The organism is Caballeronia sp. LP006, assembly GCF_031450995.1.
Taxonomy (GTDB): Bacteria; Pseudomonadota; Gammaproteobacteria; order Burkholderiales; family Burkholderiaceae; genus Caballeronia.
The window spans coordinates 397,928-453,417 of sequence record NZ_JARTVW010000005.1; the positions used below are offsets into that span (position 1 = coordinate 397,928).

General features: G+C 61.4%; 59 protein-coding genes, 1 tRNA gene and 1 pseudogene (2 of these 61 running past the window's edge). 32 read left to right on the top strand and 29 right to left on the bottom strand.

Features of this window, described 5'->3' with window-relative positions:
- From ada to P9250_RS18560, 10 genes are all read right to left on the bottom strand, one after another.
- Positions 1–4, bottom strand: partial view of a bifunctional DNA-binding transcriptional regulator/O6-methylguanine-DNA methyltransferase Ada gene (gene ada / locus P9250_RS18515; RefSeq protein WP_250466237.1) — the 5' end (the start) only. 1,085 nt of this gene lie to the left of the window's left edge; 4 of the gene's 1,089 nt are visible here — the first part of the coding sequence; the start codon lies at positions 2–4; the stop codon falls past the left edge of the window.
- Positions 5–356: 352 nt separating this feature from the next.
- Positions 357–1,703, bottom strand: a complete 1,347-nt coding sequence (gene hslU, locus P9250_RS18520) for an ATP-dependent protease ATPase subunit HslU (protein ID WP_244826657.1) — start codon at positions 1,701–1,703, stop codon at positions 357–359.
- A gap of 24 nt (positions 1,704–1,727) precedes the next feature.
- Positions 1,728–2,264 (bottom strand): ATP-dependent protease subunit HslV, encoded by a 537-nt coding sequence (gene hslV, locus P9250_RS18525; RefSeq protein WP_244826658.1) that lies wholly within the window; start codon positions 2,262–2,264, stop codon positions 1,728–1,730.
- A gap of 342 nt (positions 2,265–2,606) precedes the next feature.
- On the bottom strand, positions 2,607–3,023 hold the full coding sequence (dksA, locus tag P9250_RS18530; RefSeq protein WP_035962045.1) for an RNA polymerase-binding protein DksA: 417 nt from the start codon (positions 3,021–3,023) through the stop codon (positions 2,607–2,609).
- Between the two features lie 564 nt (positions 3,024–3,587).
- Positions 3,588–4,667 (bottom strand): GTP-binding protein, encoded by a 1,080-nt coding sequence (locus P9250_RS18535; RefSeq protein WP_250466241.1) that lies wholly within the window; start codon positions 4,665–4,667, stop codon positions 3,588–3,590.
- Positions 4,668–4,800: 133 nt separating this feature from the next.
- The gene (locus P9250_RS18540; RefSeq protein WP_250492862.1) at positions 4,801–6,000 is read right to left on the bottom strand and encodes a class I SAM-dependent rRNA methyltransferase; all 1,200 of its coding nucleotides are present in this window, start codon (positions 5,998–6,000) and stop codon (positions 4,801–4,803) included.
- A 40-nt stretch (positions 6,001–6,040) separates the two neighbouring features.
- Complete coding sequence (xerC, locus tag P9250_RS18545) at positions 6,041–6,964, bottom strand: tyrosine recombinase XerC (RefSeq protein ID WP_250509699.1); 924 nt, start codon at positions 6,962–6,964, stop codon at positions 6,041–6,043.
- 7 nt (positions 6,965–6,971) lie between these two features.
- Positions 6,972–7,685: a DUF484 family protein gene (locus tag P9250_RS18550; RefSeq protein WP_244826662.1), complete on the bottom strand. Its 714-nt coding sequence runs from the start codon at positions 7,683–7,685 to the stop codon at positions 6,972–6,974.
- A gap of 36 nt (positions 7,686–7,721) precedes the next feature.
- Positions 7,722–8,606, bottom strand: a complete 885-nt coding sequence (gene dapF / locus P9250_RS18555) for a diaminopimelate epimerase (protein WP_310394506.1) — start codon at positions 8,604–8,606, stop codon at positions 7,722–7,724.
- Between the two features lie 79 nt (positions 8,607–8,685).
- Positions 8,686–9,570, bottom strand: a complete 885-nt coding sequence (locus P9250_RS18560; RefSeq protein WP_244826664.1) for a lipid A biosynthesis lauroyl acyltransferase — start codon at positions 9,568–9,570, stop codon at positions 8,686–8,688.
- Between the two features lie 279 nt (positions 9,571–9,849).
- Here P9250_RS18560 and metK point away from each other — a divergent pair, with 279 nt between their 5' ends.
- A complete protein-coding gene (metK, locus tag P9250_RS18565) occupies positions 9,850–11,037 on the top strand; it encodes a methionine adenosyltransferase (RefSeq protein ID WP_244826665.1) in 1,188 nt (395 codons plus the stop codon).
- Between the two features lie 99 nt (positions 11,038–11,136).
- Here the strand turns inward: metK and P9250_RS18570 are convergent, their stop codons facing one another.
- Positions 11,137–11,490: a hypothetical protein gene (locus P9250_RS18570; protein ID WP_244826666.1), complete on the bottom strand. Its 354-nt coding sequence runs from the start codon at positions 11,488–11,490 to the stop codon at positions 11,137–11,139.
- A gap of 309 nt (positions 11,491–11,799) precedes the next feature.
- Here P9250_RS18570 and P9250_RS18575 point away from each other — a divergent pair, with 309 nt between their 5' ends.
- Positions 11,800–12,576, top strand: a complete 777-nt coding sequence (locus P9250_RS18575; RefSeq protein WP_310394509.1) for a phytanoyl-CoA dioxygenase family protein — start codon at positions 11,800–11,802, stop codon at positions 12,574–12,576.
- A gap of 14 nt (positions 12,577–12,590) precedes the next feature.
- On the opposite strand, the gene P9250_RS18580 is transcribed toward P9250_RS18575, so the two are convergent.
- Both P9250_RS18580 and P9250_RS18585 read right to left on the bottom strand, forming a co-directional pair.
- Positions 12,591–12,797, bottom strand: a complete 207-nt coding sequence (locus P9250_RS18580; RefSeq protein WP_244826668.1) for a DUF3185 family protein — start codon at positions 12,795–12,797, stop codon at positions 12,591–12,593.
- 71 nt (positions 12,798–12,868) lie between these two features.
- Positions 12,869–13,660, bottom strand: a complete 792-nt coding sequence (locus P9250_RS18585) for a mechanosensitive ion channel family protein (protein ID WP_244826669.1) — start codon at positions 13,658–13,660, stop codon at positions 12,869–12,871.
- A gap of 211 nt (positions 13,661–13,871) precedes the next feature.
- Here P9250_RS18585 and mgrA point away from each other — a divergent pair, with 211 nt between their 5' ends.
- The 13 genes from mgrA to P9250_RS18650 all read left to right on the top strand — a co-directional run bounded on the left by mgrA (position 13,872) and on the right by P9250_RS18650 (position 28,746).
- Positions 13,872–14,915, top strand: a complete 1,044-nt coding sequence (gene mgrA, locus P9250_RS18590) for an L-glyceraldehyde 3-phosphate reductase (protein WP_244826670.1) — start codon at positions 13,872–13,874, stop codon at positions 14,913–14,915.
- 490 nt (positions 14,916–15,405) lie between these two features.
- Positions 15,406–16,176, top strand: a complete 771-nt coding sequence (locus tag P9250_RS18595; RefSeq protein WP_244826671.1) for a ferredoxin--NADP reductase — start codon at positions 15,406–15,408, stop codon at positions 16,174–16,176.
- A 334-nt stretch (positions 16,177–16,510) separates the two neighbouring features.
- Positions 16,511–17,320, top strand: coding sequence for an ATP-binding protein (locus P9250_RS18600; protein WP_310394512.1), 810 nt, complete (start codon positions 16,511–16,513; stop codon positions 17,318–17,320).
- An 8-nt stretch (positions 17,321–17,328) separates the two neighbouring features.
- The gene (locus P9250_RS18605) at positions 17,329–17,985 is read left to right on the top strand and encodes a response regulator transcription factor (RefSeq protein ID WP_250492867.1); all 657 of its coding nucleotides are present in this window, start codon (positions 17,329–17,331) and stop codon (positions 17,983–17,985) included.
- Positions 17,986–18,153: 168 nt separating this feature from the next.
- Positions 18,154–19,566, top strand: coding sequence for an amino acid permease (locus P9250_RS18610; protein WP_250466256.1), 1,413 nt, complete (start codon positions 18,154–18,156; stop codon positions 19,564–19,566).
- Positions 19,567–19,965: 399 nt separating this feature from the next.
- Positions 19,966–20,442: a (2Fe-2S)-binding protein gene (locus P9250_RS18615; protein WP_244826675.1), complete on the top strand. Its 477-nt coding sequence runs from the start codon at positions 19,966–19,968 to the stop codon at positions 20,440–20,442.
- 58 nt (positions 20,443–20,500) lie between these two features.
- On the top strand, positions 20,501–22,882 hold the full coding sequence (locus tag P9250_RS18620) for a xanthine dehydrogenase family protein molybdopterin-binding subunit (RefSeq protein WP_250466258.1): 2,382 nt from the start codon (positions 20,501–20,503) through the stop codon (positions 22,880–22,882).
- Between the two features lie 13 nt (positions 22,883–22,895).
- Positions 22,896–23,696 carry a xanthine dehydrogenase family protein subunit M gene (locus P9250_RS18625; protein WP_310394514.1) on the top strand — a complete coding sequence of 267 codons (801 nt, stop codon included), beginning with the start codon at positions 22,896–22,898 and terminating at the stop codon, positions 23,694–23,696.
- A gap of 63 nt (positions 23,697–23,759) precedes the next feature.
- On the top strand, positions 23,760–24,656 hold the full coding sequence (locus tag P9250_RS18630; protein ID WP_250466310.1) for a MoxR family ATPase: 897 nt from the start codon (positions 23,760–23,762) through the stop codon (positions 24,654–24,656).
- Positions 24,632–25,843 carry a VWA domain-containing protein gene (locus P9250_RS18635; RefSeq protein ID WP_250466262.1) on the top strand — a complete coding sequence of 404 codons (1,212 nt, stop codon included), beginning with the start codon at positions 24,632–24,634 and terminating at the stop codon, positions 25,841–25,843. Before P9250_RS18630 ends, P9250_RS18635 begins: the two co-directional genes overlap by 25 nt.
- Before the next feature lie 18 nt (positions 25,844–25,861).
- Complete coding sequence (locus tag P9250_RS18640) at positions 25,862–26,407, top strand: CoxG family protein (protein WP_244826679.1); 546 nt, start codon at positions 25,862–25,864, stop codon at positions 26,405–26,407.
- Positions 26,380–27,399 (top strand): XdhC family protein, encoded by a 1,020-nt coding sequence (locus P9250_RS18645; protein WP_310394517.1) that lies wholly within the window; start codon positions 26,380–26,382, stop codon positions 27,397–27,399. The genes P9250_RS18640 and P9250_RS18645 overlap by 28 nt, the downstream gene beginning before the upstream one ends.
- A gap of 135 nt (positions 27,400–27,534) precedes the next feature.
- The gene (locus tag P9250_RS18650) at positions 27,535–28,746 is read left to right on the top strand and encodes a PepSY-associated TM helix domain-containing protein (protein WP_310394520.1); all 1,212 of its coding nucleotides are present in this window, start codon (positions 27,535–27,537) and stop codon (positions 28,744–28,746) included.
- A gap of 129 nt (positions 28,747–28,875) precedes the next feature.
- Here P9250_RS18650 and P9250_RS18655 read toward each other — a convergent pair whose 3' ends face one another.
- From P9250_RS18655 to P9250_RS18665, 3 genes are all read right to left on the bottom strand, one after another.
- On the bottom strand, positions 28,876–29,598 hold the full coding sequence (locus tag P9250_RS18655) for a PepSY-associated TM helix domain-containing protein (protein WP_250492874.1): 723 nt from the start codon (positions 29,596–29,598) through the stop codon (positions 28,876–28,878).
- A gap of 186 nt (positions 29,599–29,784) precedes the next feature.
- Entirely contained in the window at positions 29,785–30,819 is a 1,035-nt protein-coding gene (locus P9250_RS18660; RefSeq protein WP_309845070.1) for a serine/threonine protein kinase, read from the bottom strand.
- Positions 30,820–30,881: 62 nt separating this feature from the next.
- Positions 30,882–31,094: a hypothetical protein gene (locus P9250_RS18665; protein ID WP_244826684.1), complete on the bottom strand. Its 213-nt coding sequence runs from the start codon at positions 31,092–31,094 to the stop codon at positions 30,882–30,884.
- A 384-nt stretch (positions 31,095–31,478) separates the two neighbouring features.
- On the opposite strand from P9250_RS18665, the gene P9250_RS18670 reads away from it, so the two are divergent.
- Both P9250_RS18670 and P9250_RS18675 read left to right on the top strand, forming a co-directional pair.
- Positions 31,479–32,717 (top strand): MFS transporter, encoded by a 1,239-nt coding sequence (locus P9250_RS18670; RefSeq protein WP_310394524.1) that lies wholly within the window; start codon positions 31,479–31,481, stop codon positions 32,715–32,717.
- 252 nt (positions 32,718–32,969) lie between these two features.
- Positions 32,970–33,155: a hypothetical protein gene (locus P9250_RS18675; RefSeq protein WP_244826686.1), complete on the top strand. Its 186-nt coding sequence runs from the start codon at positions 32,970–32,972 to the stop codon at positions 33,153–33,155.
- A 128-nt stretch (positions 33,156–33,283) separates the two neighbouring features.
- Here the strand turns inward: P9250_RS18675 and P9250_RS18680 are convergent, their stop codons facing one another.
- A complete protein-coding gene (locus tag P9250_RS18680; protein WP_310396794.1) occupies positions 33,284–33,985 on the bottom strand; it encodes a dienelactone hydrolase family protein in 702 nt (233 codons plus the stop codon).
- Positions 33,986–34,580: 595 nt separating this feature from the next.
- Here P9250_RS18680 and P9250_RS18685 point away from each other — a divergent pair.
- Positions 34,581–35,726, top strand: a complete 1,146-nt coding sequence (locus tag P9250_RS18685; RefSeq protein WP_244826687.1) for a branched-chain amino acid ABC transporter substrate-binding protein — start codon at positions 34,581–34,583, stop codon at positions 35,724–35,726.
- A gap of 57 nt (positions 35,727–35,783) precedes the next feature.
- Here P9250_RS18685 and P9250_RS18690 read toward each other — a convergent pair whose 3' ends face one another.
- Positions 35,784–36,968, bottom strand: coding sequence for an MFS transporter (locus tag P9250_RS18690; protein ID WP_310396797.1), 1,185 nt, complete (start codon positions 36,966–36,968; stop codon positions 35,784–35,786).
- A 198-nt stretch (positions 36,969–37,166) separates the two neighbouring features.
- On the opposite strand from P9250_RS18690, the pseudogene P9250_RS18695 reads away from it, so the two are divergent.
- The 3 genes and pseudogenes from P9250_RS18695 to P9250_RS18705 all read left to right on the top strand — a co-directional run bounded on the left by P9250_RS18695 (position 37,167) and on the right by P9250_RS18705 (position 39,865).
- A pseudogene (locus P9250_RS18695) lies at positions 37,167–37,833 on the top strand (HugZ family protein).
- Between the two features lie 352 nt (positions 37,834–38,185).
- On the top strand, positions 38,186–38,488 hold the full coding sequence (locus P9250_RS18700) for an H-NS family nucleoid-associated regulatory protein (protein WP_244826690.1): 303 nt from the start codon (positions 38,186–38,188) through the stop codon (positions 38,486–38,488).
- A 195-nt stretch (positions 38,489–38,683) separates the two neighbouring features.
- The gene (locus P9250_RS18705) at positions 38,684–39,865 is read left to right on the top strand and encodes a cation diffusion facilitator family transporter (protein ID WP_310394526.1); all 1,182 of its coding nucleotides are present in this window, start codon (positions 38,684–38,686) and stop codon (positions 39,863–39,865) included.
- Between the two features lie 3 nt (positions 39,866–39,868).
- Here the strand turns inward: P9250_RS18705 and P9250_RS18710 are convergent, their stop codons facing one another.
- The 3 genes from P9250_RS18710 to P9250_RS18720 form a co-directional block, all read right to left on the bottom strand.
- Complete coding sequence (locus tag P9250_RS18710; protein ID WP_244826692.1) at positions 39,869–40,339, bottom strand: Lrp/AsnC family transcriptional regulator; 471 nt, start codon at positions 40,337–40,339, stop codon at positions 39,869–39,871.
- An 82-nt stretch (positions 40,340–40,421) separates the two neighbouring features.
- Complete coding sequence (locus P9250_RS18715; RefSeq protein WP_310394528.1) at positions 40,422–41,057, bottom strand: exonuclease; 636 nt, start codon at positions 41,055–41,057, stop codon at positions 40,422–40,424.
- Entirely contained in the window at positions 41,054–41,698 is a 645-nt protein-coding gene (locus tag P9250_RS18720; protein WP_250492880.1) for an MBL fold metallo-hydrolase, read from the bottom strand. Before P9250_RS18720 ends, P9250_RS18715 begins: the two co-directional genes overlap by 4 nt.
- A gap of 666 nt (positions 41,699–42,364) precedes the next feature.
- Between P9250_RS18720 and P9250_RS18725 the strand changes: the two genes are divergently transcribed.
- Positions 42,365–42,967, top strand: coding sequence for a septal ring lytic transglycosylase RlpA family protein (locus P9250_RS18725; protein ID WP_250492881.1), 603 nt, complete (start codon positions 42,365–42,367; stop codon positions 42,965–42,967).
- A 46-nt stretch (positions 42,968–43,013) separates the two neighbouring features.
- On the opposite strand, the gene rsmI is transcribed toward P9250_RS18725, so the two are convergent.
- A complete protein-coding gene (gene rsmI, locus P9250_RS18730) occupies positions 43,014–43,895 on the bottom strand; it encodes a 16S rRNA (cytidine(1402)-2'-O)-methyltransferase (protein ID WP_310396800.1) in 882 nt (293 codons plus the stop codon).
- Positions 43,896–43,969: 74 nt separating this feature from the next.
- On the opposite strand from rsmI, the gene P9250_RS18735 reads away from it, so the two are divergent.
- The 5 genes from P9250_RS18735 (at position 43,970) to P9250_RS18755 (ending at position 46,315) form a co-directional block, all read left to right on the top strand.
- Positions 43,970–44,329 (top strand): YraN family protein, encoded by a 360-nt coding sequence (locus P9250_RS18735; protein ID WP_244826696.1) that lies wholly within the window; start codon positions 43,970–43,972, stop codon positions 44,327–44,329.
- A gap of 89 nt (positions 44,330–44,418) precedes the next feature.
- Positions 44,419–45,006 carry a phosphoheptose isomerase gene (locus P9250_RS18740; RefSeq protein ID WP_244826697.1) on the top strand — a complete coding sequence of 196 codons (588 nt, stop codon included), beginning with the start codon at positions 44,419–44,421 and terminating at the stop codon, positions 45,004–45,006.
- 22 nt (positions 45,007–45,028) lie between these two features.
- Entirely contained in the window at positions 45,029–45,832 is an 804-nt protein-coding gene (locus P9250_RS18745; RefSeq protein ID WP_244826698.1) for a BON domain-containing protein, read from the top strand.
- Between the two features lie 2 nt (positions 45,833–45,834).
- Positions 45,835–46,179, top strand: coding sequence for a c-type cytochrome (locus tag P9250_RS18750; RefSeq protein WP_309964189.1), 345 nt, complete (start codon positions 45,835–45,837; stop codon positions 46,177–46,179).
- Positions 46,180–46,239: 60 nt separating this feature from the next.
- A tRNA-Ala gene (locus P9250_RS18755) sits at positions 46,240–46,315 on the top strand.
- Between the two features lie 96 nt (positions 46,316–46,411).
- Here the strand turns inward: P9250_RS18755 and P9250_RS18760 are convergent.
- Both P9250_RS18760 and sap1 read right to left on the bottom strand, forming a co-directional pair.
- Positions 46,412–46,963, bottom strand: coding sequence for a YaeQ family protein (locus tag P9250_RS18760; protein WP_310394532.1), 552 nt, complete (start codon positions 46,961–46,963; stop codon positions 46,412–46,414).
- Between the two features lie 242 nt (positions 46,964–47,205).
- Positions 47,206–47,559, bottom strand: a complete 354-nt coding sequence (gene sap1, locus P9250_RS18765) for a surface attachment protein Sap1 (RefSeq protein ID WP_244826701.1) — start codon at positions 47,557–47,559, stop codon at positions 47,206–47,208.
- 402 nt (positions 47,560–47,961) lie between these two features.
- On the opposite strand from sap1, the gene P9250_RS18770 reads away from it, so the two are divergent.
- Positions 47,962–48,588, top strand: a complete 627-nt coding sequence (locus P9250_RS18770; protein WP_310394535.1) for a LysE family translocator — start codon at positions 47,962–47,964, stop codon at positions 48,586–48,588.
- The gene (locus tag P9250_RS18775) at positions 48,585–49,061 is read left to right on the top strand and encodes an SgcJ/EcaC family oxidoreductase (RefSeq protein WP_310394537.1); all 477 of its coding nucleotides are present in this window, start codon (positions 48,585–48,587) and stop codon (positions 49,059–49,061) included. Before P9250_RS18770 ends, P9250_RS18775 begins: the two co-directional genes overlap by 4 nt.
- Before the next feature lies 1 nt (position 49,062).
- Here P9250_RS18775 and mnmE read toward each other — a convergent pair whose 3' ends face one another.
- Positions 49,063–50,451 carry a tRNA uridine-5-carboxymethylaminomethyl(34) synthesis GTPase MnmE gene (gene mnmE, locus P9250_RS18780; RefSeq protein ID WP_310394539.1) on the bottom strand — a complete coding sequence of 463 codons (1,389 nt, stop codon included), beginning with the start codon at positions 50,449–50,451 and terminating at the stop codon, positions 49,063–49,065.
- A gap of 306 nt (positions 50,452–50,757) precedes the next feature.
- Here mnmE and P9250_RS18785 point away from each other — a divergent pair, with 306 nt between their 5' ends.
- Positions 50,758–51,174: a helix-turn-helix transcriptional regulator gene (locus tag P9250_RS18785; protein WP_244826705.1), complete on the top strand. Its 417-nt coding sequence runs from the start codon at positions 50,758–50,760 to the stop codon at positions 51,172–51,174.
- 190 nt (positions 51,175–51,364) lie between these two features.
- Complete coding sequence (locus P9250_RS18790; RefSeq protein ID WP_310394541.1) at positions 51,365–51,823, top strand: hypothetical protein; 459 nt, start codon at positions 51,365–51,367, stop codon at positions 51,821–51,823.
- Positions 51,824–51,911: 88 nt separating this feature from the next.
- Here P9250_RS18790 and yidC read toward each other — a convergent pair whose 3' ends face one another.
- From yidC to rpmH, 4 genes are all read right to left on the bottom strand, one after another.
- Entirely contained in the window at positions 51,912–53,582 is a 1,671-nt protein-coding gene (gene yidC / locus P9250_RS18795) for a membrane protein insertase YidC (protein ID WP_250462440.1), read from the bottom strand.
- An 8-nt stretch (positions 53,583–53,590) separates the two neighbouring features.
- On the bottom strand, positions 53,591–53,911 hold the full coding sequence (gene yidD / locus P9250_RS18800; protein WP_244826708.1) for a membrane protein insertion efficiency factor YidD: 321 nt from the start codon (positions 53,909–53,911) through the stop codon (positions 53,591–53,593).
- 59 nt (positions 53,912–53,970) lie between these two features.
- A complete protein-coding gene (gene rnpA / locus P9250_RS18805) occupies positions 53,971–54,447 on the bottom strand; it encodes a ribonuclease P protein component (RefSeq protein WP_244826709.1) in 477 nt (158 codons plus the stop codon).
- 104 nt (positions 54,448–54,551) lie between these two features.
- Complete coding sequence (gene rpmH / locus P9250_RS18810; protein ID WP_004198824.1) at positions 54,552–54,686, bottom strand: 50S ribosomal protein L34; 135 nt, start codon at positions 54,684–54,686, stop codon at positions 54,552–54,554.
- 463 nt (positions 54,687–55,149) lie between these two features.
- On the opposite strand from rpmH, the gene dnaA reads away from it, so the two are divergent.
- Positions 55,150–55,490 carry the beginning of a chromosomal replication initiator protein DnaA gene (dnaA, locus tag P9250_RS18815; protein ID WP_244826710.1) on the top strand. The gene runs 1,246 nt beyond the window's last position, so only the first 341 of its 1,587 coding nucleotides appear in the window; the start codon lies at positions 55,150–55,152; its stop codon lies beyond the right edge, outside the window.

Consider the following 55,490-nt stretch of genomic DNA (forward strand, 5'->3'; position numbering starts at 1 on the left):
TCATGGCTGCTCCAGTGGAAGGGCGTGAATCCACTGTAAGGCCCTGTGAGAAAGGTTACGCGCCGTTTCTTGCGCTGTCATCGCGCGCCGCGTCCAGCAATTTCAGAATTGTGACGCACAGATGCCACACTTCGGCGCCATAGGGGTTTTTACTAAAAAAACTATTGCGTCGCATCAAGTGGCTGTGTAGTATTGGAACTGTCTCCTCCATGTCTCCTCCTGATATGGATTCAGCCCGCCAACTAGGCGGGCTTTTTTTCGTCTGTCGTATTTGGCGATGCCGCGCGCCGCATGGCTTTCGGGCGTAAAAAAACCGGGCGTCTGAAGCTCGCCCGGTTCGTTTTCACCGAGTTACATCACAGCACGTAGCGAGAAAGATCCTCGTCCTGCGCCACGTCGTTCAGTGCGCGATCCACATACGCCGCGTCGATTCGCACCGGCGTGCCCGCGTGGTTCCCCGCCGCGAACGACACTTCCTCCAGCAACTTTTCGATCACCGTGTAAAGCCGCCGCGCGCCGATGTTCTCCGTCTTCTCGTTCACCGAGAACGCGACTTCGGCGAGACGCCGGATGCCGTCATCAGCGAAATCGAGTTCCACGCCTTCGGTCGCGAGCAGCGCCTTGTATTGCTTGACGAGACTTGCATCGGTGGAATTCAGGATCGACTCGAAGTCCTGCACGGACAACGAATCCAGCTCGACGCGAATGGGAAAACGCCCTTGCAGTTCGGGAATCAGATCGCTTGGCTTGGCTAGGTGAAACGCGCCACTCGCGATGAACAGAATGTGATCTGTCTTGATCATCCCGTATTTCGTGTTGATGGTCGTGCCTTCGACGAGCGGCAGCAGATCGCGCTGCACGCCTGCGCGCGACACTTCCGCGCCGCCGGTTTCGCTGCGCGACGCGATCTTGTCGATCTCGTCCAGAAACACGATGCCGTTTTGCTCGACGTTCTGCACCGCGCGGCTCTTGACCTCTTCGTCGTTGAGCATCTTGCCGGCTTCCTCGTCGGTGAGCAACTTGAGCGCTTCCTTCACCTTCACCTTGCGGCGCGTCTTCTTGCCGCCGCCGATGTTCGCGAACATCGAACGAATCTGCTCGGTCATGTCTTCCATGCCCGGCGGACCCATGATGTCCATGCCGACTTGCGGCTGTTCGACATCGAGTTCGATTTCCTTGTCGTCGAGCGCGCCTTCGCGCAGCCGTTTGCGGAAGGTCTGACGCGTGACGTTGTTGCTGTCCTCGGCCGATTCCGCCGCGCTCGACGCGCCGAAGCCAACCGGCCGCGCGCTCGGCAGCAGAATATCGAGAATGCGGTCTTCGGCGCGATCCTCGGCTTTCGTGCGGACTTTCTTCATCTCGGATTCGCGCGTCTGCTTCACCGAAATCTCGATCAGATCGCGCACGATGCTGTCCACGTCGCGGCCGACGTAGCCCACTTCGGTGAACTTGGTCGCTTCGATCTTGATGAACGGCGCGTCCGCGAGCTTCGCGAGACGTCGCGCGATCTCGGTCTTGCCGACGCCCGTCGGCCCGATCATCAAAATGTTCTTCGGCGTGATTTCCTGACGCAGCGGCTCGGCGACTTGCTGACGGCGCCAGCGATTGCGCAGCGCGACCGCGACCGCTTTCTTCGCGCGGCCCTGGCCGATAATGTGTTTGTCGAGTTCCGAGACGATTTCGGCGGGAGTCATGGTGGTCATCGTTGGTCCTTTGCGCGCGTGCGCTTACTCGATCGTCTCGATGACGCGATTGTGATTGGTGTAGATGCACATGTCGCCGGCGATGGTCAGCGCCTTCTCGACGATTTCGCGCGGAGAGAGTTCGGTGTTTTCGGCGAGCGCCTGTGCCGCGGCTTGCGCGTACGCGCCGCCCGAGCCGATGGCGCAGATGCCGTTTTCGGGATCGAGCACGTCGCCGTTGCCGGTGATGACAAGCGTGGCTTGCGCGTCGGCGGCAATCAGCATGGCTTCGAGACGTCGCAGCATGCGGTCGGTGCGCCAGTCCTTGGCGAGTTCGACGGCTGCGCGCGTGAGATTGCCCTGATGCTTTTCCAGCTTGGCTTCGAAGCGGTCGAGCAGTGAGAACGCGTCGGCCGTGCCGCCGGCGAAGCCGACCAGCACCTTGCCGCCATAGATACGGCGCACTTTCTTCGCGCCGCCTTTCATGACGATATTGCCGAGCGTCACCTGACCATCGCCGCCCAACGCGACTTTGCCGCCGCTTCGCACGGAGACGATGGTCGTGCCGTGAAATTGTTCCATGTGCGTTCCTTGAGAAAACGAAGGACGCGGGCGGCTCGATCTAAAGAACCGCCACGCAGTCGAGAATTCGATGGAGTGCACGGCGCGGGGTTCCGCCCGACTCGAAAAGACGAGCGTCCGGCGCCGCGCACGCGCCGTCGTCGTGAACGGGCGCGTCGGATTCATTTTAGGGCGATGGGGAATTTATCAAGACACGCAATGCGCAGGACGCGCCGCGCAAACAAAAAGGCACACGCGGATGCGTGTGCCTTGCGTGTACCGGAGCGTTCGAACACGCGAATTTCGCGGCGGCGTCTTCCCCGTGGCGGGCGGCCCCGCGACGTTCGCCGAGAGAGACGCGCTTCAGTCGCCGAACAGCTTCTGACGCAGTTCGCGGCGTTCCTGTGCCTCGAGCGAGAGCGTGGCGGTCGGGCGCGCGATGAGACGCGGAATGCCGATCGGCTCGCCGGTTTCCTCGCACCAGCCGTAATCGCCGGACTCGATGCGCGCGAGCGACTGCTGCACTTTCTTCAGGAGCTTGCGTTCGCGGTCACGCGTGCGCAGTTCCAGTGCATGCTCTTCCTCGATGGTCGCGCGATCCGCCGGGTCCGGCACGATCACCGTTTCCCGCAGGTTCTCGGTCGTCTGTCCGGCATTCTTGAGAATGTCGGCTTGCAACTGTTCGAGCCGGTTCTTGAAGAAGGCGAGCTGTTCCTCGTTCATGTAGTCCTTCTCGCTCATCTTCAGGATTTCGGCTTCGGTCAAGAGTTTCGTTGTCATCTGCTTGCTTCTTCAATGTAAGGCGAAGTCTTCCGCAACGCCCCGACTACATTACCCGCATGCAGCGTCATGGCATCACGCGACACGTCGATGCGGGGCCGAACTCCTCTGGAAACCGATTACGGATGTGTCCGGTACGCGGGGCATTTTTTCGCATGTCCGCGGGCCGGGCCTTCCTGCGTTGTTTCGATTCGCCTTCCCCCGCTAAATCGAGATAACGCAAAACAGGCCATCCCTTCTCCTGACATCCGACAGCGTAAGGCTCAGATGTGACTTCAAGCCATGCGCCAAACGGATTTGCCCTTCTCCAGTGGGGCTGTATTGTAACTGAACCGCAATTTCCGACGACAACGAGAAAACCCTGTCAATTTATGTCGGAATTTCAAAAATATAACGCGTGGACGTACAAAAAGCGATGCTGCTTCGTGGTCGCGACTACACACGCCGCACGAAAGTCACGCTACGAAAAACGCCGCGCGCGATAGGCCGCGGCGGCGTTTCCAGCTTTTCGCGCACGCTTCCGGAAGACGGGAACCGCGGCTATCAAGCGATATGCATGCCAATCTATTTGACGAGGCAGGCGTCGAGGCCGTCGAAAATCAGATCCTTCGGCAACTCGATACCGATGAACACCATCTTGCTGTTCTTCTTCTCGATCGGCATCCACTTGCTGGCGAGGTCGCTGCCCATCATCTGATGCACGCCCTGGAACACGACCTTGCGATCCACGCCCTTCATATAGAGCACGCCCTTGTAGCGCAACAGACGCTCGCCGTAGATCTGCAAGATGCCGCCCAGGAAGTCTTCGAGGCGGTTCGGATCGAACGGCTTGTCGCTGCGATACACGAACGACTTGATCTTGTCGTCGTGATGCGCGTGATGGTGATGATGATGCTCATGGTCGTGGCTATGATCGTGACCGCAAGTGGCGTGATCGTGGTCGTCGCCGTGATCGTGCGCGTGGTCATGGCCGTGATCGTGGTCGTGGTCGTCTTCCGCGAGGAAATCCGGGTCGATCTCGAGCTTCGAATTCAGATTGAAGCCGCGCAGGTCGAAGATTTCCTTGATGTCCGCATCGCCGAAATTGACGACGCGAATGGCCGCGCGCGGGTTCATGTGCAGCAGGCGATGCTTGAGCGCTTCGAGCGCGGCGGCATCGACGAGATCGGACTTGGTGATGAACAGGCGGTCCGCGAAACCGACCTGACGCTGCACCACTTCGTGCTGGTCGAGCTGCGCGTTCGCGTGTTTTGCATCGACGAGGGTGATGATCGCGTCGAGCAGGAATTCGTCGGCGACGGTGTTGTCCATGAAGAACGTCTGCGCCACGGGGCCCGGATTCGCGAGACCCGTCGTTTCGATCACCACGCGGTCGAAATCGAGCGTCCCCGCCTTCTTGCGGTTAGCGAGGTCTTCCAGCGCGCGCGCCAGATCGCCGCGAATCGTGCAGCAGATGCAGCCGTTGCTCATCTGGATGATCTGCTCGTTCGTTTCCTGCACGAGGATTTCGTTGTCGATGTTCTCTTCGCCGAACTCGTTCTCGATCACGGCGATCTTCATGCCGTGCTGCTCGTTCAAAATGCGCTTGAGCAGCGTGGTTTTGCCGCTACCCAGAAAGCCGGTCAGGATGGTTACGGGAATCATGGTGTCGCCTGTGTCCTTGTCTGTGTTCGGGGATTGCGCGGGCCGCGGCAGGCGCAATGAGTCGAATATTGAAACATATTTGCCGAACCGGTGCTCCGTGCGACCCGGTTACGTGGCCGCTAGATAAGGGCGCTCACGCAATTTGCAACAGCAGCCCTTTCAGGTATTCGCCTTCGGGAAAAGCCGTCAGCAAAGGGTGATCGACGCCCGCGCCGAGCCGCTTGAGGATGCGCGCATCGACACGCGCGTCCGACGCCGCACCCGCGACGATCTTCTGGAAGAGGTCCGAATCGATCGCGCCGGAACACGAATACGTGAAGAGCAGCCCGCCCGGACGCAGCAGCTTGAAACCGCTGAGGTTGATGTCCTTGTAAGCGCGCGCGGCGCGCTCGACGCTTTCCTTCGACGGCGCGAACTTCGGCGGATCGAGCACGATCAGGTCGAAGCGCCGGCCTTCGTCGTAAAGACGGCGCAAGGTCTTGAACGCGTCGGCGTCGAGCCATTCGGCGCGTTCGGCGTCGAAGCCGTTTGCCGTGACGTTGGCGCGCGCCAGGGCGAGCGCGTCGCCGGACGAATCGACGGACACCACGCGCGTGGCGCCGCCCTTGAGCGCCGCGAGCGAAAAGCCGCCCGTGTAGCAAAAGCAGTTGAGCACTTCGCGGCCTTCCGCGTTTTGCTGAACCAGCACGCGGTTGTCGCGCTGATCGACATAGAAGCCTGTCTTGTGGCCGTGCATGACATCGACGTGATAGCGCACGCCGCATTCGTTCGTGATGAGCGTCTCGGGCGGCGCGTCGCCGGCGAGCACGCCGGTGGTTTGCTCGAGCCCTTCCTTCTGGCGAATCGACACATCCGAGCGTTCGTAGACGTTCGGACAGCCGGTGGCGTCGATTAGCGCCTGCACGATCGCCTCTTTCCAAGCTTCGACGCCCGTTGCCATGAACTGGCAAACGAGTTGCGCGCGCGCGCCTTCGTCGGCGACGTAGTAATCGACGATCAAGCCGGGCAAGCCGTCCGCTTCACCGAAAATGAGACGCGTGGCGCCGGTATCGCGCACCATCGTCTGCCGATGCGCGACCGCGCGCTGCACGCGACGCTTGAAGAACGCGTGATCGACCGGTTCGGCTTCGTCGAAAGACCAGACGCGCGCGCGAATCTGCGAATGCGGGCTATACGACGCGCGCGCCAAAAAGCGGCCGTCGGCCGCGCGCACGGCGACGGTCGCGCCAGGCGCGGGATTGCCGTCGATCCGCGCGATGGCGTTGGCGTAAATCCACGGATGGCGGCGAACGAGCGACCTGTCCTTCGCCGGTTTGAGCGTGATGGTATGCATGAGAATGTCAGGCGCGGGCGCTCATGCAAGCGCCCGCAGGTTAATCGCGCTTCTTCGCGCGCGGGTGCGCTGAATCGTAGACGCGAGCGAGATGCTGAAAATCCAGCGATGTATAGACCTGCGTGGCCGTGATGCTCGCGTGACCGAGCAACTCCTGCACGGCGCGCAGGTCGCCGCTCGATTGCAGAACATGCGTGGCGAACGAATGCCGCAACACGTGCGGATGTACGTTCGACGGAATGCCCGCGAGGAGCGCCATGCGCTTCACGCGCTCGCGCACCACGCCGGGCGCCATGCGGTTGCCGCGCACCGAAATGAAGAGCGCGTGCGGGTCGTGCTTGACGAATTCGCCGCGTACCGCGATCCACGCGCGCAAGGCATCGACTGCCTTGCGTCCGACCGGAACCGAACGCCGCCGGTTGCCCTTGCCGAGCACCGTCACTTCCTCGTGCGCGAGATTGAGCCAGCCTTGCGAGCGGTATTCGGCGGTCTCGACGAAATGCACGTCCAGCCCGACCAGTTCGGCGAGCCGCAAGCCGGACGAGTAGAAGAGTTCGAGGATCGCGTGATCGCGCGCGGCTTCGGTTGTGCCGGCCTGGGGCGCGTCCATGAGCGCCATGGCGTCATCGACGGAAAGCGCCTTCGGCAAGCTCTTCTCGCGCTTGGGCGCGCGAATGGTCGCCACCGGATTCGCGGGCATGTCGACTTGCTGCGCGAACCATCGATAAAACGCCCGCCACGCCGACAGCCGATGCGCGATGGAGCGCGACGACAGCCCCGCCGAATGCGCCCTGACCACCGCGCCGCGCATATCGAGCGCGGTCAGCGATTCGAGCGGACGGTCTTTGGCGAGCGCGCGCAGTTCGCTCAGTTCGTACGTGTAGCCGCGCAAAGTGTGTTCGGACAGACGCCGCTCGTGTTCGAGCATCGAAAGATACGTGGCGATGGCTTCGGCGGCGTCCATGGCGATCTCAGTAAGGCATCAGACGGCTCAAAGCCGCGCTGGCCAATGCGCCGATCTGCGTGAGGAAGTCGGTCGCCATGCCGTCGTGAAAGCGGCGCGGATCGGGCGAGCCCATGACGAGCAGGCCGAAGGTGGGCGCATCCGGACCGGCTTGCGGATCGCGCAGGGCGATCAGCGAGATCGATTCGATCTTGCGCTGCGCGGCGCCTTCTCCGGCAACGGTCGTAGCCGACGCCGAGTTCGGCGCGCCAAGCCACTGCGCCGCCGCGAAGCCGCTGTTCGCGCCGCAATACGGCACTTCCAGATTGTTCGCGAAGATGCGCACTTCCTCGCCGACCTGACGCGCGAAGTCGGCCTGGCGATACCCTTCGTCGACATCCCAGACGCGCAGCGCGGCGTGCGGAACGTCGAAGACTTCGCACAGGCCGCGACTGATGGTCGAGGGCAACGCGTATGGATCGCGCTGCGCGATCACGCGCACGGTCCAGCGGTTGAACTTCGTCGAGATGCTGTCGTTTTCGTGGCCGTAGCGCAGCAGTTCGGCGAGGCGCCGTTCGAGTTGCTTGTTCTTGTCGCGCAGCATTTCCATCTGGCGTTCCTGCAGCGACACGGCGGATTTGCCATGCGGATTGGACAACCGGATCGTGCCGAGCAGTTCAGCGTGCTCGGTGAAGAAATCGGGGTTGTCGAGCAGATAATCGGCGACTTCGCGTGGATTCATGGTCGATGGTCGTAATGATGCGATGCGTATGCAAACTCAGCCGGCGATGCGGTCGAGGTCGATCTCGCCTTCGAAAACCGTCGCGGCGGGTCCGGCCATGAAAAGCGGCGCGGATTCGTCGCGTGCGCCGTCCCAGCCGATGGTGAGCGTGCCGCCGTGCGTCTCGACGCGCACCGGCGTGTCGAGCATGCCGCGCCGGATGCCTGCCGCCACCGCCGCGCACGCGCCCGTGCCGCACGCGAGCGTTTCGCCCGCGCCGCGTTCGTAGACGCGCAGCTTGACCGAATGACGATCGACGATCTGCATGAAGCCCGCGTTGACGCGCTTCGGAAAGCGCGCGTGACGCTCGATCAGCGGACCTTCGACGAGCACGGGATACGCTTCCACGTCATCCACGATCTGCACGGCGTGCGGATTGCCCATCGAGACGACGGAAATCCAGCGCGGTTCATTCGCGTAGCCGTTCAGATCGAGCGGCCAGAGCGTGTCGTTGCCTTCGTTGCGGCCTTCCAGACCGTGCGCGTCGAAAGGCACTTCGGGCGCATGAAACACCGGCGTACTCATGTCGACCGTCACTTCGCCATTGGCTTGCATGGTCAGCGTGATGACGCCGTTTTGCACCTGCACGCGCACGGTGGCGGCGTCGGTCAGCTTGCGGTCGCGCACGAACTTCACGAAGCAGCGCGCGCCGTTGCCGCAATGTTCGACCTCGCCGCCGTCGCAATTGAAGATGCGGTATTTGAAATCGACGCCCTCGATGGTCGGCTTTTCCACCAGCAGCAACTGGTCCGCGCCCACGCCGAAATGACGGTCGGCGAGCGCACGCACTTGCTGCGCGCTCAGATCGAGCGCCTGCGTGTAGCCGTCGAGCACGACGAAGTCGTTGCCCGCGCCTTGCATCTTGGTGAATTTGAGTTTCATGGCGCTATTGTATGTGAGCCTCACCGTCACGTTTCATGACGTTTCGCGACGATCTGCGCCACCACGGCGCCATGCGCGCTCAATAGAAGCCCGGCTCGCCCGGCGGACGCGTTTTGAAACGCTTGTGCACCCAGTAATACTGCTCCGGTATGTGCGGAATCTGCTCTTCGAGGAACTCGTTCATGCGGCGCGCGTCGGCTTCGTCGTCGCCAGTGGGGTAGTTCTGCCACGGCTCGAAAATCTTCAGCCGATATCCCTTGTAGTTCGGCAGCACCTCGCCGATGAACGGCACCACTTGCGCCTTGCCCGCTTTCGCCAGCCGGCCGACGGCCGTCAACGTACACGCCTGAATGCCGAAGAACGGCACGAAGGTGGAATTGCGCATGCCGTAGTCCATGTCCGCGCCGAGCATTACCGGTTTGCGGTCGCGCAGCCAGCGCAGCACGATACGCGCGCTGTCCGCACGGCTCGCCATGTCCGCGCCGAAGCGGGCGCGCTGCGCTTTCGCGATTTCCTCGACCTGCGGATTCGAGAACGGTTGATACAGCGACCCGCATTGCCGATGCAGCGAGTAGTTCAGAAAGATCGATCCCGCCTCGATGCCGACGAAATGCAGGCCGAGAAAGAGCGTGGGCGGCAGGTTCGGGTCGGAGAGATCGACGGCGCTGTCCACCTCGATCAGTTTTTCGAGTTTCTTGGCCGAGCCGAACCACTGCACGCTGCGCTCCACATAGCTGCGGATGGCGTGGCGGAAATGCTGCTGCGCGACTTCCTCGCGGCGCTCGGGCGACCAGTCCGGAAAGCAGAGCGCGAGGTTCGTATGTACGATGCGCTTGCGTCTGCTCGGGATCTGATAGAGCAGCCAGCCGAGTCCGTCGCCGAAACGTGCCGTGATGCCGTAAGGGATGAGCGCCAGAAACTTGAGAAAGCCGAAGGCGAGCGCCACGCCAATGCGCCCTAACATGAGGTGCTCCAGCGAACAGACGGAGGTGAACTATGGACAGAAGATTGTTTCGGGACGAATGGGGACAAGCGTTCGGCTCAGTAAAAACACGGGAAACCGGTATAATAAGACCTTCGCCGAGTTAATGGACAACTTGCGGGGCGAAGCCGGCCGGCCTTCATGCAATCTGTGGAGAAGGGCTGGAGTTTAATGACATCCGCTAAAGCGTCGCCGCTTCAGACTCCGAACGAAGTCGGCTACGTGAGCAAACCACAACGTACTTTAATTGGAGTCTGAAGCGTGTCGAACGACTATCTGTTTACATCCGAATCCGTTTCCGAAGGCCACCCGGACAAGGTCGCCGATCAAATCTCCGACGCCATCCTCGACGCAATCCTGAGTCAGGACAAATACTCGCGCGTCGCAGCGGAAACGCTCTGTAACACCGGCCTCGTCGTCCTCGCGGGCGAAATCACCACGACGGCCAATGTCGACTACATCCAGGTTGCGCGCGACACCATCAAACGCATTGGCTACGACAACACCGACTACGGTATCGACTATCGCGGCTGCGCGGTGCTCGTCGCTTACGACAAGCAGTCGCCGGATATCGCGCAAGGCGTGAACAAGGCGCACGACAACAACCTCGATCAAGGCGCGGGCGACCAGGGCCTGATGTTCGGCTACGCATGCGACGAAACGCCCGAACTCATGCCGCTGCCTATCCACCTTTCGCATCGTCTGGTCGAGCGTCAGGCGAACCTGCGTCGCGACGGCCGTCTGCCGTGGCTACGTCCGGACGCGAAGTCGCAAGTCACCGTGCGTTATGTCGATGGCCGTCCGCATTCCATCGACACCGTCGTGCTTTCCACGCAGCACGCACCGGACATCGATCTCTCGGACCTGCGCGAAGCCGTGATCGAGGAAGTCATCAAGCCGACGTTGCCGGCGGATCTCATCAAGGGCGACATCAAGTTCCTGGTGAATCCCACGGGCCGCTTCGTCATCGGCGGTCCGCAAGGCGACTGCGGTCTGACGGGCCGCAAGATTATCGTGGATACCTACGGCGGCGCGGCCCCTCACGGCGGCGGCGCGTTTTCGGGTAAGGACCCGTCCAAGGTCGACCGCTCGGCTGCCTACGCCGGCCGCTATGTCGCGAAGAACATCGTGGCAGCGGGCCTGGCCTCGCGTTGCCTGATTCAGGTGTCGTACGCTATTGGTGTGGCGCGCCCGACTTCGGTCATGGTCAACACGTTCGGCACGGGCCGCGTGTCGGATGCCGAGATCACGAAGCTCGTGCTCGAACACTTCGACCTGCGTCCGAAGGGCATCATTCAGATGCTGGATCTGCTGCGTCCGATCTACGAGAAGTCGGCGGCTTATGGCCACTTCGGCCGCGAAGAGCCGGAATTCACGTGGGAAGCCACCGACAAGGCTCTCACGCTCGCGGAAGCCGCGGGCACGGAACCGGTTGCGAGCGTCGCATAAAGCGTCGTATTGGTTCGGCAGGCAAAACGAAAACCGGCAAGCATCGCGCTTGCCGGTTTTTTTGTGCGTCGCTTTTATCGAAGCGCGCCGCGCGGGCCTTCAGCGTGCCGCGAATGCATACCAACCCGCGCTGCTAGCGGAAATACGTCGCGGACGGCGGCTCGTGTGGGCCGCCGCCTGAGGCTTCGGCAGTGCGGGCGCGCGGGCTTGCATCGGACGGCGCAGCAGCGCTCTCAACGACACCTTGCGCGATGCCGTGCGCGCCCGAAGATTGAAGAAGAAGCCGCGAAACCACGAGCGAATGCCAACGACCGGATGCACGTGCATGAGCTGTTCCGCGAGCGCCTGAGTGCGCGCGGAATGGTGGCGCAGTGCGCGAACCACGCCGCGTCGAGCCGGGCGCGCGGCGTGTGAAGCAACTCGGGTCAGGCCGGAAGCGATTCGGTGGTTCATATCGGGAAGAGTCGGTTGCATGGAGGCAACTCGACGATAGTCGTCTCAAAAATAGCGATCAACGGATTCGATCCAACGAGCCTGCGGAAGTTGCACCGAATTGATGCAGGCAATGTACAGGACCATTATTACTCCGGTAAGTCCGCGTTTTCCCTGCTGAATGCCGGACGAAACGCCGGTCGCGCCGTTAAAGCGCAGGCCGAACGGGCTTTAGCCGCGCGTGAGATTTACAATCGTGCTATTCGCCCGGATGCCGGGTATTGCGATGGTTGAATGAAGTCACGTGAAGCCGTCGAGGTAAGAACTGAAATGTCCGAACACAATCCGCTTCAATCGAAATCAGAACAAGTGCGCGAATTGCGCGAGACGGGCTTCGTCGTCGTCAAGGGGCTGGTGCCTAAAGCGCGCTGCCAAGCGTTACGCGAAGTTGCGCGCCGCCAGTTGGCGGAGGCGGCGACGCCGCTCGAATTCGAAGCCGATCTGAAATACCCCGGCGCGCCCGATTCCCGGGACGCGCCCGGCGGACACACCGTGCGCCGTCTGCTTGACGCCTACGTGCGTGATCCGCTCTTCGCCGAGTTCGCGACATCGCCCGAGATTCGCGGCTGGATGGAGTTGTACTTCGGCGAGACGCCGTACCTTTCGCGTGCGCATCACAACTGCGTGATGACGAAGCATCCCGCTTACGGCAGCCTCACCGGCTGGCATCGCGACGTGCGTTACTGGGGCTTCGAGCGCGACGATCTGGTTTCGACATGGCTCGCAATCGGCGATGAAACCGTCGACAACGGCGCGCTCTGGTTCGTGCCGGGCTCGCACAAGCTGCCGTTCACGTCCGACCGCTTCGATGAAGCGAAATTCTTCCGCTCCGACCTGCCCGAAAACGCCGCGCTGATCCGCACGGCGGTTTCGCCCGCGCTCGAACCTGGCGATGTCGTGTTCTTCCACTGCAATACGCTGCACTCGGCGGGCAAAAACCTCAGCGATAAGGTGAAGTTCTCGCTCGTCTACACGTATCACGGTGCGAGCAACGTGCCGTTGCCAGGCACGCGGTCGGCCGCGAAACCGGAAGTGCCGCTCGTCTGAGCGCGTTTTGCGTTTTATCGGCGGGATGACGGCAGCGCAAGGCCGATCATTCCCGCGAGCGTGGCCACGACGCCGCCCGCGAGCAGCCAGATAGTCTTGTTCGTGGGCGAACCGGTGAAAAAGCGCGATACGTCGTTACTCAACGAATGAAACGACTGGCCGCCGAAATAAAGCAGCACGATGCCGCCGACAATCAACGCAACGGAAATCGCTCGGGTCATGGGCCAGTCTCGCGGAAGGTAAGGCGCGACAGGTTATTCAATCTTCCCGCTCGCGTCCAGTCGTCCCGGTTTCAGGTGATCTGCTCGCGCGTCAGCGGCTGAATCTTGCGCAGCAATTCGGCCTGTACGCTCGCGTGATCGCTTGCGCGCGTCCATGCGCCCACGTTGAACTTGACGCCGGTGTCGGTGTAATCCGTTACCGCGATCCACGGCGCGGACGGCGCTTCCTGCACGATACGCGGATCTTCGCTCACGAGCCGGCGCAATTCCTCGAGCACATGTTCGACCTTCTGACCGTGCGCCACTTGAAAGTTGAGCACCACGCGGCGGCGTTCGTTCGCGCTGTAGTTGGTGATGGGATTCGCCCAGATCGTGCTGTTCGGCACGAACATGACGATGCCGTCGGCCTTGGTGAGGCGCGTGGTGAAGAGACCGATCTCGTTCACGGTTCCGGCCGTGGTGCCGACGCCCTCGATGTAATCGCCCACGCGGAACGGGCGCAGCAACAACAGCATCAGTCCCGCCGCGATGTTCTGCAGCGTGCCCTGCAACGCCAGGCCAATAGCCAGTCCGGCCGCGCCGAGCACGGTCAGGATACTCGCCGCCGCGATGCCGAACTTGCCGAGCGCGGCCACGATGGCGACTACGCGAATGGCCCACATCGCCACGCTGGCGAGCACCGGCGTGAGCGTGGCGTCGATATGCGTGCGCCCGAGCGTGCGCCGCAGCGCGTTGGCGACGAAGTTCGAAATCCACCATCCGACGGCGAGGATCAGGATCGCCATGAGGAAGTCGATGCCATACGTCACGGCAAGGGCTAACAGGGAATCGTAGGCAGGGCGCAGCTTATCGATAGAGTTCATCGGTCAGATTCCTTCATTTGGGATTTGCATTGGTCTGGCGTCGGACCAGAACGTTCCCGCGTAGGCCGTCTGGACGAGGGTCGTACGGCTTGCGGCGGATTGGCTTAACATTGTCGGCCTCGACCGGCGGAGCGGCGAGCACGTGCCGCACAACGCCCGAACGCAGTCCCCGAAACCGATTCAGTCAACCAGCACGCAAAGGGAATTCGATATGGCATACGAAGCAGCTTCCGAGCGTTATACGCAGATGCAATACCGCACGTGCGGCAAGAGCGGATTGAAACTTCCTGCGTTGTCTCTTGGTCTGTGGCACAACTTCGGCGATACCACGCCCATCTCGACGCAACGCGAAATTCTGCGCACGGCATTCGATCTCGGCGTCACGCACTTCGATCTCGCCAACAACTACGGCCCGCCGTATGGCAGCGCGGAAACGAACTTCGGCCGGATCTTCAAGGACGACTTCCGGCCGTATCGCGATGAGCTGCTGATTTCGTCGAAGGCCGGCTGGGACATGTGGCCGGGACCTTACGGCAACGGCGGCGGTTCGCGCAAGTATGTGCTCGCGAGTCTGGATCAAAGCCTGAAGCGCATGGGCCTCGATTACGTCGACATTTTCTACTCGCATCGTTTCGATGCGGACACGCCGCTCGAAGAAACCGCTGGGGCGCTCGCAACCGCCGTTCATTCGGGCAAGGCGCTGTATGTCGGCATTTCGTCGTATTCGGCGTCGAAGACGCGCGAAATGGCGCGCTTGCTGGCCGAGCACAAGGTGCCGCTCTTGATCCATCAGCCGTCGTACAACATGCTGAATCGCTGGATCGAACACGAACTGCTCGATACGCTCGACGATCTCGGCACCGGCAGCATCGCGTTCACGCCGCTCGCGCAGGGCTTGCTCACGAGCAAGTATTTGAACGGCGTGCCGCAGGATGCGCGCGTGAACAAGGCGGGCGGCGGATCGCTCAAGCAGGAGCATTTGAGCGACGAGAATCTGGCGCATGTGCGCAAGCTCAACGAACTCGCGGAGCGTCGCGGTCAGAGCCTCGCGCAGATGGCGCTCGCGTGGGCGTTGCGCGGTGGCCGTGTGACTTCGGTGCTGATCGGCGCGAGCCGCGCGGAACAGGTCGTCGAGAACGTCGCCGCGCTGAAGAATCTGGAGTTCAGCGCAGAGGAACTCGCCGAGATCGACAAGCATGCGCAGGAAGGCGGCGTGAATCTGTGGGAGAAGCCGTCGACGGATCAACGCATCTGATCGCGTCGTCCCGCCGTTGTCCCGGCCCGACCGTCAGAAGGGTATTTCGGGATTATTGCGGAATCCGTTGCTATCATGCGGGCTCGGCGGCTTTTTGGCTGTGATTTGCGGCGTGTTCGACGCGCGTCTCCCGTTCTTCGCAATCATTCGCCAGGCCGAGCAGCCAGGTGCGCGCCGTCCCGCAGAGTCCCACGCGCGTCCAGCCAGTCTCTATGCCGCACGGCCGCGACACGACGGCAAATGTCGATCGGGTTAAAATGCTCGATTGCGCCGGGTTGTCCGGCTGGGTTGTCTGGTTTGCGCGCGTGCTTCGGCTCAAGTCTTGAGCAGGCCGCGTGATACCGAAGCGCCGACATCAGCCCATACGATCGTCCTTTTGCGTAGTAAAGCGCGGCAAAGTCTTTTCGATGCCCGTTCCCGCCAGAGCATTCGGCAGGCGGCGAGCGGCACCGCGTCATCGCATCATCGTTCTCGCACAGTCCAAGAAGCCATGAGCAACCTTAATTCTCAAACCGTTCTGAGCGTCCACCACTGGACCGACACGCTCTTCAGTTTCACCTGCACTCGCGATTCGTCGTTCCGCTTCGAGAACGGTCAGTTCACGATGGTGGGCCTCGAAGTCGAAGGCAAGCCGCTCTTGCGCGCCTATAGCCTCGCGAGCGCGAACTACGAGGAGCATCTCGAATTCTTGAGCATCAAGGTGCCGGACGGCCCCCTGACGTCGCGCCTTCAGCATTTGAAGGTGGGCGATCCCGTGCTGATCGGCAAGAAGCCGACGGGCACGCTCGTCGCCGACAACTTGTTGCCGGGCAAAACGCTGTGGCTGCTTTCGACGGGCACGGGCCTCGCGCCTTTCATGTCGATCATCAAGGACCCGGACGTCTACGACCGCTTCGACAAGATCGTGCTGACGCACACGTGCCGTTTCGTCGATGAACTCGCGTACAAGGACTTCATCACCGAGCACTTGCCGGCGCACGAGCATATCGGCGAGATCGTGTCGGAGAAGCTCGTGTACTACCCGACCGTCACGCGTGAAGAGTTCGCGAATCGCGGCCGGATCACCGACCTCATCGAAACGAAGAAGCTGTTCGCGGATTTGTCGGTCGATCCGTTCTCGGTTGAAAACGACCGCGTGATGCTTTGCGGCAGCCCGCACATGCTGCGCGACACGCGCGAGTTGCTCGACAGCCTTGGCTTCAAGGAAGGCAGCAACAATCATCCGGGACATTACGTGGTGGAAAAGGCTTTCGTCGGCTGATTCGACTGCTGTTTGTCCTGTCGAGAAAACCGGTGCTTTCGTGCGCCGGTTTTTTTTCGCGCCGATTCGCCGGGGCATTGTTACAAATTGGCCGCCTGTGGCATGACACCGGTTGCCAGCGGACAGTGGCAATGTTTGCCAAACGGCATGAGCTTCATGTCTCAAAGCCTTGCCGGATATGGCTTTATAATCATTTTGAGATATGATTCCGCAACGCTCAGACGGATGACGCAACGGTATCGTCCGTCGTCGATGTTACGGAGTGTAAATTTAGTTACGCCACATGTGTCTTCTGGCGACGTAACTCTAGTTGCGCTCACTTGGGAGACATTGAATGAACTCGTCGGCCAGAATTCCGCCTGAAACACGCAAGGCGCCGCGCGCGTCCGCTTCGCTAGTCTCCGTGCCGATCGACGCACGCTTCAAGAGCGATCGCCAAGTGCGCAGTCTCGCGGCGCGCATCGACGAACTCACCACGCAACTGGCCGCCATCGAAGCGCACACGCGCGGCACACTCGCGCAGGACTTGCACGACGAGATGGGCGCCGTTCTGACCGCCGCCAACCTGGCGATTTCCCGCGCGCAATACTGGCTTCCCGCCAATGCCCCTGCCGCTTGCGCCGATGCGCTTCGCCAGGCGCGCGACTGTATCGCGGAAGCGGGCGAAGCGAGTCATCGAATCGTCGAGGATTTGCAAGCGCCGCCCTTCGACACCGGTTTCACCACCGGACTTGCCGACTGGATCGCCACCTTCGGCGCGCGTGCCGCCATTCATGTCGATTTCGTCTGCCCCGACGATTCCCGCTTCGACGATCTCCCGCCTGGTCTCGCCGTCGCGCTTTTACGCGTGATGCAGGAAGCGTTGACCAATGTCGCACGCCACGCCCGGGCGACGCGCGCGCGAGTCAATGTCGAGCGTGACGCGCAAGGCGTGACGCTCGTCATCGACGATGACGGGATCGGCATGACGCCCGCCGCGCGTCGCAAGACCGGCCGCTTCGGCATGCCCGGCATGCGTGCGCGATGCGAGGCGTTCGGCGGCAGCGTGCGCGTCGCTGCATCGGAGATGGGCGGCGTCGCGGTGCACGCGCGCATTCCGCTGGTATGCCCGCCGCGTCCGGTTCGGCGCGCGGCCAACGCCTGAGGCCGCGCATGGCGCTGCGCATCCTGCTCGCCGACGACCACGCCATCGTGCGCCGTGGCGTCGCGCAATTGCTGATCGAGCGCGAGCTGGCCTCGGAGGTGATCGAAGCCGGAACCGGCGTTCAGGCGCTCGCACTCGCCGCGCGCCACGCGCCCGACGTGGCGATGCTCGACATTTCGCTTCCCGATGTAAACGGTCTAGACGTACTCAAGCGCCTGAAGCGCGACATGCCGCGCCTGCCCGTGCTGATGTTTTCGATGCATCGCGAAGATCAATATGCCGTGCGCGCGCTCAAGGCCGGCGCGGCGGGTTATCTCTCGAAGACGGCGGACCCGGCGCTCATGATCGGCGCGATCCAGCAAGTCGCGGCGGGCCGCAAATACGTGAGCCCGGAAATGGCGGAAGCGCTTGCGAACTACGTTTCGCTTGGTTCGGAGCGCATGCCGCACGAGCAACTCTCTGACCGCGAATTCCAGACGCTGTGCATGCTGGCTTCGGGTAAGCGGCTCACGGACATCGCACACGCGCTTTCGCTGTCGGTGAAAACAGTGAGCGTTTATCGGGCGCGCTTACTCGACAAGATGCAGCTTGCGAACAACGCCGAACTGACCTTCTATGTGATGAGCCATCGCCTCATCGACATGAACCCGGCAATAGCGGGCTGAAAAGTCCCGGAATTTATCTTAAACAAGATAAAAAACGAACGATCTGTAAAAAATGCGCAAGGAAAGGGCGTCCAATGCTCGTTCTTTGGGCATGCTTCCAGTCTCCGCTAAACTATCGGGTTTTCCCGAGGTACGGTGCCTTTGAGCGCCTTTAGGAGACTCACCGCAATGTCGTTGTTCCGCAAGAAAAACATCGAGCACATGCTGGCTGCCACCCACAGCACGTCGCTCAAGAAGACTCTGGGCGCGCTCGATCTCACCTTCCTTGGTATTGGCGCCATCATCGGCACCGGCATTTTCGTGCTGACGGGAACCGGCGCCGTGCAAGCCGGCCCGGCGCTCATGGTTTCGTTCATCGTCGCGGCAATTGCGTGCTGTTTCGCGGCGCTTGCCTACGCCGAGTTCTCTTCGACCATTCCGGTCGCCGGTTCCATCTATACCTATTCTTACGCCACGCTTGGCGAACTGGCTGCGTGGATCATCGGCTGGGATCTGATGCTCGAATACGGGCTTGCCACTTCCGCCGTGTCGGTCGGATGGTCGGGTTATCTGCAATCGCTACTGTCGGGCTTCGGCATCTCGCTGCCGACCGTACTTACCGCCGCGCCCGGCGCGTTGCCCGACCACGTCACCTATTTCAACCTGCCCGCATTTCTGGTGATGATGGCGATCACCGCGCTCTTGTCGGTCGGCGTGAAGGAATCCACGCGCGTGAACAACATCATGGTCGCGATCAAGGTGACCGTCGTGTTGCTGGTGATCGCCGTCGGCGTGTTTCATGTGACGCCCGCCAATTGGCATCCGTTCATGCCGAATGGCTGGTCGGGCGTGTTCGGCGCGGCGGCGGTGATGTTCTTCGCGTTCATCGGTTTCGATTCGGTGTCGTCCGCCGCCGAGGAGGTGAAGAACCCGAAGCGCGATCTGCCGATCGGCATCATTTCGTCGCTGGCCGTGTGCGCGGTGCTGTATGTCGCCGTCGCGGCGGTCGTGACGGGCATCGTGCCGTCGGCGCAGTTCGCGGGCGTTTCGCATCCGGTTTCGTATGCGCTACAAGTGGTCGGACAGAACTGGGTCGCGGGTTTCATCGACTTAGGCGCGGTGCTCGGCATGCTCACCGTGATCCTCGTCATGAGCTACGGCCAGACGCGCATCATCTACGCGATGTCGCGTGACGGACTCTTGCCCGCGCGGCTCTCGAAAGTTCATCCGCGTTACTCGACGCCTTTCTTTACAACTTGGCTCGTCGGCATTTTCTTCGGGCTGATCGGCGCGCTCGTGCCGCTCAACGTGCTGGCGGAGCTCATCAACATCGGCACGCTCGCGGCGTTCTCGATGGTGTCCATCGCCGTGCTGATCCTGCGCCGCACGCATCCGGACTTGCCGCGCGCGTTCCGCTGTCCTGGCGTGCCGGTGGTGCCCATTCTCGCGGTGGCGTCGTGCCTGTTTCTGATGCTCAATCTCAAGGCGATGACGTGGGTCGCGTTCGTCGTTTGGCTCGTGATCGGCCTCGCGATTTATTTCGTCTACTCGCGCCGGCATTCGGTGCTCGGTCGCGCGCAGGCTTCGAAAAACGTGCTGTAAGGCGTCTTGCGCGCCGGTTGCATGAACGCCGCCTTCGGGCGGCGTTTTTATTTTCAGAGCCGCAAGCGAAGACGAGCGCAGACAGGCAAACGCATCCACCGGCAAGTAAGCCCAATAGCTACGCTCGCCGATTTGTGCTTTACTCGGCTCTGCAAACATGAACGCGCATCACACGATTTCCCAGCCAAACGCTCACAGCAGCAGGTCGGCAGGTTCAGGACGTGGTTGACGTGAGTGGCGAAGCAAGCGAGTGGCGTAAGGCTGGTCCATCCCCACAGCAGTCGGTCTGCCGTGACCGGAATAGAAGCGGATAGCTTCGCTTCGAGTCGTCGCAGAGAAACTGCACGAGGCCCGCGTATGGAGCGAAAAAGCTCCGGCCGGGTCGCAAAGGAGACAGTAATGACGCTCAGCATCAGCCTGACGGTCAACGGCAAACCCGTGACCGCCAACGTCGAACCGCATCTTCTGCTCGTCCAGTTTCTACGCGAACAACTCAGGCTCACCGGCACGCACATTGGCTGCGATACCGCGCAGTGCGGCGCGTGCACCGTGCATCTCGAAGGGCGCGCGATCAAGTCGTGCAACATCCTCGCCGCGCAGGCCGACGGCATGGCGGTGACGACTATCGAAGGCATGGCGAAAGACGGCGAGCTTCATCCCATGCAGGCGGCGTTCAAGGAATGCCACGGTCTGCAATGCGGTTTCTGTACGCCGGGCATGGTGATGAGCGCGAGCGCACTCGCCGCGCAATCTCCGGATCTCTCCGAAGAGGAAGTGCGCGAGCAGCTCGACGGCAATCTGTGCCGCTGTACGGGCTATCACAACATCGTCAAGGCGGTCCTGCAGGGCGCGCAATCCATGAGGTCGGGCGGCTAGAAACACTAGCTGCACTCTATCGATCGATCCGGATTTCGCGCCTATCAAGGAGACCGCGATGAATGCCCCTGAGCAACAGAAACTGATTGGCGCTGGCATCAAGCGCAAGGAAGACTATCGCTTCCTGACGGGTGCCGGCCAGTACACCGACGATGTCGTCCTTCCACAGCAAAGCTACGCCGCGTTCCTGCGCTCGCCTCACGCGCACGCGAAGATTCGCGGTATCGACATGGAAGCGGCCAAGGCTTCGCCGGGCGTGATCGCCATTTTCACGGGCAAGGATCTTGCCGGCGAAAACGTCGGTGGCTTGCCGTGCGGCTGGCTGATCCACAGCACCGATGGCTCGCCGATGAAAGAGCCGCCGCATCCCGTCATTGCGAACGAAAAGGTGCTGCACGTGGGCGATCAGGTCGCGCTCGTGGTCGCCGAATCCATCAAGGAAGCGAAGGACGCGCTCGAACTCATCGAGGTCGATTACGACGTGCTGCCCGCCGCGGTCGATACCGGCAGCGCCGCCGGCGACGGCCAGCCGCAAGTGCACGACAGCGTGCCGAACAACGTCTGCTACAACTGGGGCCACGGCGACAAGGCCAAGACCGACGCCGCCTTCGCGCAGGCCGCGCACGTGACGACGCTCGATATCGTGAACCAGCGCCTCGTGCCAAACGCGATCGAACCGCGCGCCGTCAACGCGAGCTATTCGAAGCACGACGAAAGCTACACGGTCTACGTCGCGAATCAGAACCCGCACGTCGAGCGGCTGCTGATGGCGGCGTTCGTACTGTCGCTGCCGGAATCGAAACTGCGGATCATCGCGCCGGATGTGGGCGGCGGCTTCGGCTCGAAGATTTTCCTGTACCCGGAAGACGTGGCGCTGACGTGGGCGTCGAAGAAAGTCGGGCGTCCGATCAAGTGGACGGCCGAGCGCTCCGAAGCGTTTCTTTCCGACGCGCATGGCCGCGATCACGTCACCAAAGCAGAACTCGCCATCGACAAAGACGGCAAGTTTCTCGCGATGCGCGTGCACACGACGGCGAACATGGGCGCGTATCTGTCGACGTTCGCCTCGTCGATTCCGACCGTGCTCTACGCGACCTTGCTCGCCGGCCAATACACCACGCCCGCGATCTACGCCGAAGTCAAAGCGGTCTTCACCAACACCGTTCCCGTCGATGCCTATCGCGGCGCGGGCCGTCCGGAAGCGACCTATGTCGTCGAGCGGCTCGTCGAAACGGCGGCGCGCGAGTTGAATATCGATCCGGTCGAACTGCGCCGCCGCAACTTCATACGCGAGTTTCCGTACGCGACGCCGGTCGGCCTGACCTACGACGTCGGCGATTACGACGCGTGTCTGAACCGCGCGCTCGAACTCGCGGACGTGCAAGGCTTTGCCATGCGCAAGGCGGAATCGGAGAAAGCGGGCAAGCTACGCGGCATCGGCTATTCGTGCTATATCGAGGCGTGCGGGCTCGCGCCCTCGAATGTCGCGGGGGCGCTCGGCGCGCGGGCGGGCTTGTTCGAGGCGGGCGAAGTGCGCGTGCATCCTACCGGCTCGGTCACGGTTTTCACCGGCTCGCACAGTCACGGACAAGGGCACGAAACGACCTTCGCGCAAGTGGTCGCGGACCGGCTTGGCGTGGATATCGACAACGTCGAGATCATTCACGGCGACACGGGCCGCATTCCGTTCGGCATGGGCACGTATGGCTCGCGCTCCATTTCGGTCGGCGGCTCGGCGATCATGAAGGCGCTCGACAAGGTGGAAGCGAAGGCCAAGAAGATTGCCGCGCATCTGCTCGAAGCAGCGGTGGAGGACATCGAGTTCAAGAACGGCACGTTCCGCGTGGCGGGCACGGACCGCACGAAGAGTTTCGTCGATGTCTCGCTTGCCGCCTACGTGCCGCACAACTTCCCGCTGGAAACCATGGAGCCGGGGCTGAACGAAAATGCGTTCTACGATCCGACCAACTTCACTTATCCGTCGGGCGCGTATGTCTGCGAAGTGGAAGTCGATCAGGACACAGGCGAAACGCGTATTCAGAAGTTCACGGCGGTCGATGACTTCGGCAACGTGATCAACCCGATGATCGTCGAGGGACAAGTGCATGGCGGGCTCGGCCAGGGAATCGGGCAGGCGATGCTCGAGCGCTGCGTCTACGACGACACCACCGGCCAGTTGCTCTCAGGCTCGTATATGGATTACGCGATGCCGCATGCCATCGACTTGCCGAACTTCACCGTCGAAACCGCGAAGGGCACGCCGTGCTCGCACAATCCGCTCGGCGTGAAGGGCTGCGGCGAAGCGGGCGCAATCGGCTCGCCGCCCGCCGTCATCAACGCGATTCTCGATGCCCTCGCGCCGCTCGGCGTGAAGGATTTGCAGATGCCCGCGACGCCCCATCGCGTGTGGTCCGCAATGCACGCCGCCCAACGCGCCTGAAGGGAGAACGAACATGTACGCATTCGACTATCAACGTCCCGGCGAAACTCAGGCTGCGGTTGCCGCGCTTTCCGCTAACGGCGATGCCAAATTTCTCGCGGGCGGCCAGAGTCTCTTGCCGACCATGCGCTTGCGGCTCGCGCAGCCATCGGCGCTCGTGGATGTGACGCGCATCGCGTCGATGAAAAGCATCGCGCTCGATGGCGGCAAGCTGATCATCGGCGGCGCCATGTGCCACGCGCAGGTTGCATCGGACGAACAGGTTCGAAAGGCGCTGCCCGGTCTCGCCGATCTGGCTGGCCGAATCGGCGACAGACAGGTGCGCGAGCGCGGCACGATTGGCGGCTCGCTTGCCAACGACGACCCCGCCGCGTGCTATCCAGCCGCCGTGCTTGCGCTGAACGCGACGGTGGTGACGGATCGCAGGCGCATTGGCGCGGATGAGTTTTTCATCGACATGTATCAGACCGCGCTGGAGCCGGACGAGTTGATCGTCGCGGTGGAATTTCCGCTCGCCAAGCGCGCCGCGTACGAAAAGTTTCGCAACCCTGCTTCGCACTTCGCGCTCGTCGGCGTGTTCGTTGCAAAGCATGAAGACGGCGTGCGCGTTGGCGTGACTGGCGCGGCGTCTTCCGTGTTTCGTGCGGCCGAGCTGGAGGCGGCGTTGTCGAAAGACTTTTCCGTCAGCGCGGCGCGAGGCGTGAAGATCCTGCCCGGCGAACTCAACGACGACATGCACGCGAGCGCGGAATATCGCGCGCATCTGATTCCGGTGCTGGCGGGCCGGGCGATCGAACGCGCCAACTCGTTCTAGGCAGCACGTCGAAGTCATTCAGCAACCAAGCGGCGGATTTCGAGTCCGCCGCGCCTTCCCATGATGCCGAACGAGCCGGATTCCATCGACGAGACGCTCGCGCGACTGCGCGAGCATCAATACTTCGCGAACCGCGAGCTCGCGACGGCGCTTTTTCTCGCGCTGAAAATGCAGCGGCCGCTCTTTCTCGAAGGCGAACCGGGCGTCGGCAAGACCGAACTCGCGAAAGCGGCGGCGGGTCTGTGCGGCACGACGCTCTTGCGCCTGCAATGCTACGAAGGTCTCGATACGGCGAGCGCGCTCTACGAATGGGACTATCCGCGTCAGATCATGGCGCTGCGGCTCGCGGAAGCATCGGGTGAAACACCCTCGAACGATTCGCTGTATCGCGGCGAGTTTCTGTTGAAGCGTCCGTTGCTTCAGGCGCTGCTGCCCGATCCTTCGAACGCGAACGCGCGGCGCGTGTTGCTCATCGATGAAATCGATCGCGCCGACGAGCCGTTCGAAGCGTTCCTGCTCGAACTGCTGTCGGACTTTCAGGTGTCGATTCCCGAGTACGGCACGGTGCGCGCCACGCATCCGCCTCTCGTCGTGATGACCTCGAACCGCACGCGCGAAGTGCACGATGCGCTCAAGCGCCGCTGTCTTTATCAGTGGATCGGCTATCCCGCGCGCGATGTCGAGCTCGAGATCGTCGCGGCGCGCGCACCGGAAGCGAGCCGCGACTTGCAGGCGCGAGCGGTCGGCTTCGTGCACGAGTTGCGCACGCTGGATCTGTTCAAGGCGCCGGGCGTCGCGGAAACCATCGACTGGTGCCGCGCGCTCGCGGCGTTGTCGGTGTCGGAACTGGATCCGCAGTCGGTGCGCGACACGCTCGGCGTGCTGCTGAAGTATCAGGACGACCTCGCGCGCATGGACGCCGACACGCTCGCGCAATGTCTTTCGGCGGCGCGGTCATAGCGATGGAAACCATCGCGCGCAACGTCGTGCACTTCGTCAGGCTGCTGCGCGGCGCGGGCCTCGGCATGTCGCCCGCGCATGCCGTCGATGCCATCGACGCGCTGCGCTTCATCGATCTGCGTCGTCGCGACGACGTGCACGCGACGCTCGCGTGTCTGCTGGTTCACGCGAGCGACGAGCGCGGCATCTTCGACGCGGCCTTCGATCTCTTTTGGCGCGATCCCGACTGGGAAGGCAAGCTGCGCATGCTGTTGCTGCCGAAAGTGACGAACGGCATGCCGCCGCCCAAACGCAACAACCGTCTCGCCGATGCGCTCGCCACGCGCGCGGTGTCATCGGCTGAAACGAAGCGGGAAGGCGCGACCGAGGAAGCGCACGCGCGCCTCTCGTTCAGCGCGCGGGAACGCCTGAGCCAGCGCGATTTCGATACCCTGAGCGCCGACGAATGGCGCACGCTGCGGCATCAAATTCGCGCGCATCGGCTGCCGCTTGCTAGCGAACCGACGCGCAGGCTCAAGGCGGCTTCGCGCGGCACGCATGCCGACCTGAAGGCGAGCGCACGTCACGCGGTTCGTTCAGGCGGCGACTGGACCGTGTGGAAATACCGCGCCGTCGTGGAACGCCGGCCGCCGCTCGTCTTGTTGCTCGACATATCCGGCTCGATGAGCGCATATTCGCGCGCCGTTCTGTACTTCTGCCACGCGCTTTTGCAATCGCGCGAGCGCTTGCAGGTGTTTCTGTTCGGCACGCGTCTGACCAACGCCACGCGCGCGTTGCGTGAGCGCGATCCGGACGTCGCGATTGCCGCGCTCGGGCTTCAGGTCGCCGACTGGTCGGGCGGAACGCGCATTGGCGGGGCGCTCGCCGAGTTCAATCGACGCTGGGCGCGCCGCGTGCTTGCAGGTCGCGCGACCGTTCTTCTCGTCACCGACGGCCTGGATCACGAGGCCATCGACGTGCTCGAAACCGAAATTGCGCGGCTGCATCGTTTCGCGCATCGGCTGGTGTGGCTCAATCCGCTTCTGAGATTCGCCGATTTCACGCCGCGCGCCCGAGGCGTGCGCGCGATCCTGCCGCACGTCGATGCGATGCTCGCGGCCCACAATCTCGACAGTCTCACCGCTGTCGGACGGGAACTGGCGGCGGCGCACGGCCGGCACGATTCAGGCGCGCGTCGCGTCCCGTGAGTTTCAGGGAGACGAAAAATGGAACTGTCCGAAACGCATGTCTTGCCGGTGCCCCAGGCGCGGGCGTGGGAAGCGCTCAACGACACGGAGATTCTGAAACTTTGTATCCCCGGCTGCGACAGCATCGACGCGGAAGGCGAGAATGCGTATGCGGTCGCGATGACGGCGGCGGTCGGCCCGGTCAAGGCGCGCTTCAAGGGCCGCATGGAACTGACGAATATCGACGCGCCGAAGACGTACACCATCGTGTTCGAAGGGCAGGGCGGCGCGGCCGGTTTCAGCAAGGGCAGCGCGACGGTGAACCTGGAACCGGGCGAGACCGCCGACACCACCAGGCTCACTTACAGCGCGAATGCGCAGGTGGGTGGCAAGCTGGCGCAGATCGGCTCGCGGCTCGTGGATGGCGCGGCGCGCAAAATCGCGGGCGAGTTCTTCAAGCGCTTCAGCGCGCAATTGCAGGGCGCGAGTGGACCGGCGAATGAATCGGCGGACGCTGAAAACGGCGGCGACGCAGGGCAGGAACAGGGAAAGAAATCATGGACAGCGTGGATCTCGAAGTCTTGAAAAACAGCGCGCGATGGCTCGATGAAGGTCATCGCGCATTGCTCGTCACGGTGGTGAAGACGTGGGGCTCGTCGCCGCGCCCGGAAGGCGCCATGCTCGCCGTGCGCGCCGACGGCCACGTGGTCGGATCGGTGTCGGGCGGGTGTATTGAAGACGATCTGATCGAGCGCGTGCGGCAACGCGGTATCGAGCAGACGAAGCCGGAAGCGGTGAAGTACGGCATCAGCGCGGAAGAAGCGCATCGCTTCGGCTTGCCGTGCGGCGGCACGATTCAGCTCGTGCTGGAGCCGTTGACGAAGGACAGCGGCATCGCGGAACTGTGCGCGGCGGTGGAAAGCGGGCGGCTCGTCGCGCGCACGCTCGACATGGCGACCGGCCGCGCGCGTCTCGAACCGGCGCAAGCTACCGATGGCGTGCTCTTCGACGACGCCACGCTGCTCACCATCCACGGGCCGCGCTATCGCATGCTGGTGATCGGCGCGGGGCAGTTGTCGCGCTATCTGTGCAGCATCGCGGTGGGGCTGGATTATCAGGTCACCGTCTGCGACCCGCGCGTGGAGTACACGGACGAGTGGAACGTGCCGGGCACGACCATCGTGCGGACCATGCCCGACGATACCGTGATGGACATGAAACTCGACGAACGCTGCGCGGTCATCGCGCTGACGCACGATCCGAAGCTCGACGATCTCGCGCTGATGGAAGCGCTGAAAACGCCTGCCTTCTATGTCGGCGCGCTGGGATCGCGGCGCAACAACGCCGCGCGGCGCGAGCGTCTGAAGGAGTTCGATCTCAACGAAGCCGAACTCGCGCGACTGCACGGGCCGGTGGGCATTTATATCGGCAGCCGCACGCCGCCCGAGATCGCGGTGTCGATTCTCGCGGAAGTCACGGCGGCGAAGAACGGCGTGTCCTTGCCGGAATTGCTGAAGGTGGAAGGCGCAAAGGCCGCGCGGGAACTCGCGGGAAGTGGCGAGGTGTGTGGCGTATGAGTTTGGCGACCCCGAATTCGCAAGCTCAGGCCCGCATCGCGTGCGGCCTATAATCGTCGTTCTCATCCGCGCGGCTAATTTTGATGCGCCAAGCCTGCGCGGACAGGTCATCGAACTATTTCCAATCCGCACCGAATGCCCGGCAAACCCTTGACCGGCGATGCCCGCCGCGCAATCGCGCAAGCGGATGCGCCGCCGCAACCCGCGTCCGTCAGAACCGGGCAGCGTCACATGAGCCACCGTGCGTTACGCGGGTGGTCCGTGGTGCATCGCTGGACGAGTCTCATCTGCACGGCGTTCATGTTGCTGCTCTGTCTGACGGGCCTGCCGCTCGTCTTCGGTCACCAACTCGACCTGCTGACGGGCGATGCCATCGAAGCGCCTGCGCTGCCCGCATCGCAGGCGAATGCGCGCGCGAGTTACGACGCGGTCTTGCACGCCGCGCTGAGGGAGCATTCCGGCCACGTTGCGCAGTACATGATCTGGGAGCCGGACGAACCGCTTTTGCCTGTCATCGTCACCGCGCCTCGCGCCGATACACCGCCCGACGACACGCTAAGCACCACCGTCGATGCACGCACCGCGAGGCCGCTCGGCATGCCGCCGGGAAAGGGATCGCTCAAGTTCGTGCTGCTCAAACTGCACGTCGATATGTTCGCCGGACTCTTCGGCAAACTGTTCCTCGGCGCGATGGGCGTGATGTTTCTCGCGGCGATTGTCTCGGGTGTCGTCGTGTATTTGCCGTTCTGGCGCAAGGTAGGGCTCGGGCGCGTGCGGCTTGCGAAGAAGCGGCGCATCGTCTGGCTTGACTGGCATAACGCCATCGGCATGTTGACGCTCGCGTGGGCGCTATTGGTCGGCGCGACCGGTTCCATCAACACGCTCGCCGATCTCATGCTCGATGCCTGGCGTAACGATCAACTCGCGCAGATGCTCGCGCCTTATCATGGCCAGCCGCCGGTGACGGTGCGCGCAACCGTCGACGACGCCGTGAAGACCGCGCAGGGCGTCGCACCCGGCATGATTCCGTCGTTCGTGGCGTTTCCGGGGACGCGCTTCAGCAGTCCGCATCACTATGCCGTGTGGATGCGCGGCGACGGCATTCTCACGACGCGAATCCTGCGGCCGGTTCTCGTGGATGCATCGACCGGCGCGCTCACCGATTCACGCGAATTGCCGTGGTATCTGAAAGTGCTGCTTGGCTCGCAGCCATTGCATTTCGGCGATTTCGGCGGGATGCCGCTCAAAATTTTCTGGGCAGCGTTCGATTTGCTGACTATCGTCGTGCTGGGAAGCGGTTTGTATCTTTGGCTCACGCGGCATAATCCGCGGAAAAGGAAGGCATAGAGCGGCGCGCGTGGTTCGCGCCGGCATGGCAAAGGCCGGCCATGGGGAGAAAAGCGGAGCAACGCGGCAAAACGGCGACACCGCGCATCCAAACCGCTTCGCTACGCACCAAGCGCGCTAGGGAGCGCCTTACATCAACCCACAAACAATTGCCGCGATCAGCGAGACGGTGACGATCACCACACCCGCCGTGCGCCGCTTGTTGAGCTCGGTCCACAACAGCACGCCAGTCAGCGACAGCAATATGATGCTGCCCGCGAACGTATCGATGAGCAGCACCCAGCCCACGCTCAGACCCACGCCCTTGTGCAGGTTCGTCATCATTGCGAGGAAGGTGTTTTCGGTGCGCTTCACCGACACGAAGTTATTGCCCACCCAGTATTCCGCCTGCACGTTGCCGCCTGGCGTGGCCAGTGCCACCGACCACTGCTCCGGCTGCATCGTGCTCTTGTCGCCCCAGCCGACCGGATGCGCGGGCTCGCGACGCGTACGGCCAAGCTGACCGTCGATCTTCAATTCCTTCTTGAGCCACGTCCCCATGTCGCGCGGCGACTTGAATCCTTCGGCGGGCAAGGGCATCTGCATCTGCGTAACCTGCGGTTCGCCTGTCGAGATACGCAGCGGCGGCGCGCGGTGATTCAACAGGAAACCGGTCGTGCCGAACAGCAAGCCGAGTAACGCGCCCCACAAGCCGATCCAGCCGTGCACCTTTCGCAGCCATTTGAGAAAAACCGAACGGCGCGACCGATTTTTGCGGACGAACTGCTCGGCATCGTCAATAAGCCGATGCGGCCGGTAGGAAGCGCCGCTAGTCGCGGATGGCTGCGGATTCAGTGTATCGGGCGCGTTCACGCGTCTCTCCGGAAGTGGGTCTGGTTCGGGCAAAGCCCCGTCGCAGTCGGCTAGACACGCGTTCAAATGCGGCGTCGGCGAGAGGCAACGAAGAGGCAATCAGATGAGAATCGTTATCATTACATGTCGAAAAACCTAACTCAACGTTTTTCGACTAACTAACACGATCATTTCTAACGAAATATTTCAGACCGGCCAGAGCGGTCCTTCCTGCATCGCGCCGACTTGCTCCCGCAATTCGAGGATGCGTTCTTCCCAATAACGCTGCGTGTTGAACCACGGGAAGGCGGCGGGAAACGCGGGATCGTTCCAGCGGCGCGCGAGCCAGGCAGCGTAGTGAATCAGCCGCAAGGTGCGCAGCGCTTCGATCAGATGCAGCTCGCGCGAGTCGAAATCGCAGAAGTCTTCGTATCCGGCGAGCAGATCGGCAAGCGCGCGCGATGCCTCCGCGCGGTCGCCCGGCAGCAGCAGCCAAAGGTCCTGAACGGCCGGGCCCATGCGGCTGTCGTCAAAATCGACGAAATGCGGACCGGCATCGGTCCAGAGCACGTTGCTCGGATGGCAATCGCCGTGCAGTCGCAGATGGCGCACGTCGCCCGCGCGCTCGAAACATTGCGCGACGCCTTCGAGCGCCATGTCCACGACGCGCTCGTAGGCCTCGCGGACATCGTCGGGCACGAAGCGATGCGTGAGCAGAAACTCGCGCGGCTCGTACCCAAAGGTTTGGATATCGAGTGTGGGCCGTTCGCGATACGGTTCGATGCCGCCCACCGCGTGAATGCGCCCGATGAAGCGCCCGAGCCATTCGAGCGTGTCGCGGCCGTCGAGATCCGGCGCGCGGCCGCCGCGCCGTTCGAACACGGAGAAGCGAAAGCCTTCGAATTCATGGAGCGTCGCGCCTTCGAGCGAAAGTGCCGGAACCGCTGGAATCTCGCGCTCCGTCAACGTGGCGACGAAGGCGTGCTCTTCGAGAATCGCGGCATCCGACCATCGCCCTGGACGATAAAACTTCGCGACGATCGGCGGCCCGTCTTCGAGACCCGCCTGGTAGACGCGGTTTTCGTAGCTGTTGAGCGCCAGCAGGCGGCCGTCAGTGCGCTTGCCAGCGGGGATCAGCACGCTGTCGAGCGCGTCGAGCACACGCTCGGGCGCAAGGCCGGCAAAGGGCGGGGCCTCGCTCGGCGCGGGCGCGCCGGGGGTATCGGAATGGGTTGAGTTCATTCCGGCATTGTGCCCCGCGCGCGGACAACTGGCTCGCCGGCCGCGCGCGGGTCAGCGTTCCTTCAGTGGACGACCGTGTTCGCGGGGCGCACGATCTCGCCCGTATCGATCAGATCTTCGAGAAAGAACGGCTCCGTGTTGAGCAGTTGAGTGACACCGGGCTCGCCCGCGTACCACGCGACCATAGCCATGTCGCCCAGAATTCGCATCACGATGCCGCGTGCGCCCTGAGGCACGGCAATATGGACGGAGCGGACAATCGAACCGATTTGCATGATGAATCCCCGTTTCCGTGCCGGCTGAGGATAAAACGCCGGTCAAATATTTTCACCAAGCACAGGCTTTTCACGGCTCGTGCACCAGACAACCTGCCGCGTCATTGTTGCGCGACGCGCAGCACACACGGCTTCCATGAACGATTGTGTCCTTACTTTAGCGCATCGCGGCGCGTGAGCGCGATGCCTGCCGATATCATTTGTTGCCATTGGATGACGTTTTTCGGCATTAAGTTGTGTCCTGCGGCACATGCGACCGATTTCTGTATCGGGCAAAACCCTAAGGATCGGCGTATCTTTAGCGGTTTTGGGCCGCCGAACGTGGGCCGAAAACTTTGAACCAGATCAGAATAATCCTCTCTGGTCGACACGGAGACCCTGGTTGTGAATGCATCGCCGGCGCCGCAGCGCACCGAAACTGAAGCTGATTCCATTCCCTATCTCGAGCGCGGCTCGCGCGCTTACTGGCGCGCGGCGCTGGCCTTGTTGTTCGCGGGCTACGCCACGTTCTCGCTGCTCTATTGCGTGCAGCCGCTGCTGCCGGAGTTCACCAAGGCGTTCGGCGTAAGCCCGGCGGTGAGTGCGCTTTCGGTCTCGGTGAGCACGGCGGCGCTGGCAGTGGCGATTTTCATCGCCGGATTCGTTTCGGAGAGCTGGAGCCGCCACCGCTTGATGACGATGTCGCTGCTCGCATCGTCCGTTCTCACCATGATCGTCGCCGCGCTGCCGAACTGGCACGCGCTATTGATCGTGCGCGCGCTGGAAGGCTTTGCGCTCGGCGGCGTGCCGGCCGTGGCAATGGCATATCTCGCGGAAGAGGTGCACCCCGAAGGCCTGGGCCTTGCGATGGGGCTCTACGTCGGCGGCACCGCGATAGGCGGCATGGCGGGTCGCGTGATCAGCGGCATCCTCGCCGATCTGTTCGGCTGGCGCATTGCGATTGGAGGAATCGGGCTGCTCGGGCTTGTCGCGACGCTGGCATTCCGCTCGTTGCTGCCGCCATCGCGGCGCTTCAAGCCAAGACGCGGCGTTGGTTTCCATCATCATCGACGCTCGCTTGCCGCACATTTGCGGCACGGCGGATTGCCGTTTCTGTTTCTCATCGGCTTCGTGCTGATGGGCAGTTTCGTCACGCTCTACAACTACGTGGGTTATCGGCTGCTCGGCGCGCCGTTCCGGCTCAATCAGACGCAGATCGGCGCGATCTTCACGGTTTATCTCACCGGCGTGGTCGCATCGCCGTGGTCGGGCAAACTCGCCGATGTATTCGGGCGCGGGCGCGTGCTGATCGCGAGTTTGCTTTTGATGATGCTCGGCATCGCGATGACGCTTTCGAGTTCGTTGCCGGTGATCATCGGCGGAATTGCCTGCCTGACGTTCGGCTTCTTTGCCGGGCATTCAGTGGCGAGCGGCTGGGTCGGACGACTCGCCGCGCAGGCAAAAGGACAAGCGGCGGCGCTCTATCTGCTTGCTTATTACCTTGGATCGAGCTTGATCGGCTCGTACGGCGGCCACTTCTGGACGGCGTTCGGCTGGCCTGGGGTGGCTTCGCTGATCGGCGCTTTGCTGCTGGTCGGAATGGCGGGCGCGGTTTATCTGAATGTGCGCGAGCGGAGTGCTTAATCGTCATTATTCCGTGAGGCGATTTTGAAAGCCCGTTGAAATATGAGGGAAGTAAGGGTTTTTCCGCGTCTACTTAATAATTCCGTTTGCAAAGCCTTGTTTCAATTAGCTTGGTGCAATGCAATAGTTTTCAGGCGCACGAATATAGGCCGACACGGCGATTCGACCGGCCTATACTCGAAGCGTCGACGCGACGAATTATCTCGAGCGCGCCGCGACAAGAGCTTGAAGCTGGAAGAAGGGAGACGCACCATGACGACTTACTTCACAATCGGCGATTTCATTCTGATTATCCCGATGGCGCTCGCTGGCGCCTTATTCCTCGGCGCCATTCCCTGCGCAACGCATTTCAAGAACAACGCCTTGCGCGTATTCGGCGCGCTATTGGGCGTGCTGGTTGCGTTCCTGCTCGTGGAAGGACTGCCGGCGCTGGTTTAGGCGCGGCGGGCGGATGCGCTTTAATCAGCACGTCCGCCGCTGATCGAAACCCGGTACGGCTCTAATGCCGTCAAGCCGGATTTTGTCTTTTCAGGCGCGAACATTACGCGCCGTCGAACGAAATATATTCAGACCAGATACTCGCCGAGGAACGTCAAGGTGCGGCCGTGCGCCAGCGCCGATGCCTTCGCGTTATACGAAGCGCGATCGCCGCAATTGAAGCCATGATCGGCGCCCTGATAAAGATAGAGTTCCGAATCCGAACGGCCCGCAAAACGGTCGCGCACGCTGGCGACTGCATCGGAAGGAATATGCGCGTCTAGTTCGCCGTAATGGAATTGAATCGGTGTTTTGATTTTGTCGGCCTGATCGAGCTGATTTTGAATGCCGCCACCGTAATAGGCCACAGCGAGATCGACCGACTCTTGCGCCGCCGCCAGATAAGCGAGGCGTCCGCCGAAGCAGAAGCCGATGGCCGCCACCTTGCCCGTCACTTCGGGCAACGCGCGCAATGCCTGGGCGGACGCGCCGACGTCGCCGACGGCTGCATCGAGATTGGTCTTTTGCAGCAGTTCCATCGCCTTTTCGCGATCCGCGCCGTCGTAACCCAACTCCACGCGTGGTTGCGTGCGCCAGAAAACGTCCGGTGCGAGCGCCACGTAGCCATCTGCCGCATATTGATCGGCGACGCTGCGAATATGCGCGTTCACGCCGAAGATTTCCTGCAGGATGATCACAGCGGGTCCGGTGCCCGTCTTTGGCAGGGCGAGATAGCCCTGGAAGCTGCCGCCATCGGCGGGAATGTCGATCCAGCGGGAAGTGGTGGAAATGGTCATGTCGTTGCTCCTTTAGCTCGATTGAACATGCGCGTTTGAGGCGGCTGTGTGCGTTGATTCGCCAGCCTCGGACCGCGTTGGCGAGTGAGTGTGCCAGCTTTCCCTTTCAGACGCCTGAGCGCGTCCGGGCCGCGCTGGCATGACCTTTGACGGAAAAAGGATTTTTAGAGCGGCTGGTCTAAACACTTGGCGACTTAGCGGCTTTAAAAACAGGCTAATGAAGCGAGCGCGCGGGATTATCGGCAAACGGCCGCCGCTCTTGAAGCGCGTTCAAACCGGCACACGTCCGCCCCTTGGAAACCCGCATGAACAGGGCGTCTTCACGGAACGCCACCACAAACGCCCGCGCTTCTCAACTGGCCTTTAATCGGTAGTCACACCAGTATCTTAAAAAACTTCCCTAATTTAATTTGACACCCCTACACTTGCGCGCAGTGCGGATGGCGGCCGCCAAAAATGGCCAGCCAGAAGGACTTGCCAAGTGCATGACGATGCATCCGGCGTGGTCGTCCACGGGACTGAGCGATCGTGATGAAAGACGGGGCACAGGGCGATTACGTTGTTTTTGGGACCGAAACTGGAGACTTACATGAACACCAAGCTTCACAAACTGTTGCCGATCAGCGCTGCAGCCGTGCTGTTCGCTACGTTGGCAACATCCGCAGCAGCCGACCAGGTCGTCAAGATCGGTCACGTCGCTCCGCTGACCGGCGGCATTGCTCACCTGGGCAAGGATAACGAAAACGGCGCGCGGCTCGCAGTCGAGGAAATCAACGCGAAGGGTCTCACCATCGGCGGCCAGAAGGTCACGCTGGAACTCGACGCGCAGGATGACGCGGCCGACCCGCGTACCGCCACGCAGGTTGCACAGAAGCTGGTCGACGACAAGGTTGTCGGCGTCGTCGGTCACTTGAACTCCGGTACGTCCATCCCGGCATCGAAGATTTACAGCGACGCGAGCATCGTTCAGATTTCGCCGTCGGCCACGAACCCGACCTACACGCAGCAAGGCTTCAAGACGACGTATCGCGTCGTCGCGACCGATGCTCAACAAGGCCCGGCGCTCGCCAACTACGCCGCGAAGCAATTGAAGGTAAAGAGCGTCGCCGTGGTGGACGACTCGACCGCCTACGGTCAGGGTCTTGCCAACGAGTTCGAAAAGACCGCGAAGGCACTTGGCCTGAAGGTCATTTCGCACGATGCGACCAACGACAAGGCAGTCGACTTCCGCGCGATTCTGACGAAGATCAAGGGTGAGAACCCCGACGCGGTGATGTACGGCGGCATGGACGCAACCGGCGGCCCGTTCGCGAAGCAAGCCAAGCAGCTCGGCCTGCGCGCGAAGGTTCTCGCAGGCGACGGCGTCTGCACGGAAAAGCTGGCCGACCTGGCTGGCGACGCAACCGACAACATCGTGTGCTCGGAAGCCGGCATGGCGCTCGAAAAGATGGAAGGCGGCCAGGCGTTCGCGGCGAAGTTCCAGAAGCGCTTCGGTCAGCCTATCCAGATTTACGCGCCGTTCACGTATGACGCGGTGTATATCATCGTCGACGCGATGAAGCGCGCAAACTCGACCGATCCGGCGAAGATCGTTGCCGCCATGCCGAACACGGACTACAAGGGCGTGATCGGCGAGACGACCTTCGATTCGAAGGGCGACCTGAAGCACGGCGTGATCTCGTTGTACGACTACAAGAAGGGCAAGAAGAGCTTGCTGGACGTCGTCAAGATGTAATGACGGCGGGCCTTCGGCTCCAAGAAACGCGCGGACTTCAAAGGTCCGCGCGTTTTTTTATATCTTGAGGCGCTTGAGGATCTTCGGTCCGATCAGCGCGATCAAGGCGCAGCAAGCCGCGACCACGCACAACCCGATGGGCAATGTGCCGATTTGCGCGACGCCGCCAATCAGCACCGGTCCGAGCAGCAAGCCGAAATACGCGAGGCCCGCGACCTGCGCGAGCCCTTCCGCCGCCGTCACGCCCTCCACGCGCGCCGCGGCCGCGAAGAGCACCGGCATCATGTTGGCGAGGCCGAGACCCATCAGTGTGAAGCCGGTCAGGGTCACGACCGCGTTAGGCACGACGAGCGCCATCACCATGCCGATAAACGCGAGTCCCGCGCTGCCGAAGATCAATTGCGGCGCGCCGAAGCGAGCGCGCACGGCATCGCCGCCAAAGCGACCGGCCGCCATGCCGCCCGAGAACGCGGCATAAGCGGCGCTTGCGACCGAGGGCGTAGCGAGCACGACGTCGCGCATGTACACGGTGGCCCAGTCGTACATGGCGCCCTCCGCGATCAACGCAACGAGCGCCATGCCGCCCAGCGCCCAGAGCGCGCCCGAGCGCCAGCGATTCGACGACGACGATTTCGCGTGTTCATCGTGATGCGCCACGTGCGGCAGCACGTAGGGCATCGACACGAGCAAGACGATCAGACTGACGCCCGAGACAAGAGCAAGGTGCGCGGCAGGCGCAAGACCGTGCGCGAGCAACGCGCCGCCGACCGCCGCGCCCGCCATGCCGCCCACGCTGAACATGCCATGCAGCGACGACATGATCGGGCGCTCGAGCGCTTCTTCGACGGCGCTGGCCTCGGCGTTCATGGCGACATCGAGTGTGGCCATGCCGAAGCCGAAAAACGCCAGCACGATGAGCAGCATCCAGAAAGCCGGGACGACTAGAATCAGCGCGCCGCAGCACATCATGGTGAGGCCGCCCGCCATGCAGGCCATGCGCGTGCCGGCTCGCGCGATCCACGGACCGGCTGTGAGCATGGCGAAGATCGAGCCGCCAGCGACGGCGAAGAGTGCGAACGACAGCATGCCGGGACTGAGCGCGAACTTGTCGCGCACGGTCGGCACATGCACGCCCCACGAGGCGTACATCATGCCGGCGATGAAGAACACGGCCATCGTCGAATAGCGGGCGCGCTTGCGGGCGGCGGCCGGGGAGGCTGCGATGCAAGGCTTGCATCGGATTTGACTCGCGGGAGGCGGAAAGAGAGGTCGAGTCGGCCACGAAAGAACAGTTTGAAAGAGTGATGCGAACGCAGGACAACCTTGCAGATTGCCTCATTTCGCGGGAGCTTTCGATTCTATCGAACGGCTAGCAGACACGCTCGATGCCCGTGCTTTACCATCGGTCGCATCAAACTCGAATAATCAAAAAGGAGATTCATGCATATCCCGTCGCAAGCGCCTTTGCATTTGCTGCATCGCATGCCAGAAGGCACGCTCGCCACGCAGTCGCGAGACCCACGCTGTTTTCCTTATCCAACCGCGTTGCCTTTTGCGCCGACCGCTCACCATACGCCAATGTTGTTGATCAGCCAGCTCGCCGAACATACACGCAATCTTCAGGCAGACGGACGGGCCGGTTTTCTGATTACTCACGCGGCGGAAGGGGCGCGTTCTCGAAGGACAGCGATTGACCATGCTCGGTACATTCGCGCCCGCGCCGCTTGCGCAATATGAAGAACTGTCGCGTCGTTATTTGCGATATCACCCGGACGCGGGGCGTTATCTGGAGTTGGGTGATTTCTCGTTCTGGCTGATGTCGCTAGAACGAATGCGATTTATTGGCGGTTTTGGTGCAATGGGCTGGCTGCGCGCAGACGATTTGGATGATCTGGAGCCGGTTTCTTCCGCCGATGAAGTCGCGCTCTGCAAGATTTTCGATGCTTATAACGCTCGGCCGGCGAATCTTGCATTATTAGGGATAGACCGATACGGATGCGATTTGCTGCGCGACGGCACACGCAATCGTTTTACCTTCGATAAGCCGAAACTTAACGGGGACGAATTGCGGACCGCGCTAATCGATTGCATCGAGCGGCAAAGCTAGGCAGCATTCATTAACCGGATGGCAAAAAGACAGCTTACTATGAGGAACGGCTGCATCAAAACTGTCATCCGGTGAAATATTTGCCCAAAGAGCGTCGACGGCATTTCATTGCGCGCCAATTTTTCACGATTAACGACGTCTATTCCTTACTACTTTCCCGAGAGGTGCTACGGGCGAGAAGCGAACAGACGACCCATTGTTACGAGGAAAGCCGCTGAAACTCAATTTAAGTGGCAATGCGCACATGCCGCCTTAATCCGATATGTGTTAATCTGCGTGCCATCCGAGGCTTTATCGAAAACGTAAAGCGGGCGACAGACTCGTAATTCAGCAAACCACTCAGGAAATTGCCATGCCTTCATACAAGGAACTTCTCGCGCAGCGCGAGTCTCTGGAACGTCAGATTGAAGAAGCGAAATCGCGTGAATACGCCGAAGTGCTCAATGAGATCAAGCAGAAAATGGCGGATTACGGCATCACGCTTCAGGAACTAGCCGGTGGTCGAGGCGCTAAGACTCCGAAGGCATCCCGTGCCCGTAACGGCGTTGCACCGAAATACCGTGACCCGGAAAGCGGTAGCACGTGGTCGGGCCGCGGTAAGCCGCCAAAGTGGATTGCGGGACAAGACCGCGATAGTTTTCTGATCGGCAGATAAGTCGGGCCAGATTTCAGTGAAAAGAGCCGCGCTTAGAACGCGGCTTTTCTTCCGACTAGCGAGTTCGCACGCGTAACGGCACGTATTAATGTCGCCGTCTGTCCTATTTCCGCGAGCGAAGAGCGCATTGAAAGCGCGAAGCCAGGCACGGCGTTAAGATTTATCGACATACATGTTTGGCTTAAGGCAAATTACATGTCGCTTTCGACGGCTCGTGCCAAGGAAAAGCAGGATGTTGCGCGGACGACTACCTGGACCAGCATTGCGCTCAACTGCGTTTTAAGCACGGCGCAACTGACGGTGGGTTTTATTGCCCATTCTCAAGCGCTGCTCGCGGACGGCGTCCATTCGCTATCCGATCTGGTTTCCGATTTCATTGTTCTGATTGCCAACCATCGTTCGGCGGCAGCGCCGGATCACGATCACAACTATGGTCATAGCCGTTATGAAACGGTAGCGTCGTTATTCCTCGGCGGATTGTTGATTGCAGTCGGTGCGGGAATGTTATGGCGCGCCGGCACGCGAGTTCTAAACCTGGACGATATTCCTCCCGTTCACGCCAGCGCGCTGGTGGTTGCGTTAATCGTCCTCGTATCGAAAGAAGCCTTGTTCAGATATATGCTGCGCGCGGCAGAACGCGTGCGCTCGGCATTACTCGTGGCCAACGCCTGGCATGCACGTTCGGACGCCGCTTCGTCACTCGTCGTGGCGCTTGGAATTATCGGCAGTCTCGCAGGACTTAAATTTTTCGATCCGATTGCCGCCGCACTGGTCGGTTTCATGGTCGGCAAAATGGGCTGGAGTTTCGCGTGGGATGCGCTCCAGGATTTGTCGGACCGGGCGCTCGATCAAACCGCCGCCGCCGATTTACGCGCCATTTTGCTAAGCACGCCCGGTGTGCGTGAAGTCCACGAATTACGTACTCGGAAAATGGGCGACCTGGCAATCGTCGACGCGCATATTCTCGTCGATCCGCGTATTTCGGTTTCGGAGGGGCATTTCATTGCCGAATCGGCGCGTGCGCACGTAATGACCGATCCGCGCGTGATCGATGCGCTCATTCACGTTGATCCGGAAAGCGACGCGCTCAACCCGCTGCCCGGCAATTTCCCGTTGCGGTCCACTGCAATGGACGCCGTGCGCGCCGCTTTCGGCGCAGAGAGCTTGCCAATAGAGGAATTGAATCTGCATTACCTGAGCAGCGGGTTCGATATCGATATTGTTTTGCCAGCGCATTTGCCAGATCAATTAGGCGAAGACGCGGCGGCGCGCCTTGCCCGAATCGATATCGATGCCCTCAAGCGAAAGCTTGGCGCGCACGAGTTACGCGTAACCCATGCGCTTCGAACCACGCGTGACGCGCCCGTTCGACCTTGATGTTCAGAGTGGCAGTTGCGTATCGAACTTGATTTCGCGCAGCACGACGCTCGTGCGAACCTGCGCCACGGCCGGAATCTTGAAGATGCGCTCGTGCAGGAACGCGTCGTATGACTTGATGTCGGGCGCCACGATCTTGAGAATGTAGTCGGATTCGCCCGTGGTGCTGTAGCACTCGGTCACTTCCGGACAGGTGGCGATCTCGCGTTCGAACTGTTCAACGCCGCCTTCGGTGTGCCGCGTCAAATGAATATGCGCGAGCGCGCAGACGTGCAGGCCGAGCTTCTCCCGGTCGAGGAGGGCGGTGTAACGCTGGATGACGCCGGACTGCTCCATGTCCTTGATACGGCGCCAGCAGGGCGTACTCGAAAGCCCGACCTGATCCGAAATTTCCTGAACGGACCGCCGCGCGTCGAGTTGCAGGAGACGCAGGATTTTTTGTGAGAATGTATCTAGAGTCAACTGCGCCTCCATTCGGTCGCGATCTGACCTAATGTTAGAGGCGCAGAAAAAGAAACGCAATGCAAAGCGGCTGCACTGAGGTAGTTTCCCTAACTCACTGGCCTGTCGGCGCGTTTTTACCTTCGACGATGCTTTCAGTTTCGCCCGCAGTGGCTTGCGTGGCGGCCTGCGAGGCACGAAGCTCCGCCAGCATGTTGCAAAAGAGCGCGCCCTGCTCGATAGCGTCATCGAGCGCGACGTGCGTATGCGGCAGGTCGTCGAACCAGTGCTTGGGCAGACGCGGTTTGATCGCCTTCCGGTACGGCAAGCCCGTTATCGCAAAAGCCAGTGTCTTGATGTCAAGCGCGGACCACGAAAAAGGACAGCGTTCGGCGAAGCGCATCATGTACCAGAACATATAGGTGAAGTCGAAGCCTGCTGGATACGCCACGAACACCGGTTTGCCGGGCAGGGCCTCCACCCATTCGACGTACTTGACGAGCGCGACTTCGGGCTTTTGCTGATCGATACGGCACGCGGCCCAAGCCTCAGGCTGCGTCTTCCACCATGCCGCTTGAACAGGATGCGGCGCCGCGCCTTCGAGTGTTTCCAGATTCGCCGAGAACGTGCTGACGAGCTGTTTGTCCGCGGTGAACGCGGCCGACGCGAAACTCAGCATCGAGTGCGGACCGGGAATGGGACCGTCGGCTTCGACATCCGTGCTGACATAGATTTCGGGAATGGCGTTCATGCGCTGACTCCGTCGCCCACATAGGGATTGGAGCGGCGTTCCTCGCCAAGTGTCGATGCAGGTCCGTGGCCCGGCACGAAGGTCACGTCGTCGCCGAGCGGCCAGAGCTTCTCGCGGATGGAGCGGATCAATTCGGCGTGATTGCCGCGCGGAAAATCGGTGCGACCGATGGAGCCGGCAAACAGCACATCGCCGACGAGCGCCAGCCGATGCTCGCGACTGAAGAACACCACGTGTCCGGGCGTATGACCGGGGCAAAAATAGACTTCCATGCTTTCCTCGCCAAACTGCACGGTGTCGCCGTCTTCGAGCCATCGCTCGGGCGTGAAGGCTTCGGCATCCGAAAAACCGAAGCGCTTGGATTGCGCGGGTAACTGATCGATCCAGAACGCGTCTTCCCGATGCGGTCCTTCTATGGTGACGCCGTAGTGTTCCGCGAGTGCCTTCGCGCCGCCGCAGTGATCCAGATGACCGTGCGTCAGCAGCACTTTTTCGACCTTTGCGCCTTGCCGCTCGACCTCGGCAATGATGCGCTCGATGTCGCCGCCGGGGTCGACCACGGCGGCGCGCTGCGTCGTCTCGCAGATTACGATGGTGCAGTTTTGCTGGAACGGCGTCACGGGCACAAGAATGACTTTCATAAGACTCTCACCGGGACGAAGTCGCGTGTAAAAAGGTGCATTGTACCGGTGCCGGATCACGCTCGCGTCAGCCTCCATAAAGGCCCGGAGGCCGCTTCCAGAGCTGCAATTCTTACGGTCATAGCGAAAATCAATGACGAAATATGCAGTCGGAGGAGCCGGACCCCCGTTTTTTTGTATAATGACGACACTTGTGCATGGCTTTGACCATGCCGTCAATGGACAAAAGTCTGAACGCTAGTGCGTTTTTACAATTGTTATCAGTACGCTGTTGGGGGCTGAAAGCCTCGTAACTGCAACTCAAGCACCGTCATTTGGTGCACACGTCTTGTCCGGTCAGGCGCCGCGCGTCTGTCAGACGGCCTTAGCTGCCGTCGCACCGGATGGGGCCTACGCCGCCGTTCCTGCGCTGAAACAACGTCTCATAGCGCGCGAACCGTTGTCACGTTCGATGGCGGCACGTGGGGTCTGGTCAGGCTGCCGGGGACAGGCTGCGCCAGACGTGAACAATAACCGGGCTTTGCGGCAAGAGTACGCCGCATCCGAGCATCAGTTCGCCGTTCGCTGGTTCGAACGGCGTCCTGCTTTGCGCGGCTTGCCTTTCGAGCAGTCTTGCGCGCGCTTTGAGCGCGGCGCGGCCGCTCTACAAACAAGGAAGACACGCCTATGAATGCTCGATATCTTCGACATGTCGGTAGCTTGCTAGCCGTCGCAGTACTGGCTGGCTGCGCCGCGCCGGGCTCGGGCGACATCGCGTCCAATCCTCAGACAACAGCTACCGCTAGCACGACGAGTGCCCGCTCCACCGCACCCCTCGCTTTCGACAACAACCTGAGCTCCGTGCCTGCTCCGAAGCAAGCACAGGGCGAGTCGCTAGCCAACGCGCAGCCGATTACCAGCGGTCCGAACGTCGGCGAATTCGAGCAACAGGGCAAGGCTTCCTGGTACGGTCGCCTGTTCCACGGCCGCAAGACGGCGAGCGGCGAGAAATTCAACATGAATGCGATGACCGCCGCTCATCGCACGCTGCCGCTGGCATCATGGGTGCGCGTGACGAACGAAGCGAATCACAAGACGGTGGTGGTTAAGATCAACGATCGCGGACCTTACGTGCGTGGCCGCGTGATCGATCTTTCGTACGCGGCTGCATCGGCGCTGGACATGAGCAGCAGCGGCACGCAAAAGGTGAAGATCGAAGGACTGACGCAGCAGGAAGCGCGGGCGGCGCGCGAGCAATCGCAGTCGCTGGCGGATGACGGCGTGAACTGAACCTGCGTCTGATCCATGAAAAGGCCGTCATCGCGACGGCCTTTTTTCATTCTTCCGAGCGTTTGCTGAGTATCAACGCGCGCTCGTACAAGACGTTGCGCGATGCGCCCGAGAGCGTTGCGGCGATGCGCGCCGCGCTCTTCACCGACAACTCTTCGAGCAGCGTGGTGAGCAGCTCGTCGTTGACGTCGTCCGATGCTTCTTCCTCCGGTGCGCCCTGCACTACAAGCACGAATTCTCCGCGTTGCCGGTTGGCATCTGCTTCGAGCCACGTTGGCCCTTCGGCCAGGGTGCAGCGATGAAGGCTCTCGTGTAACTTCGTCAATTCGCGTGCAATCAGCATTTGCCGCCCGCCGCCGAGCGCTTCACCAAGCGCGCGGACTGTTTCCACGATGCGATGCGGCGCCTCGTAAAACACGAGCGCCATTGAATGCTTGCTCAACGTGCGCAGTTGCGCGGCGCGTTGTTTGGGTTTCGACGGCAGGAAGCCGATGAACGAGAAGCCGCTGACCCACGCACCGGCCGCGCTCAACGCAGTGGTGAGCGCGCTTGCGCCCGGCAAGGGGATGACGGGAAAGCCCGCGTCGCGCACGGCATCGACGAGACGTGCGCCTGGGTCCGAAATGCCGGGCGTGCCCGCGTCCGACACGCACGCGATGCGCTCGCCGTTCTTCAGATGCTCGATCACGCGTTCGGCGGCGCTGCGTTCGTTATGTTCGTGCACGGCGATCGACGGCTTCGAGATGCCGTAGCGCGCGAGCAGTTGCGAGGTGTTGCGCGTGTCTTCGGCGGCGATGCGATCGACGAGATCGAGCACGTGCAGCGCGCGCACCGTGATGTCCGCCGTATTGCCGATCGGCGTGGCGACCACATAGAGCGCGCCCGTCGGATAGTGCTGCCCGTCGGCTAATTCGGAGATCTGAAGCATGAGCGCGGGCGTCGAAGGAAAGACTGCCATTTTGCCACGCGTGCAAGCGCTCAACGCTCGACAACTTTTGAGGAGTGCCTGTGTCCAAATCGCTCGGCGATGTTTTCGAAGCGCGCGCGCTCGAGTACCTGCAAAGGCAGCGCATGAAGCTCGTCGCGCGCAACGTGCGTTGCCGTGGCGGCGAGATCGATCTCGTCATGTCCGATGAACGCGGCGCGCTCGTGTTCGTCGAAGTCAGGGCGCGCGCGAGCCGCCGGTTCGCGGATGCCGCCGCGAGCGTCGATGCCAGAAAGCGCGAGAGGATCGTGCGCGCCGCGCAGTTTTATCTGACGAAGTGGCGCGGCGCGTTGCCCGCGTGCCGCTTCGACGTGATCGCCTTCGATGCGGGACGCATTCGCTGGGTGACGGATGCATTTCGTGCCGACGGCACTTGATGTTGAGGTGTGCCGCGGCATGCATGCGGTAAACTGCGCAGCATTCACACGCAACAACCGCCGCCGCCGCGGCCGATAATCGAGAGTCGATGTCAGTCGAACGCATTCAACAGCAATTCCGCGACAGCGCGGCGCTCACGCTCGAAGCACTCGATGTGCTGGCGGTCCCGATCGCGGCGGCAGTCGACACGCTGTTCAGCGCGCTCGCCAACGGCTCCAAGATTCTCACATGCGGCAACGGCGGTTCGGCCGCCGACGCGCAACGTTTTGCCGCGCAACTCATCGGCCGCTTCGAGCGCGAGCGTCCCGCATTGCCGGCCATTGCGCTGACGACCGATACATCGATACTCACGGCAGTCGGCAACGACTACGCCTTCGAACAGATCTTCTCGCAGCAGGTTCGTGCGTTGGGACATGCGGGCGATGTCCTGCTTGCCATCAGCACGTCGGGCAACTCGGTAAACGTGCTCGCGGCGATTCAGGAAGCGCACGAACGCGAGATGATCGTGATTGCGCTAACGGGCAAGGGCGGCGGCGTGATATCCGAAGTGCTCATCGACACCGACATACATATCTGCGTGCCTTCCGAGCGGACGGCGCGTATTCAGGAAGTCCATCTGTTGACCATTCACTGCCTGAGCGACGGCATCGACGCGATGCTGCTGGGCGACGACTGAACACAAAGGGGAAAACGAGTTGATGAACAAGACACGCGTGAAGGCGACGCTGGCTAACGCCACGTTGGTGGTGAGCATGTTGTCGGGTGTTGCGTTGACACTGCAGGGCTGTGCGCTCGCGGTGGTCGGTGCGATGGGCGGCGGCACCTTGATCGCCACCGATCGCCGCACGCTCGGCGCGCAGACCGAAGATCGCGAGATCCAGGTGAAGGCGCTATCGCGGATCAACGAGAGCGTGCCCGACACGGCGCATGTCAATGTCACCGTGTTCAACCGGCGCGTGCTCTTGACGGGCGAAGTACCCGACGATGCCTCGAAGCAGAAGGCCGAGTCTGTCGTGCACGACATCAACAACGTGGGCAGCATCGTCAATGAACTGTCGGTGCAGGGCGCGAGTTCTATTTCCTCGCGCGCCAACGACTCGTACCTCGAAGGCCGCGTGAAGACCGCGATGGTCGGTGAGAAGGACTTGCGCGCGAACTACTACAAGGTCGTGTGCGAGCGGAGCATTGTGTATTTGATGGGCCTCGTCACGCCGGATGAAGGCGCGCATGGCGCGGATGTCGCCGCGCGCGTGCCGGGCGTCGAACAAGTGGTGAAGGTGTTCCAGTACATCAAGCCGGAAGAAGCCAAGGCGCTGGAGGCGGCGGCGGCATCCGATGCGAGCGGCGTCTCGGCGGCGAGTGCCCCGGCGCCTGAGGCCACGGTTGGAACGGTGCCGGATTCATCGGTGACATCGCGTCCGCTGGATCAGCAGACGCCCGCGCCCGTCAAGAATTCGGATGTTCATCCGGGAAGTGCGGCTCCGGCGCCAGTGGGTAAGTGATGATGCGACTGCGTGGTTGTGTCGTGGCTGGTTTGCTTTTGAGTGTGTCGGCGTTGGTTCATGCGGCGGATCAGCCTATATCCGCCGCCAATGCGATGGCGATTGCGCGCAGCAATGCGTGCATGGGATGTCACGCGGTGGATCGCAAACTCGTTGGGCCGTCGTTTCAACAAGTGGCGGACAAATACAAGGGCGATGCATCCGCCAGCGCGAAGCTTGAAGCGAAAGTGAAGAAGGGTGGCGCGGGCGTGTGGGGATCGATACCGATGCCTTCGCATCCTTCGATGAACGATGCGGACATCAAGACCGTGGTCGCGTGGGTGCTGGCGGGAGCGCCGCAGAAGTAAGCTGGTGGCGGCTCGGGCTTGCGTTTCGTCGAGATGCTTGTGATACACTTTTACTTCGTTGGGGGGGTAGCTCAGCTGGGAGAGCGTCGCGTTCGCAATGCGAAGGTCGGGAGTTCGATCCTCCTCCTCTCCACCACGAAAAATCAAAAGGCTCAGCCATTCGGCTGAGCCTTTTCGCATTGATGACATCCCACACGTAAACTGCGCGTCGTTCAACCCGCCCGCATCGACATTAAACCGCCGCCCCCTTAAACACCCCCTTCCGAATCATCACCGGATCCACCGTCGCGCTTCCCAACGACGCCTCACCATCCTGCACCGTCATCTGCAGCCGCATCGTCCGTTCGGCCAGCTTGCTAAGCGCCTCGCCGACGCCCTCCTCAAGCGACCACACCGTCACGTTTTGCAGACGCTCGACCTTGCCCTTCACACCTTGCCACCAGATATCGCTCGTCCTGCCCGCATACGCGATAACCACCATGCGGTCCGCGCGACCGCTCGCTTTCGCGATACGCCGCTCATCCGGTTGGCCGATCTCGATCCACGTCTCAATCTGACCAGTAAGGTCCTTTTGCCAGAGATCGGGTTCATCGGTGTCGGATAGTCCTTTGCAAAACTCCAGTCGTTCGCTCGCGAATAGGCCAAAAGCGGCGACGCGCACCATCATCCGTTCGTCGGTCTCGGAAGGATGACGCGCGATGGTCAGGGAATGGTCGCCGTAATAGTGGCGGTCCATGTCGGCGATCTGAAGGTCCGCCTTGTAGATTGTCGATTTGAGGGCCATGCAACACCAAAAGGCCGGTCGAAAACCGGCAAGGAAAGTAGAAGAGGCGGCGAACAAATACCAAGACACTGCACGCCGACGCTCACGCGACCGACATTGTGCGGTGATTCAGGAACAAATTGGAAGAATAAGATGCGCGCAGCGAGCGTTCGCCGCCACGGAAGATGGCACCATTTTCAACGGCAATGATTTACCTACGCGCATTCATTCGATGCGCATAGGCCACCGTCATTCGTAATTACTCAAAGCCCTTTCTGCTCGATAAACCGGTCGGCAGTCCACATTCCCTGCGTATCGCTATTCGACGCATTGACGAATTCGATGTCGTGTCCGACTACGCGCAATACGCGAAAGTGCGAATCGACCGGCGTCGAAACGCATTCGAAGCCTTCGAAATATTGCTGCATTTTTTGATGCTCGCCAGCTTTCGCATGCTCATCGGCCGAATCGAATTTGTCCTTGGACAGGCAACCATATGAGTTAGGCCGAAATGTGAATGTCTGTTGGGCTTGAACCGCGCTGTCCTGGGCCTGCGCAGCGCAAGCGATAGCGAACGTCCCTACCATTGCAACGAGAAAACTGGCGCGCTTCTTCATTGAGTAGCCTCCAAACGAATTCGTCTCGAAATTAGCTATGTATTTAAAAGCCGCTAAATGCAAAAGCCATGCTAATTGACGTTTGAAAGTTTGCAAGCACAAGTTGTGTGCGATTGCAACAAGCCGGAATGTCGCACGCTTGCGTTAGTTCGTCAGAACGCAGCGTATTGATATGAAAGGCATTAAAAAACTCTATTTGGAGGAAATTGAAGCGGTTATTACTTGCCAATGGTAGCGATTTATCTCAACACGATTCTTGTGCGGCGCATTACCCGACCAAGAGCGCTTTCCAACCTTCCAAGCAATCGATTCTTCGCCGAGATGTCTAGCTAGCCTTCCGGCCTATTGCGCCGCGCCGCCGTTCATGGATAAATCGATCCCAACGAAATCAGGAGATATCCCATGACGCTTGCTCAGTGGCTGCCGTTCGCTATCGCATCGGCCATTCTTGTTGCAATCCCTGGCCCGACCGTATTGCTGGTCGTGTCCTACGCGCTCGGGCACGGGCGCAAGTACGCGCTCGCGACGACGCTCGGCGTGGCGCTCGGCGACCTCACGTCGATGACGGCTTCCATGCTCGGTCTCGGCGTTTTGCTGGCGGCATCGGCGGAACTGTTCATGGTGGTCAAGTGGGTGGGCGCGGCGTATCTGTTTTACCTGGGCATCAAGTTGTGGCGCGCGCCGGTGATCGACACGGACGCAGTCAAGGCCGGCGACGATCTGCGCACCGGCCGCATCCTGGCTCACGCCTACGCGGTAACCACGCTCAACCCGAAGAGCATCATCTTCTTCGTCGCGTTTCTGCCGCAGTTCATCGATCCCCACGCGGCAAGCGTCTCGCAGATCGCGCTATTCGAGGCAACCTTCGTCGGGCTGGCGGCGGCTAACGCGTTCTTTTACGCGTTGCTCGCATCGAGCGCGCGTCGGGCAATTCGCAAGCCCTCCGTGCAGCGCGCGGTGAATCGGACCGGCGGCGCGCTGCTCATGGGCGCCGGCGTCTTCGCGGCTGCATGGAAGAGGGCGACATGACTCAGACCGCCTTTGCTGATTGGGCGACTAGCGCGCGCCGCGTATTTTTCGGCTTGCTCGATGACTGGAATCGTCAAGACGCGGCAGCAATGGCCGCGCGTTTCGCCGAGCGCGGCAGTCTGGTCGGATTCGACGGCAGCACGATCGATGGCCGCGCGTGCATCGAAGCGCATCTGCAACCGATTTTCGCGCAGCATCCGACGCCGCTTTTCGTGGCCAAGGTGCGGGAAGTCAGACGCATGGCGAGCGGGCACACTTTGCTTTTGCGTGCGGTTGCAGGCATGTGCCCACGCGGCACGGCGGCGCTCGATCCGAGTCTGAACGCGATTCAGACCATGGTTCTGTCGATGTGCGACGGGGTGTATCGCGTCGAGCTGTTCCAGAACACGCCGGCCGCGTTTCATGGAAGGCCGGAGGAAAGCGACAAACTGAGCGCCGAGTTGCGGGAGATAGGGAAACCGAAACTCGCTTGAGTTACTTTCCGATGCAAAACCGGCTGAAAATCACGCCCAGTAGATCATCGGAAGTGAACTCACCCGTGATTGCATTGAGATTTTCTTGAGCGAGGCGCAGCTCTTCAGCGAATAAATCAAGCGCCTGTGAGTTCTGATCGGCGTGGGCGGCCGCCAGCGCCAGATGTTCGCGCGCCGCCCGCAACGCGATGAGATGCCGTTCGCGCGCCAAATACACGCTCTCCGCGCCTGCCTGCCATCCGGCAATCTTGAGCAGCATTTCTCGCAAGAGCGCGATGCCTTCGCCCGTTTTCGCCGAGAGATTGACTTGGCGCGCGCCGCCGTTCGCGTCGCGGCTTGCGGCTGGTGCGCCCGCCAGGTCCGTTTTGTTCAGCACGCGCACGACCGGCGCGCCATCGGGGAAACGCGCGGCGATCGCGTCGTCTTCGCTCGTCATCCCGTTTCGGGCGTCGAGCAAATGCAACACGACGTCGGCGCGCTCGATCTCGCCCCAAGTCCGCTCGATACCAATTCGCTCGACTTCGTCTTCGGTGTCGCGCAGCCCCGCCGTATCGATGATATGCAGCGGTATGCCTTCCACCTGAATGGTCTGAGCGACCTTGTCGCGCGTGGTGCCGGCAATCGGCGTGACGATAGCGAGCTCCGCGCCGGCCAGCGCGTTCAGCAGCGACGACTTGCCCACGTTCGGCTGCCCCGCCAGCACGACCGATAAGCCTTCCCGCAGCAAGGCGCCCTGCCGTGCATCGGCGAGGACGGTGTTCAAGCGCTCGCGAATGCGCGCGAGCTTGCCGTGCGCGTCCGCTGCTTCCAGGAAGTCGATCTCTTCCTCGGGGAAGTCCAGAGTCGCTTCAACCAGCATCCGCAAATTGATGACGTCTTCGACGAGCGCGTGGATTTCGCGCGAAAACGCGCCTTCGAGCGAGCGGCCCGCGGAGCGCGCGGCGGCTTCCGTGCTGGCCTCGATCAGATCGGCGACGGCTTCGGCCTGTGCGAGATCGAGCTTGTCGTTGAGAAACGCGCGTCGCGTGAATTCACCGGGCTCGGCAAGTCTCAGGCCGAACTCGCGTCCGACGTCGAGCGCGCGTTGCAGCACGAGTTGAAGCACGATCGGCCCGCCGTGACCCTGCAATTCGAGCACGTATTCGCCGCTGTATGAGTGCGGCGCGGGAAAGTAGAGCGCGATGCCGCGATCGAGCGCCTCGCCGTTGCCGTCGAGAAACGGCACGTAGCTAGCGTGGCGCGCGTTCAACGATTGGCCGCACAGCGCGAACATCGCGAGGTGCGCGGCGCGCTCACCCGCGCGTCCGAACGACAGCCGCACGACGCCAATCCCGCCGCGTCCGGGCGCGGTGGCGATGGCGACAATCGGATCGGAGTCGTTGCTGAGCATGTGAGGAAAGCAGGGATTTCGGGTGCGGGGATTGTATCGCGCTGAGACGCTTAGCTGCCGGCATCCCGCCCGTTAGGAAAATTCTTGACGTATCTCATTTGAGATACGGACGAACGCATGCAACTCACGCCGTTTTCTACAACAAATTCGTGGCTTAGGCAGCACTGACGGAGGTCTGAGAGCGAAGCTTGATTGCCTTTTGGCAGTGATCGGTAACGCTTATGCAAGATAAAACGACGAATATTTCCGCCACTTCTAACGTGATTGGTTGACGCATAGGCAACGGTTGCCTCGCACAATTGCACTATGCCTACACCACAAGAAAAAGCCGATTTCTCCGAGCGGCTTAAGTTCTCGATGACCCGCGCACCTGAGAAGCTGCGCGGCGCGACCGATCTCGCGAAAAAATTCAGTCTTCGTTACCACGGCGAAGCGGTTTCCCCTCAAACGGCGCACAAGTGGCTCACTGGGCGTTCGATTCCGACCATCGACAAGCTGGAAGTATTGGCCGAATGGTTCAAAGTGGAGTTGCACTGGCTGCACTATGGACCGTCGCCGGGCGGTATCGCTCAGGGGACGCCTAAGCCGCTCGTACGGGATGAGCAATACCCGGCGTCCGGGGAAACGCTCGAGCTTGTGTCGAAGATCGAGGCGTTGTCGCCGCATCATCGGTATCTGGTCGAGGAACTCGTGCAGCAGTTTTATGGGGCGGCGAAGCGGTAAACGTTCGAATTCGTCAGCGCGACAGAATGTTTCAATCGAGATGGCTAAATCTAGCCTGTACCGGCCATTGTCGCTAAACGCTTGTCCCGCAAGGTTTTCTGCCTTCCCGACAATCAGCTGCCCGTTAAAACTTGAGTTATAAAAGTTTTACCTTGACCACGTCTTGAACAATGTCGCGGACACTGCCGCCATGGTTACCGATCCTGTAAAGCTCGCCTTCGCAAGGCGGTTTCGCGACGCTCTGGTTGAAGAGAGCGTGCGACTTTCCAAAAAGGCGCATTGGCCCGCCGAGACTGCTATTGATTTTGAGAATCCGAGACATGTCCGGCGCCTATTGGATGCCCACGTTCCCATCGCGGAACAAGTATCATCGACAACCGTGAAAAACTGGCTCGATGCCATACACATGCCCAGGCCAAAGCATTTACAAATGCTGTCGAAGGCGCTGAACCGTTCTGTTAATTGGTTGAAGTTCGGAGTAAGCGATTCCTCCTCCAGCTACGTGAACAATTATGCAAATGAACCAGCGGTCTCGTATGGTCAAGGCGCGTTAAATGAAGATCGTCGCTCGAAGCTTCGCAATATCAGATCAATGATCCATCAACTACTGGTCGAAGTCGACAAATTCGAGGACGAGCTCAAATATTAAGTTCATGAGCCGCCTGTCGAACCAAACAAAAACGCCCGGCATGCCGGGCGTTTTCAAATCCACTTCCACATCCAAACCTAAAGAAACCTCAAGCCGCCTTCTTCTTCCGCTGTCCCATCATGCGCGTGATGTAATACTGCTGCGCGATCGACAGCACGTTATTCACCACGTAATACAGCACGAGACCGGCCGGGAAGAAGAAGAACATGACCGAAAACGCGATCGGCATGAACATCATCATCTTGGCTTGAACCGGGTCCGGCGGCGTCGGGTTCAGCTTGGTCTGCAGGAACATCGATACAGCCATCAGCACCGGCAAGATGAAGTACGGGTCTTGTTGCGACAGATCGTGAATCCAGCCGATCCACGGTGCACCGCGCATTTCCACCGACGACAGCAGCACCCAGTACAGCGAGATAAACACCGGAATCTGCACCACGACCGGCAGACAGCCGCCGAATGGATTCACCTTCTCGGTCTTGTAAAGCTCCATCAGCGACGCGTTCATCTTCTGCGGATCGCTCTTGAAGCGCTCGCGAATCTGTTGCATGCGCGGCGTGATTTCCTTCATGCGCGCCATCGACTTATAGCTCGCCGCCGACAGCGGGAAGAACACAGCCTTGATGAGCAGCGTAAGCAGCACGATCGCCCAGCCCCAGTTGCCGACATAGCTGTGGATCTTTTCGAGCAGCCAGAAAAGCGGCTTGGCGATGATCGTCACCATGCCGTAATCCTTCACGAGCTCAAGCCCCGGCGCGATACCTTCCAGCATGCGCTCTTCTTCGGGACCCGCGAAAAGACGCGCATCGACGGTCGCGGTCTGTCCCGGCGCAATGGTCTGCACGGCCTGCTGCACACCCACGCGATACAAATCCGGATCGATCTTCTGCACATAGATGTCACGCTTCGCGCCCTGCTGCGGAATCCACGCCGACGCGAAGTAATGCTGCACCATCGCAATCCAGCCGTTGTCGGCGGAAGGCGCGAACGTAGCCTTGTTCTTGTCGATATCGCTGAAGTCGATCTTCTGGAAGTGATGCTGGTCCGTGTAGACCGCCGGCCCGATGAACGTATGCGAGAAGCGCGGCGTCTCCACCGGCGTGTTGTCGCGCACGAGTTCCATGTAGAGCTTCGGCGTGACCGGCGCGCTACCGACGTTCTCGATTTTCGTATCGACGTTGATCACGTAGCTGCCACGCGTGAACGTGTAGGTCTTTACGACCTTCACGCCACCCTTCACCGGCGATTCGAACGCGAGCGTCAGCGTTTTGGCGTCGCCCGACAAGGACGTCTGGCCCGGGACCGCCGTGAAGATGTCGTTGTGGTTCGGGAAGTCGCCGCCGAGCAGGCCCGTGCGCGCGAGATACGTGTGGGTCGGCGTGTGATCGAAGAGGGTGATGTAAAGGTCAGGCTGCTTGCCGTCGCCTTCCTTCACGAGCGAGAGCTTCGAAAGCGTGCCGCCGCGCGTGTCGATCTCACCGGAATACACGTCCGTCGTGAACTTGACGAGTTGCGCGGCCGCCGTGGCGGGCGGCGTCGTCGAACCCGGCGCGGCGGTACCGGCCGGCGAGTTGGGCAATTCGGAAGGCTGTGCGCCCGATGCGGCCGTGCCCGGTGCGGGGTTGCTGGCGGTCTTGGCCGGCTGCGTCGCGCTCGGGAAGAACATCGACGGGCGCCCATGGTCGCGCTGCCAGTTGTCGAACAGCATGACAACTGACACGAAGAAGATGACCCATAGGACGGTGCGTTTGATATCCATGCGTTGTCTCAGTGTCGATCGGTAAGCGCATCAGCGCCGTTTAGTGGTGAATGCTTTTCTTGAGCGAATTCCGCGGCCGGCTCGGAAACCCGCGTGGAATCTGATCGCGAATCGGAAGGCTGCGGCACGAGATCGACGCCGCCCGCCGAAAACGGATGGCAGCGGCAAAGCCTTTTGGCGGCGAGATACGTGCCATGCGCGGCGCCATGATACTGGATTGCCTCGCGCGCGTAGTCGGAACAGGAGGGATAAAAACGGCACCGGCTGCCGAGCAGCGGGCTCACAGCAACCTTGTAGAAGCGCAACAACGCGATTAGTGCCGTTTGCATAAGCTTCGCGCCGCGCGCCCCGTTCGCCGTGACCGGCGATTCGAGACGCAGACTGCGCTTCATGACCCGGAAGGGCCGGAGGTGTCGTCTACGGCGGGCACGCCAGGCGGCGCCGCCACGGTTTCAGCCGCACGGCGCGCGACTTCGCGCACGGCACGGTCCAGCAATGCTTCCAGTTCGCCTCGCACGAGCGCGCCGAGCGGCGGCGAACTGGCGCTCGGCATGGCCTTGCGGTCGATTTTCGCGTGCAAGCGCACGAGGATATCGAAACCGCTCAACGCTTCGCGACGCAACCGAAACGCGTCACGCGCGTGCCGCTTGATCAAGTTGCGCGTGACTGCACGCGGCGCTTGCTTCTTGCCGATCACGAGGCCGAGACGCGCCTCCTGCCCAGTCGGTTTCCCGTACAGCACGAAATGCGGCGAACGTCGCCACGGGCGCAAACGAAAAACGGATGAGAACTCATCCGTTTTCAGTAGCCTTGCGGCCTTGGGGAACGCGGCCTGCGCCGGCAACTGAACGATGTCCTGTTTCAAGACTTCTGTGCGGCGCTAAAGCAGCCTGCCGGTTCGTGATGCGCGCCCGGCTTCAGGACAGATACGGCCTGTACCACACGTGCGCGACCAGCCACCGGAAAGCCTTAGATTGCCAGGCGCTTGCGACCCTTCGCACGGCGAGCGTTGATGACCTTGCGGCCGCCAGCGGTCTTCATGCGAACGCGGAAGCCATGGGTGCGCTTGCGGCGCGTCACGGAAGGTTGGTAAGTACGTTTCATGATGCTCTCACTTGAGTATTGATCGACCGCGCGGGCTTTGGCGCCACCGTGTTCCGACTGTGGATAACCGCAGGCACGAGAGGCACAACGGGCGCAACGACCGGAGGTTCAGGAATTCTGTTTTCGCGGAACCCGCTATTTAAACCGTTTTCCTATTGACCGTCAATAGGTTAGCGTAATAGTGAAGCTCGCCATGCTCGCATCATGTTCATTTCCAGCTTGTCGGACGCGCTGATTTGACCCTGTGGATAACTCGCGCGCCGGTCCCGTTTGGCGTTAGAATCTCGCCTTACTCCCAAATATCCGCCTACTGCTTCGGCCCGCCGTTCGCCCGCAAACCCTTGCGGCGTAAGCCTCCGGAGCATGCCTGCATGGCTGTGCCGGGACTTGCCGAGGCGCTTGAGCGCATCCGGCAAGCACGGCCGTCAGGAGCGCGGAGCCAACCATAAAACGACCGCATTCGATGAACGATTTCTGGGAACACTGTTCGGCATTGCTGGAGCGTGAACTCACGCCGCAGCAGTACGTCACGTGGATCAAGCCGCTGGCCCCGGTCGACTTCGATGCCGACGCGAGCACCTTGCGCATAGCCGCTCCCAATCGCTTCAAGCTCGACTGGGTGAAGAGCCAGTTCTCGGGACGCATTGCCGATATGGCGCGCGAATACTTCAGCGCGACGATCGACGTCCAGTTCGTACTCGACCCGAAAGCGACCGCGCGCAGCGCCATCGGTCAGGCGCCGAACGCCGCGCCGCGGCCGGCGGCCGGCGCGGGTGTCGCCGACGGCGCGCCGCGTCCGCCCGC

Coding starts and splice junctions, on each gene's coding strand:
- P9250_RS18710 (WP_244826692.1), bottom strand. CDS start 40,339: ATGGAGGCGCAGTTGACTCTAGATACATTCTCACAAAAAATCCTGCGT.
- P9250_RS18660 (WP_309845070.1), bottom strand. CDS start 30,819: ATGAACTCAACCCATTCCGATACCCCCGGCGCGCCCGCGCCGAGCGAG.
- P9250_RS18640 (WP_244826679.1), top strand. CDS start 25,862: ATGGAACTGTCCGAAACGCATGTCTTGCCGGTGCCCCAGGCGCGGGCG.
- rpmH (WP_004198824.1), bottom strand. CDS start 54,686: ATGAAACGTACTTACCAACCTTCCGTGACGCGCCGCAAGCGCACCCAT.
- yidC (WP_250462440.1), bottom strand. CDS start 53,582: ATGGATATCAAACGCACCGTCCTATGGGTCATCTTCTTCGTGTCAGTT.
- xerC (WP_250509699.1), bottom strand. CDS start 6,964: ATGGACGCCGCCGAAGCCATCGCCACGTATCTTTCGATGCTCGAACAC.
- P9250_RS18605 (WP_250492867.1), top strand. CDS start 17,329: ATGGCGCTGCGCATCCTGCTCGCCGACGACCACGCCATCGTGCGCCGT.
- P9250_RS18595 (WP_244826671.1), top strand. CDS start 15,406: ATGAGCAACCTTAATTCTCAAACCGTTCTGAGCGTCCACCACTGGACC.
- P9250_RS18745 (WP_244826698.1), top strand. CDS start 45,029: ATGAACAAGACACGCGTGAAGGCGACGCTGGCTAACGCCACGTTGGTG.
- P9250_RS18790 (WP_310394541.1), top strand. CDS start 51,365: ATGGTTACCGATCCTGTAAAGCTCGCCTTCGCAAGGCGGTTTCGCGAC.
- P9250_RS18570 (WP_244826666.1), bottom strand. CDS start 11,490: ATGAACCACCGAATCGCTTCCGGCCTGACCCGAGTTGCTTCACACGCC.
- hslV (WP_244826658.1), bottom strand. CDS start 2,264: ATGGAACAATTTCACGGCACGACCATCGTCTCCGTGCGAAGCGGCGGC.
- P9250_RS18720 (WP_250492880.1), bottom strand. CDS start 41,698: ATGAAAGTCATTCTTGTGCCCGTGACGCCGTTCCAGCAAAACTGCACC.
- P9250_RS18725 (WP_250492881.1), top strand. CDS start 42,365: ATGAATGCTCGATATCTTCGACATGTCGGTAGCTTGCTAGCCGTCGCA.
- P9250_RS18645 (WP_310394517.1), top strand. CDS start 26,380: ATGGACAGCGTGGATCTCGAAGTCTTGAAAAACAGCGCGCGATGGCTC.
- P9250_RS18580 (WP_244826668.1), bottom strand. CDS start 12,797: ATGACCCGAGCGATTTCCGTTGCGTTGATTGTCGGCGGCATCGTGCTG.
- P9250_RS18610 (WP_250466256.1), top strand. CDS start 18,154: ATGTCGTTGTTCCGCAAGAAAAACATCGAGCACATGCTGGCTGCCACC.
- P9250_RS18740 (WP_244826697.1), top strand. CDS start 44,419: ATGTCAGTCGAACGCATTCAACAGCAATTCCGCGACAGCGCGGCGCTC.
- P9250_RS18535 (WP_250466241.1), bottom strand. CDS start 4,667: ATGATTCCCGTAACCATCCTGACCGGCTTTCTGGGTAGCGGCAAAACC.
- P9250_RS18675 (WP_244826686.1), top strand. CDS start 32,970: ATGACGACTTACTTCACAATCGGCGATTTCATTCTGATTATCCCGATG.
- P9250_RS18620 (WP_250466258.1), top strand. CDS start 20,501: ATGAATGCCCCTGAGCAACAGAAACTGATTGGCGCTGGCATCAAGCGC.
- yidD (WP_244826708.1), bottom strand. CDS start 53,911: ATGCAAACGGCACTAATCGCGTTGTTGCGCTTCTACAAGGTTGCTGTG.
- sap1 (WP_244826701.1), bottom strand. CDS start 47,559: ATGAAGAAGCGCGCCAGTTTTCTCGTTGCAATGGTAGGGACGTTCGCT.
- P9250_RS18715 (WP_310394528.1), bottom strand. CDS start 41,057: ATGAACGCCATTCCCGAAATCTATGTCAGCACGGATGTCGAAGCCGAC.
- P9250_RS18615 (WP_244826675.1), top strand. CDS start 19,966: ATGACGCTCAGCATCAGCCTGACGGTCAACGGCAAACCCGTGACCGCC.
- P9250_RS18785 (WP_244826705.1), top strand. CDS start 50,758: ATGCCTACACCACAAGAAAAAGCCGATTTCTCCGAGCGGCTTAAGTTC.
- P9250_RS18650 (WP_310394520.1), top strand. CDS start 27,535: ATGCCCGGCAAACCCTTGACCGGCGATGCCCGCCGCGCAATCGCGCAA.
- P9250_RS18770 (WP_310394535.1), top strand. CDS start 47,962: ATGACGCTTGCTCAGTGGCTGCCGTTCGCTATCGCATCGGCCATTCTT.
- P9250_RS18540 (WP_250492862.1), bottom strand. CDS start 6,000: ATGCATACCATCACGCTCAAACCGGCGAAGGACAGGTCGCTCGTTCGC.
- P9250_RS18625 (WP_310394514.1), top strand. CDS start 22,896: ATGTACGCATTCGACTATCAACGTCCCGGCGAAACTCAGGCTGCGGTT.
- P9250_RS18700 (WP_244826690.1), top strand. CDS start 38,186: ATGCCTTCATACAAGGAACTTCTCGCGCAGCGCGAGTCTCTGGAACGT.
- P9250_RS18705 (WP_310394526.1), top strand. CDS start 38,684: ATGTCGCTTTCGACGGCTCGTGCCAAGGAAAAGCAGGATGTTGCGCGG.
- P9250_RS18665 (WP_244826684.1), bottom strand. CDS start 31,094: ATGCAAATCGGTTCGATTGTCCGCTCCGTCCATATTGCCGTGCCTCAG.
- P9250_RS18550 (WP_244826662.1), bottom strand. CDS start 7,685: ATGAATCCACGCGAAGTCGCCGATTATCTGCTCGACAACCCCGATTTC.
- P9250_RS18760 (WP_310394532.1), bottom strand. CDS start 46,963: ATGGCCCTCAAATCGACAATCTACAAGGCGGACCTTCAGATCGCCGAC.
- hslU (WP_244826657.1), bottom strand. CDS start 1,703: ATGACCACCATGACTCCCGCCGAAATCGTCTCGGAACTCGACAAACAC.
- P9250_RS18575 (WP_310394509.1), top strand. CDS start 11,800: ATGTCCGAACACAATCCGCTTCAATCGAAATCAGAACAAGTGCGCGAA.
- mgrA (WP_244826670.1), top strand. CDS start 13,872: ATGGCATACGAAGCAGCTTCCGAGCGTTATACGCAGATGCAATACCGC.
- P9250_RS18750 (WP_309964189.1), top strand. CDS start 45,835: ATGCGACTGCGTGGTTGTGTCGTGGCTGGTTTGCTTTTGAGTGTGTCG.
- mnmE (WP_310394539.1), bottom strand. CDS start 50,451: ATGCTCAGCAACGACTCCGATCCGATTGTCGCCATCGCCACCGCGCCC.
- rsmI (WP_310396800.1), bottom strand. CDS start 43,895: ATGCTTCAGATCTCCGAATTAGCCGACGGGCAGCACTATCCGACGGGC.
- dapF (WP_310394506.1), bottom strand. CDS start 8,606: ATGAAACTCAAATTCACCAAGATGCAAGGCGCGGGCAACGACTTCGTC.
- P9250_RS18775 (WP_310394537.1), top strand. CDS start 48,585: ATGACTCAGACCGCCTTTGCTGATTGGGCGACTAGCGCGCGCCGCGTA.
- P9250_RS18635 (WP_250466262.1), top strand. CDS start 24,632: ATGTCTTTCGGCGGCGCGGTCATAGCGATGGAAACCATCGCGCGCAAC.
- P9250_RS18630 (WP_250466310.1), top strand. CDS start 23,760: ATGCCGAACGAGCCGGATTCCATCGACGAGACGCTCGCGCGACTGCGC.
- dksA (WP_035962045.1), bottom strand. CDS start 3,023: ATGACAACGAAACTCTTGACCGAAGCCGAAATCCTGAAGATGAGCGAG.
- P9250_RS18685 (WP_244826687.1), top strand. CDS start 34,581: ATGAACACCAAGCTTCACAAACTGTTGCCGATCAGCGCTGCAGCCGTG.
- P9250_RS18560 (WP_244826664.1), bottom strand. CDS start 9,570: ATGTTAGGGCGCATTGGCGTGGCGCTCGCCTTCGGCTTTCTCAAGTTT.
- P9250_RS18585 (WP_244826669.1), bottom strand. CDS start 13,660: ATGAACTCTATCGATAAGCTGCGCCCTGCCTACGATTCCCTGTTAGCC.
- P9250_RS18600 (WP_310394512.1), top strand. CDS start 16,511: ATGAACTCGTCGGCCAGAATTCCGCCTGAAACACGCAAGGCGCCGCGC.